Source organism: Streptomyces sp. NPDC107562 (genome assembly GCF_055657325.1).
Map to the genome: position 1 here is coordinate 167190 of NZ_JBVKBE010000014.1, position 40871 is coordinate 208060.

Annotated in this window: 30 protein-coding genes and 1 pseudogene (1 of these 31 only partly in view); 18 read left to right on the forward strand and 13 right to left on the reverse strand. The window is 71.8% G+C overall.

What is annotated here, in order from left to right; all coding sequences use genetic code 11:
* The 5 genes and pseudogenes from ACZ7LV_RS31170 to ACZ7LV_RS31190 all read left to right on the forward strand — a co-directional run.
* Positions 1-2494 carry the 3' portion of an FHA domain-containing protein gene (locus ACZ7LV_RS31170; protein WP_471944281.1) on the forward strand. 1124 nt of this gene lie to the left of the window's left edge, so the window shows 2494 of its 3618 coding nt (coding positions 1125-3618); its start codon lies off the left edge, out of view; it ends in the stop codon at positions 2492-2494.
* Between the two features lie 171 nt (positions 2495-2665).
* Complete coding sequence (locus ACZ7LV_RS31175; RefSeq protein ID WP_471944225.1) at positions 2666-4048, forward strand: ABC transporter substrate-binding protein; 1383 nt, start codon at positions 2666-2668, stop codon at positions 4046-4048.
* A 76-nt stretch (positions 4049-4124) separates the two neighbouring features.
* Entirely contained in the window at positions 4125-5405 is a 1281-nt protein-coding gene (locus tag ACZ7LV_RS31180; protein ID WP_471944283.1) for a carbohydrate ABC transporter permease, read from the forward strand.
* Positions 5402-6277 carry a carbohydrate ABC transporter permease gene (locus tag ACZ7LV_RS31185; RefSeq protein ID WP_471944227.1) on the forward strand — a complete coding sequence of 292 codons (876 nt, stop codon included), beginning with the start codon at positions 5402-5404 and terminating at the stop codon, positions 6275-6277. The genes ACZ7LV_RS31180 and ACZ7LV_RS31185 overlap by 4 nt, the downstream gene beginning before the upstream one ends.
* 437 nt (positions 6278-6714) lie before the next feature.
* Positions 6715-7065: pseudogene (locus tag ACZ7LV_RS31190) on the forward strand (glycosyltransferase family A protein); the annotation flags it as partial.
* A gap of 630 nt (positions 7066-7695) precedes the next feature.
* Here ACZ7LV_RS31190 and ACZ7LV_RS31195 read toward each other — a convergent pair.
* Positions 7696-8109: an organic hydroperoxide resistance protein gene (locus ACZ7LV_RS31195; RefSeq protein ID WP_471944284.1), complete on the reverse strand. Its 414-nt coding sequence runs from the start codon at positions 8107-8109 to the stop codon at positions 7696-7698.
* Positions 8110-8232: 123 nt separating this feature from the next.
* On the opposite strand from ACZ7LV_RS31195, the gene ACZ7LV_RS31200 reads away from it, so the two are divergent.
* Positions 8233-8712 carry a MarR family winged helix-turn-helix transcriptional regulator gene (locus tag ACZ7LV_RS31200; RefSeq protein ID WP_471944229.1) on the forward strand — a complete coding sequence of 160 codons (480 nt, stop codon included), beginning with the start codon at positions 8233-8235 and terminating at the stop codon, positions 8710-8712.
* 122 nt (positions 8713-8834) lie between these two features.
* Positions 8835-9878: a UDP-glucose 4-epimerase GalE gene (gene galE, locus ACZ7LV_RS31205; protein ID WP_471944231.1), complete on the forward strand. Its 1044-nt coding sequence runs from the start codon at positions 8835-8837 to the stop codon at positions 9876-9878.
* Here galE and ACZ7LV_RS31210 read toward each other — a convergent pair.
* Positions 9827-10453 carry a TetR/AcrR family transcriptional regulator gene (locus tag ACZ7LV_RS31210; RefSeq protein ID WP_401681163.1) on the reverse strand — a complete coding sequence of 209 codons (627 nt, stop codon included), beginning with the start codon at positions 10451-10453 and terminating at the stop codon, positions 9827-9829. The two genes, galE and ACZ7LV_RS31210, sit on opposite strands and share 52 nt — an antisense overlap.
* A gap of 183 nt (positions 10454-10636) precedes the next feature.
* Here ACZ7LV_RS31210 and ACZ7LV_RS31215 point away from each other — a divergent pair, with 183 nt between their 5' ends.
* A complete protein-coding gene (locus tag ACZ7LV_RS31215) occupies positions 10637-11566 on the forward strand; it encodes an ABC transporter permease (RefSeq protein WP_471944233.1) in 930 nt (309 codons plus the stop codon).
* Positions 11559-12416 carry an ABC transporter ATP-binding protein gene (locus ACZ7LV_RS31220; protein ID WP_471944235.1) on the forward strand — a complete coding sequence of 286 codons (858 nt, stop codon included), beginning with the start codon at positions 11559-11561 and terminating at the stop codon, positions 12414-12416. Before ACZ7LV_RS31215 ends, ACZ7LV_RS31220 begins: the two co-directional genes overlap by 8 nt.
* Before the next feature lie 69 nt (positions 12417-12485).
* Here the strand turns inward: ACZ7LV_RS31220 and ACZ7LV_RS31225 are convergent, their stop codons facing one another.
* Positions 12486-17414, reverse strand: a complete 4929-nt coding sequence (locus tag ACZ7LV_RS31225) for an NAD-glutamate dehydrogenase (RefSeq protein ID WP_471944237.1) — start codon at positions 17412-17414, stop codon at positions 12486-12488.
* 576 nt (positions 17415-17990) lie between these two features.
* Here ACZ7LV_RS31225 and ACZ7LV_RS31230 point away from each other — a divergent pair.
* Entirely contained in the window at positions 17991-18557 is a 567-nt protein-coding gene (locus tag ACZ7LV_RS31230; RefSeq protein ID WP_401681174.1) for a DJ-1/PfpI family protein, read from the forward strand.
* Between the two features lie 54 nt (positions 18558-18611).
* Here ACZ7LV_RS31230 and ACZ7LV_RS31235 read toward each other — a convergent pair whose 3' ends face one another.
* Together ACZ7LV_RS31235 and ACZ7LV_RS31240 are read right to left on the reverse strand one after the other, a co-directional pair.
* Positions 18612-19277, reverse strand: a complete 666-nt coding sequence (locus ACZ7LV_RS31235) for an HAD family hydrolase (RefSeq protein ID WP_471944239.1) — start codon at positions 19275-19277, stop codon at positions 18612-18614.
* Positions 19278-19373: 96 nt separating this feature from the next.
* Positions 19374-19889, reverse strand: a complete 516-nt coding sequence (locus ACZ7LV_RS31240; protein ID WP_471944241.1) for a DUF6912 family protein — start codon at positions 19887-19889, stop codon at positions 19374-19376.
* Between the two features lie 368 nt (positions 19890-20257).
* Here ACZ7LV_RS31240 and ACZ7LV_RS31245 point away from each other — a divergent pair, with 368 nt between their 5' ends.
* Positions 20258-20752 carry an Rv3235 family protein gene (locus ACZ7LV_RS31245; protein WP_471944243.1) on the forward strand — a complete coding sequence of 165 codons (495 nt, stop codon included), beginning with the start codon at positions 20258-20260 and terminating at the stop codon, positions 20750-20752.
* A gap of 117 nt (positions 20753-20869) precedes the next feature.
* On the opposite strand, the gene secA is transcribed toward ACZ7LV_RS31245, so the two are convergent.
* The gene (gene secA / locus ACZ7LV_RS31250) at positions 20870-23680 is read right to left on the reverse strand and encodes a preprotein translocase subunit SecA (RefSeq protein ID WP_471944245.1); all 2811 of its coding nucleotides are present in this window, start codon (positions 23678-23680) and stop codon (positions 20870-20872) included.
* A 383-nt stretch (positions 23681-24063) separates the two neighbouring features.
* Between secA and ACZ7LV_RS31255 the strand changes: the two genes are divergently transcribed.
* Both ACZ7LV_RS31255 and ACZ7LV_RS31260 read left to right on the forward strand, forming a co-directional pair.
* Entirely contained in the window at positions 24064-24642 is a 579-nt protein-coding gene (locus ACZ7LV_RS31255) for a GNAT family N-acetyltransferase (protein WP_471944247.1), read from the forward strand.
* Between the two features lie 77 nt (positions 24643-24719).
* Positions 24720-25916 (forward strand): winged helix-turn-helix domain-containing protein, encoded by a 1197-nt coding sequence (locus ACZ7LV_RS31260; protein ID WP_471944249.1) that lies wholly within the window; start codon positions 24720-24722, stop codon positions 25914-25916.
* 31 nt (positions 25917-25947) lie between these two features.
* On the opposite strand, the gene ACZ7LV_RS31265 is transcribed toward ACZ7LV_RS31260, so the two are convergent.
* The 7 genes from ACZ7LV_RS31265 to mtnA all read right to left on the reverse strand — a co-directional run bounded on the left by ACZ7LV_RS31265 (position 25948) and on the right by mtnA (position 34962).
* A complete protein-coding gene (locus ACZ7LV_RS31265) occupies positions 25948-26694 on the reverse strand; it encodes a response regulator (RefSeq protein WP_401681194.1) in 747 nt (248 codons plus the stop codon).
* Positions 26695-26903: 209 nt separating this feature from the next.
* On the reverse strand, positions 26904-27596 hold the full coding sequence (hpf, locus tag ACZ7LV_RS31270) for a ribosome hibernation-promoting factor, HPF/YfiA family (RefSeq protein WP_401681197.1): 693 nt from the start codon (positions 27594-27596) through the stop codon (positions 26904-26906).
* Between the two features lie 312 nt (positions 27597-27908).
* A complete protein-coding gene (locus ACZ7LV_RS31275; protein WP_471944251.1) occupies positions 27909-28778 on the reverse strand; it encodes a ComF family protein in 870 nt (289 codons plus the stop codon).
* A 244-nt stretch (positions 28779-29022) separates the two neighbouring features.
* Complete coding sequence (locus ACZ7LV_RS31280; RefSeq protein ID WP_471944253.1) at positions 29023-30861, reverse strand: LpqB family beta-propeller domain-containing protein; 1839 nt, start codon at positions 30859-30861, stop codon at positions 29023-29025.
* A complete protein-coding gene (gene mtrB / locus ACZ7LV_RS31285) occupies positions 30851-32929 on the reverse strand; it encodes an MtrAB system histidine kinase MtrB (RefSeq protein WP_471944255.1) in 2079 nt (692 codons plus the stop codon). Before mtrB ends, ACZ7LV_RS31280 begins: the two co-directional genes overlap by 11 nt.
* Before the next feature lies 1 nt (position 32930).
* Entirely contained in the window at positions 32931-33620 is a 690-nt protein-coding gene (gene mtrA / locus ACZ7LV_RS31290) for a two-component system response regulator MtrA (RefSeq protein ID WP_187281934.1), read from the reverse strand.
* 184 nt (positions 33621-33804) lie between these two features.
* A complete protein-coding gene (mtnA, locus tag ACZ7LV_RS31295; RefSeq protein WP_471944257.1) occupies positions 33805-34962 on the reverse strand; it encodes an S-methyl-5-thioribose-1-phosphate isomerase in 1158 nt (385 codons plus the stop codon).
* A 140-nt stretch (positions 34963-35102) separates the two neighbouring features.
* Here mtnA and ACZ7LV_RS31300 point away from each other — a divergent pair, with 140 nt between their 5' ends.
* From ACZ7LV_RS31300 to ACZ7LV_RS31320, 5 genes are read left to right on the forward strand one after another with little or no spacing between them, the layout of a single operon-like run.
* Positions 35103-36449, forward strand: a complete 1347-nt coding sequence (locus tag ACZ7LV_RS31300) for a DUF7847 domain-containing protein (RefSeq protein ID WP_471944259.1) — start codon at positions 35103-35105, stop codon at positions 36447-36449.
* A gap of 4 nt (positions 36450-36453) precedes the next feature.
* Positions 36454-37239: a DUF4129 domain-containing protein gene (locus tag ACZ7LV_RS31305; protein WP_471944261.1), complete on the forward strand. Its 786-nt coding sequence runs from the start codon at positions 36454-36456 to the stop codon at positions 37237-37239.
* Positions 37236-38426 carry a DUF4350 domain-containing protein gene (locus ACZ7LV_RS31310; RefSeq protein WP_471944263.1) on the forward strand — a complete coding sequence of 397 codons (1191 nt, stop codon included), beginning with the start codon at positions 37236-37238 and terminating at the stop codon, positions 38424-38426. Before ACZ7LV_RS31305 ends, ACZ7LV_RS31310 begins: the two co-directional genes overlap by 4 nt.
* Positions 38426-39415, forward strand: a complete 990-nt coding sequence (locus ACZ7LV_RS31315; RefSeq protein WP_471944265.1) for an AAA family ATPase — start codon at positions 38426-38428, stop codon at positions 39413-39415. Before ACZ7LV_RS31310 ends, ACZ7LV_RS31315 begins: the two co-directional genes overlap by 1 nt.
* Positions 39415-40725: a DUF58 domain-containing protein gene (locus ACZ7LV_RS31320; RefSeq protein ID WP_471944267.1), complete on the forward strand. Its 1311-nt coding sequence runs from the start codon at positions 39415-39417 to the stop codon at positions 40723-40725. The genes ACZ7LV_RS31315 and ACZ7LV_RS31320 overlap by 1 nt, the downstream gene beginning before the upstream one ends.
* Positions 40726-40871 lie beyond the last annotated feature (146 nt).

Consider the following 40871-nt stretch of genomic DNA (forward strand, 5'->3'; position numbering starts at 1 on the left):
GCCCGGCGCCGCCCCGCTCGACGTCCCCGCCGGTGACGCCGCGGGCCACCACGAAGGCACGCCGCCGCGCGCCACCGACGTACCGCAGGGCGTGCGCAGGAGGGGTGGGCTCACGGCCTGGGCGCGGCGGCTGGCCGGCGGGCGCGGCACCGAGCACGAGGCGGCCGCGCCGGGGAGTCACGACGACGAGCCGGCCGGGGAAGCAGGGGAGCCGCCCGTCCGCGCCGACGCCCGGGAGACGTGGCCGGACCCGGCCGCCCTGCTGCTGACCGCGCTCGGCCCCGGCCCCCGGCTGTGGGAGCGCGAGCCGGGACACCCCGAGGCACTCACCGTGCGGCTCGGTACGGCGGACCGGGCGGCGCCGGGCGGTGCGGGGCTGCTGCCCGCCGTGCCGGTCACCGCCGATCTGCGCGAGGTCGGCGCCCTGGGCCTGGCCGGTCCGCGCCCCCGCCTCGCCGGGCTGGCGCGCGCGGTGGTGGCCCAACTGGCCGCGCTGCACTCCCCCGACGTCCTGGAAATCGTCCTGATCAGCACGGACCGTACGCGCCCCCTGGAGGAGCGCACCGCGGAGTGGTCCTGGCTCGGCTGGCTGCCGCATCTGCGCCCGGCCCACGGCCAGGACTGCCGTCTGCTCCTGGCCCACGACCGCGAGCAGGCCGCGGCCCGCACCGACGAACTCCTGCGCCGCCTGGACGACCACCTCACGGACCGGGGCGGCCCGGCCGGCGCCGGGACGGCCATCCCCTCCCCGGGTCGGTCGCGCCCCGAGAGCACGGCGCCGCCGACCCACGCCTCGGCCGCCCCGTCCCGCCGCCCGGCCTGGGCCCGGCCCGACGACGACGCAGCCGCCGGCCCGGCGGACGCCGCCGGTCTCCCGGGACCCCGTACCGTCCTCGTCGTCGACGGCGACCCCGGCGGCGCCGGTCTCCGCGACGCCGTGGCACGGCTGGCCCTGGACGGCCCGCAGGCCGGCATCCATGTCATCTGCCTCGCCGAGACCGCCTCGGCCTCCCCCGCCTCCCCGGTCACCGAGACCTTCGAGGCCGCCTGCGCCGCGGCCCCGTCCTTCCGTGACTGCGGCGCGGTCGCCCTGCTCAGCGGTGACGTGGCAACGGCCCTGCGCCTGCTCCGTGTCGCCCGGACCGGAGCGCGGGCGGGCACCGGAGGCGATACCGCCGCCGGGACCAGGACCGGCTCCGGCGCGGGCACCGTCCCTGCCCGCCCCGCCCCGGTGGGCCACGGCACGGTCGGTGTCGTGGACGCCGTCTCCCCCGCCTGGGCCGAGCGGTTCGCCCGGGCGCTCGCCCCGCTGCGCACCGACGCGTCCGCCACCGGCACCCGGCTCGCCCGCGTCAGCGCTCCCCTCCCCCAAACCGCCCGCCTGCTCGACGAGTTGGGCCTGGCGCGGGCCACTCCCGCCTCCCTCATGGCCCGTTGGGCCGACGCCGCCGACGACACCGACGCCCTCGGCGGCCGGGCGCACGCCGTCCTCGGCGCCGGCCCCCGTGGCCCGGTCGCCGCCGATCTCGTCGTCGAGGGACCGCACCTTCTGGTCGAGGGCCCGCCCGGCAGCGGACGCACGGAACTGCTGCGGGCCGTGGTCGCCTCGCTCGCCGCCGCCGAGCGGCCCGACCGGCTGAGCCTGGTGCTGATGGACGGCCGGGACACCGTGGGCGCGGCCGGCGGGCACGGCGAGGGACTGCATCTGTGCATGGACATCCCGCACGTCACCACGCACCTCCTCGCCAACGACCCGGTGCGCATGCGGGAGTTCGCCCAGTCCCTGGCGGCCGAGCTGAAGCGGCGCGCGGAACTGCTCGGACGCTCCCACTTCGCGCAGTGGCACACCGGCCGCGAGGTCTCCGGCCGGATGGTCAGCCAGCGCGCCGCCCCCACCGCCGGCGCCGGTGACCTGGACACCCCGCCCAGCACCACGCTGCGGCTGCGTCCCGCCGCGCCCCGCCCGACGGACGACGTGCCTCCGCTGCCCCGCCTCGTCGTCGTCGTGGACGACCTGGACGCCCTGGTCTCGCCGCCCCTCGGCTCGCCCGGTCGCCCCGCGGCCGGGTCCGTGATGCGCGCGCTGGAGGCGGTGGCCCGCGAGGGTGAGCGGCTCGGCGTGCACCTGGTGGCCGCCACCGGACCGGGGGGCCGCACGGCGGAGACCGAGCCCGTCCGGCGGGCCTCGTTGCGCGTCGCCCTCGACGCCCCCGCGCCCGGCCCCGACGAACCGGCGCCCGGCCGGGGCCGGCTGACCCACCCCGACGGCCGGATCACGCCGTTCCAGGGCGGCCGGGTCACCGGCCGCATCCCGCGCACGGCGACGCTGCGCCCGACCGTCGTCCCGCTGGAGTGGCACCGGATGGGCGACCCGCCCGCCCGCCGCCCGGTCCGCGAACTGGGCAACGGACCCACGGACCTGGCCCTCCTGGCGAGCGCGCTGGAGCGCGCGGCCCGGGAGGTGTCCGCCTGCGAGGTGCCGTCGCTGCTGTAGGCGCCTGTGCGCTCCCGCCGTCACCGCCCGCGCGCCTGAGGAACAGTCACGACGCGGTCACGATCGCCGACTTGACACGGTACGCGCTCTTGCCGACCCCACGGACCCGGCGTAGACCAGTGCCACGGGACAGCGCTCGCACGTTCGACGAGGACGAAGAACGGGGCCGTAATGCACAGGAGCATCACCGACAGCCGCACCCGGACACGCAGGACCGCCCGCACCGCCGCGGCCGTACTGGCGGGAGCGCTCGCGCTCTCGCTGAGCGCCTGCGGAGGCGACGACGACGGCGGGAACGAAGGAAGCGGCGGTACGGACGAGACCGCCACCACCGTCACGCTCCCCAAGCTGGACGGCGAGACCCTGGAGGTCGCCGCCGTCTGGACCGGCCCGGAGCAGGCCAACTTCAAGAAAGTGCTCACGGAGTTCGAGAAACGGACCGGCGCCAAGGTGACCTTCGTCCCCGCGCAGGACCCGATCATCAACTTCCTCGGATCCAAGATCGCGGGCGGCGCGCCACCGGACGTCGCGATGCTGCCCCAGGTCGGCGCCATCCAGCAGGCCGTGGAGAAGGGCTGGGCCAAACCGGTCGGGGCCGAGGCCCAGGAGCAGCTCGGCAAGAACTTCTCGCAGGGCTGGCAGGACCTCGGCAAGGTCGACGGCAAGCAGTACGGCGTCTACTACAAGGCCGCCAACAAGTCCCTGATCTGGTACAACACCCAGGTCTTCGAGAACGCGGGCGCCGAGGAGCCGAAGACCTGGGAGGAGTTGCTCACCACCGCCCAGACCATCTACGACTCCGGCGTCACCCCGTTCTCCGTCGGCGGCGCCGACGGCTGGACGCTGACCGACTGGTTCGAGAACGTCTATCTCTCGCAGGCCGGCCCGGAGAAGTACGACCAGCTGGCCAAGCACGAGATCAAGTGGACCGACCCGTCCGTCGCCGAGGCCCTAACGACGCTCGCGCAGATCTGGGGCAAGGCGGACTACATCGCGGGCGGCGCGAGCGGCGCGCTGCAGACCGAGTTCCCGGCCTCCGTCACCCAGACCTTCACCGGCGGCGACCAGCCGAAGGCCGGCATGGTCTACGAGGGCGACTTCGTGCAGGTCAACATCGCGGAGACGGAGTCCGAGGTGGGCACGGACGCCAAGGTGTTCGCGTTCCCCCAGGTCGGCGACACCACGCCGGTCGTCTCCGGCGGTGACGCGGCGGTCATCCTGGAGGACTCGAAGGCCGCGCAGGCCCTGGCCACGTTCCTGGCCTCGCCGGACGCGGCGACCATCCAGGCGAAGCTGGGCGGCTATCTGTCGCCGAACAAGAACGTGGACCCGAAGGCCTATCCGAACGCCGTGCAGCAGGAGATGGCCAAGGCACTGGTCGCGGCCGGCGACGACTTCCGCTTCGACATGTCCGACCAGGCCCCGCAGGCCTTCGGCGGCACACCCGGCAAGGGCCAGTGGAAGGCGCTGCAGGACTTCCTGAAGAACCCGAAGGACGTCAAGGGCACCCAGGAACGGCTGGAGGCCGACGCGGCAACGGCGTACGGAGACTGAGCCGGCCATGGCGTCGGCACCCACGGCAGGGGTCCCGCCCACCGAGGCCGGGACCCCTGCCCGTAGTCGCAAGAGCGTGACCGGCACCCGCAGGACCGTGGCAGCGCTGTTCCTGCTGCCCGCCCTGGTGCTGCTCGGCGCGCTCGTGGTCTACCCGATCGGGTACTCGGTCGTCCGCAGCTTCTACGACCAGTCCGGCGACGGCTTCGCCGGATTCGACAACTACCAGGCCCTGTTCACCGACGAGGGCATCCGCACGGCGCTGAAGAACAACATCCTGTGGGTGGTGTTCGCGCCGACGGTCGCGACGGCCCTCGGGCTGATCTTCGCGGTGCTGACCGAACGGGTGCGCTGGGGCACGGCGTTCAAGCTGGTCGTCTTCATGCCGATGGCGATCTCGATGCTCGCGGCGGGCATCATCTTCCGGCTCGTCTACGACCAGGACCCGGACAAGGGCGTCGCGAACGCGGTGTGGGTGGGGGTGCACGACACGTTCGCCCAGTCGTCGGCGTTCCCGAAGGCGCACCCGGGCCGGGAGTCACCGCTGACCGCGGACGGCGGCGCCTTCCTCACCAAGGAGCCGGTCCGCCTGGGCGAGCCCGTGAGCCTGCCCCTGGTGGGCGTCGCCCCCGACCAGATGCCCGACGGCGCCGCGAAGGCCGTGGCGGCGAAGGCCGACCCGGGCACGGTCACCGGCACCACCTGGCAGGACTTCACCCGCGGCGAGGGGGTCGGCACCCTCAATGCCCCGGACGCCTCCGAGCTGGGCTATCCCGGCATGCGGATCGAGGCGGTGAAGGACGGCGAGGTCGTCGCCTCGGCCACGGCGGCCGACGACGGCACCTTCACGCTCCCGGCCGCCGCCGACGGGGCCCTGCTGAGGCTGCCCGACGGCAACTTCAAGGAGCCGTACAACGGCCTGGACTGGCTGGGGCCGTCGCTGGTGACCCCGGCCGTCATCGGGTCGTACATCTGGATGTGGGCGGGCTTCGCCATGGTGCTGATCGCCGCCGGGCTGGCGGGGATGCCACGGGAGCTGCTGGAGGCGGCACGGGTCGACGGGGCCAACGAGTGGCAGGTGTTCCGGCGGGTCACCGTGCCCCTGCTCGCACCGGTCCTGGCGGTGGTCGCCGTGACCCTGATGATCAACGTCCTGAAGGTCTTCGACCTGGTGTTCATCATCGCTCCGGGCTCCTCCCAGGACGACGCGAACGTGCTGGCGCTGGAGCTGTATCGCAAGGGCTTCTCCGAGGACCAGCCGGGCGTCGCGAGCGCCATCGCGGTGTTCCTGCTGCTGCTGGTGATCCCGGTGATGTGGTTCAACATCCGCAGGCTCAGGCGGGAGGTGCGGCGATGACCACCAAGTCCGTGCAGGGCAAGACGTCCCTCGGCTCGCGTCTGGCCCAGGGCGTCAGCGGCGGTCTGATGCGGGTCTTCCTGATCGTCGTCGGCCTGTTCTGGCTGGTGCCGACCATCGGCCTGCTGCTGTCCTCGCTGCGCACCCCGGCGGACATGAACGAGAGCGGCTGGTGGACGGTGTTCACCGAGCCGGCCCAACTCACCTTCGAGAGCTACGACAAGCTGCTGAGCAACGGCGACATCACCGACTCGCTGCTGAACACGGCCCTGATCACGGTCCCGGCGACGGTGCTGGTCGTGGTCATCGGCTCGCTCGCCGGATACGCCTTCGCGTGGATGGAGTTCCCCGGCCGGGACTGGTGGTTCCTCGGTGTGGTCGGGCTGCTGGTCGTCCCGGTACAGGTGGCGCTCATCCCGATCGCCGAACTCTTCGGTGCCGTCGGGCTGTTCGGCTCGATGCTGGGTGTGATCCTGTTCCACGTCGGCTTCGGCCTGCCCTTCGCGGTGTTCCTGCTGCGGAACTTCTTCGCGGAGATCCCGCGCGAGCTGCTGGAGGCGGCCCGGCTGGACGGCGCCGGTGAACTGCGGCTGTTCGCCCGGGTGGTGATGCCGCTCGGCGGGCCGGCGATCGCGAGCCTGGGCATCTTCCAGTTCCTGTGGGTGTGGAACGACATGCTGGTGGCGCTGGTCTTCACGGACTCCGGCAGCCAGCCGATCACGGTGGCGCTCCAGACGCAGGTACGGCAGTTCGGGAACAACATCGACGTGCTGGCTCCCGGCGCGTTCATCTCGATGGTGATCCCGCTCGCCGTCTTCTTCGCGTTCCAGCGGCAGTTCGTGTCCGGGGTGATGGCGGGCGCGGTGAAGTGACGTCCGTGGCAAGGGTCCAGGGGCGGGCCGGGAGACGGCCCGCCCCTGGGCGTTCACGGCGATATGCACCGCAGGCCGTACACACCGTAACCAATTCCCCCCATCGGCCGTTCCCGGGCAGAACGCCCGCGCGGATCCGCCGACCCCGGGTGGCCCCTTGCCCGAGTTCATCAGGGGCGAATCCCCCGGCAGCCACCCTTTAGCAACCTTCTGGTCACTTCACCGTCACCGAAAGCCACTGACCGCGTTTCACCTACCGGGAGTCCGTATGCCCCGCAGCTCGTCGCGGCCCACCCCGACGCGCCCGCCCACCTGGCGGCCGTCCGGGCGGCCCGGCCGTTCCGCGTCCGGTCCACGACGGGCCGCCCGGCGGGACGTCCACGGCCCGGGGCGCGCGCCTCCCGACGCGCACGGATGACGAAAACGGAAAGAGGCGCATGCCCCGTTTCAGCATCATCGTTCCCTCGCACGGGGTCGAGGCCCTGCCGGCCCGGGCACTGGAGTCGGTACTGGCCCAGTCCTTCGGCGACTTCGAGCTGATCACGGTGTGCGACGAGCCGGAGGCCCGGGCCGCGGCCGTCATCGCCGGGTACGCCGCGCGGGACGGCCGGCTGAGACCCGCGTACTCGCCGTCCACGGCCGGTCCGGGCGCGGCCCGCACGACCGGGCTGCGGGAGGCGTCGGGCACCTATCTGCTGTTCCTCGACGGCGACGACATGCTCCTCCCGGGCGCGCTGGCGACACTGGACGCCCGGCTGCGGGAGACGGGGCCCGTGGACGTGCTGCACTTCGCGCACGAGCGGCAGCCGGCGCGCACGGGCGGGGAACGGGCCGCGGCCCGGCTCGTCGCCCCGCCGGCCGCCCCCGCGGGAGCCTTCCACCCCGACGCCGCCCCCTGGCTCACGGTGGTGAACCGGCCCGTGTGGAGCGCCGCCTACCGGCGCGGATTCCTGATGGCCCACCAACTCGCCTTCCCTTACGGTCACTTCACGGACCTCGGATGGGGCGCGATGGTGACGGTGCTGGCGGAGCGGGTGACGGCGTCACCGTCGGCGGTCGTACGGCACCTGGCGCGGGCGCGCGGGAGCCTGCGCGACGACGTGGCAGAGCGCCGGCTCGATCTGCTGGACCAGATCGAGCCGGCGCTCTTCCAGGCGGGTGCCGCGCGGGTGTCGGCGGCGCGGTCGCGGGCCCTGTTCGACCAGCTGTTCGCCGTGGTGGTGGAGGTGGCGGCCGACCCGCGAGGCCTGCCCGTGAGGTCGCGGCGGGTCTTCTTCCGGCAGGCCGGGCAGCTCTACCGGCGCTATCTGCCGGCCGGGCACCGGCCCACCGGGGCGCCGCTGCGGATGCTGGGGGCCGGCGTCTGGACGGCGTTCCGCGCACTGCGGGTGCCGGCCGGGCGGCCGCACCCCGACGGGTCACTCGACGACGAGCTCGACCGGGATGTTGCCGCGGGTGGCGTTGGAGTAGGGGCAGACCTGGTGGGCCTGCTCGACGAGCTTGCGGCCGGTCGCCTCGTCCACGGCGTCGGGCAGCTCGACGCGCAGGGTGACGGCGAGCGCGAAGCCCTCGCCCTGCTTGCCGATGCCGACCTCGGCGGTGACGGCGGCCTCGCTCAGGTCGACCTTGGCCATCCGGCCGACCACGCCGAGGGCGCTGGCGAAACAGGCGGAGTACCCGGCGGCGAAGAGCTGCTCGGGGTTGGTGCCCTCACCGTTGCCCCCCATCTCGGTCGGCACGGCCAGCTGCAGGTCGAGCCTGCCGTCGGAGGAGACGGAGCGCCCCTCGCGGCCGTGGGTGGAGGTGGCGACAGCGGTGTACAGCGCGTCCATGGGAATGACCGTCCCTCTCAGGTGATGTTCCGGCGATCCGTCCTGCCGGTCCGACACGAGAAGTAGAGCACACAATTCAGTTGCGCACAACTGAATCGCGGACGGAAGGCTATCCTGGGGTCCATGACCACCACGTCCGCCGCCCAGTGGCTCCGCCTCGACCGACAGATCTGCTTCACGCTGAACGCGGCCTCGCGCGCCTTCGGCGGCATGTACCGCGTGGTCCTCAAGGACCTCGGGCTCACCTACCCGCAGTACCTGGTGATGCTGGTGCTCTGGGAGGACGGCACCGTGCCGGTCAAGAGGCTCGGCGAGCGGCTGCGCCTCGACTCCGGCACGCTGTCACCCCTGCTCAAGCGGCTGGAGGCGGCCGGCCTGGTCCGGCGTGAGCGCAGCGCGCGCGACGAGCGTTCGGTGGAGGTGCGGCTGACCGAGGAGGGGGACGCGATGCGGGAGCGGGCGCTTCGGGTACCGCAGCGCATCGCGGCGGCGACCGGGTTCGACGTCGAGGAGATCCAGGATCTGGGAGCCCGTCTGGACCGGCTGACGACGGCGCTCGACGCCGCGGCCAAGGCGGAGGCAGAGGCGGAGGCATCGGCGTAAGCCCGAGCACCCATCGGGGTCACGTTCGTTCGAAAGGTGACAGGGGAGCGGCGGGCGCCCGCTCACCTGCTTCACTGTGGGGCGGACGGCACAAAGGACGACGGACGAGGGGACTGCCGCGGATGACCTGGCTGATCACCGGCGGCGCCGGCTACATCGGGGCACACGTCGTACGGGCGATGACCGAGGCGGGCGAGCGGGCGGTCGTGTACGACGACCTGTCCACCGGCATCGCGGCCCGCGTCCCGGACGACGTCCCCCTGGTGACCGGCTCGACCCTGGACGGCGCACTGCTGGGCCGCGTGCTGACGGAGCACCGGGTCACCGGAGTCGTCCACCTGGCGGCGAAGAAGCAGGTCGGCGAGTCGGTGGAGCTCCCGCTGCACTACTACCGGGAGAACGTCGAGGGCCTGCGCGTCCTGCTGGAAGCGGTGACGGCGGCACGGGTCCCGTCCTTCGTCCTCTCCTCCTCGGCAGCCGTGTACGGCATGCCGGACGTGGACCTGGTCACGGAGGAGACGCCCTGCGTGCCGATGAGCCCCTACGGCGAGACGAAGCTGGCCGGCGAGTGGCTGGTGCGGGCGACGGGCCGGGCGACCGGCATGGCCACGGCGTCCCTGCGGTACTTCAACGTGGCGGGCGCGGCGAGCCCGGAGCTGGCGGACGTGGGCGTCTTCAACCTCGTCCCCATGGTCTTCGAGAAGCTCACCGAGGGCGCGCCCCCGCGGATCTTCGGCGACGACTACCCGACCCCCGACGGCACCTGCGTCCGCGACTACATCCATGTGGTCGACCTGGCCGAGGCCCATGTCGCGGTGGCCCGCGCCCTGCGCGACTCCCCGGGCCGCGACCTCACCCTCAACATCGGCCGCGGCGAGGGCGTCTCGGTCCGCGAGATGATCACCCGTATCGCCGCGGTCACCGGCCACCACCGGCCCCCGACCGTCACCCCCCGCCGCCCCGGTGATCCGCCCCGCGTGGTGGCCTGCGCCGACCGCATCGCCGCGGAACTGGGCTGGAAGGCCCGCCACGACGTCCAGGACATGATCACGTCAGCCTGGGAGGGCTGGCTGCGCACCCGCCCGGACGCGGCCCCCGACCGGCGTCAGGGACCTCAGAGCTCCTTCAGCGCCGCCGCCGTCGAGCGGGCCAGCGACGCCAGGTAGCCCTTGGGCAGCTTGGGGTTGCGGATCACCACCGAGCGCCAGTAGAGCGGTCCGGAGATGAGGTCGAGGGCCAGGTTCGGGTCATGGCCGGCGCTCACCTCGCCGCGCTTCTCCGCCGCGGCCACAATCTTGCTGGCCACCCCCTCCTGGCCCTCGCGCAGCGCCTTCTGCAGGGCGTCGGCGATCTCGGGGTTGCGAGCCGCCTCCGCCTGGAGGTCGGGAATGATCTGCGAGGCCACGGGGTGCCGCAGCGCCCGGGACGTCACCTCGTAGAGCAGCCGGAGGTCCGTCTCCAGGGAGCCGGTGTCCGGCGCGGGCAGCCCCTGGACGGCGATCGCCGAGACGACGTCCAGGACGAGGTGCAGCTTGGAGCGCCAGCGGCGGTACACCGCGGTCTTGCCGACCCCCGCCCGGCGGGCGATGCCCTCGATCGACATCCGCGCGTAGCCCACGGACGCGAGTTCCTCGAAGACGGCCGCCCGGATGGCCTCCGTGACGTCCGCGCGGAGCACGGCCGCCCCGGCGGGGGTCCGGCGGCGCGGTCGCGGCTGGGGCCCGTCGGCAGTCGTCGTCATGCGGACCAGCATAGGGCGTTACGACGAAACGGTTGCGTTCCGACGTGGGAAAGGCCTACGCTCGCGTTGCGACGATACGGTCCCGTCCCGACGTAAGAAAACGTGAAGTAACGCGCAGGAAAACGTCCGGGGCGCTTGCCGGGACCACCGCCGCACCCCCACCCCCGACCGAAAGCAGCGGATGTGAGCCAGGTCCTCGACGCACCGCCCCCGACGACGGCCCGCACCTCGGCCCCGGCCGTCGACGACCTCGCGGCCCTCGCCGCCCGCCACGGCCTCACGGTCAGCGGCGCCCGTCCCTCCCTGCCCCAGTACGTCCGCCGGCTGTGGGCGCGGCGCCACTTCATCGCGGCGTTCTCGACGGCCAAGCTCACCGCCCAGTACAGCCAGGCCAAGCTCGGCCAGGTGTGGCAGGTCATGAACCCGCTGCTGAACGCCGCGGTCTACTACCTGATCTTCGGTGTGCTGCTGCAGACCAAGAAGGGCGTGCCGGACTACGTCCCGTTCCTGGTCACCGGCGTGTTCATCTGGACCTTCTCGCAGAGCTCGATCCTGGCCGGCACCCGCGCCATCTCCGGCAACCTCGGCCTGGTGCGCGCCCTGCACTTCCCGCGCGCCGCCCTTCCCATCTCCTTCTGCCTCCAGCAGCTCCAGCAACTGCTGTTCTCGATGGCCGCCCTCGTCGTCATCCTGCTGGTCTTCGGCGTCCCGGTGGCCGCGTCCTGGGTGCTGGCGATCCCGGCGCTGTTCCTGCAGTTCACGTTCAACGCCGGCGTGTCGATGATCATGGCCCGGCTGGGCGCCAAGACCCCCGACATCGCCCAGCTGATGCCCTTCGTGCTGCGCACCTGGATGTACGTGTCCGGCGTGATGTGGAGCATCGACCACCTGCTCAGCCGCCACGACGACCTGCCCGGCTGGGTCGGCCCCGTGCTCCAGGCCAACCCCGCCGCCGTCTACATCGACCTGATGCGCTTCGCGCTGATCGACAGCTTCAAGGCGAGCCAGCTGCCCGACCACGTCTGGATGCTCGCCACGGGCTGGGCCCTGCTCGCCGGGGTCGGCGGCTTCATCTACTTCTGGAAGGCTGAGGAGACGTACGGCCGTGGCTGAGAACCCCGACGGGACCACTCCCGAGCAGATCCCCACCGTCGTCGCCGACCGCGTCGACATCGTCTACCGCGTCAACGGCACCGGCGGCGGCCGCGGTTCCGCCACCGCCGCCCTCAACCGCATGCTGCGCCGCAAGAACGCCGAGAAGGCGGCCGGTGTCCGCACCGTGCACGCCGTCAAGAGCGTCTCCTTCGTCGCCTACCGGGGCGAGGCCATCGGCCTGATCGGCACCAACGGCTCCGGCAAGTCGACTCTGCTCAAGGCCGTCGCCGGCCTGCTCCCGGTGGAGAACGGCCGGATCTACACCGGCGGCCAGCCCTCCCTGCTCGGCGTCAACGCCGCCCTGATGAACGACCTCACCGGCGAACGCAACGTCCACCTCGGCGGCCTCGCGATGGGCATGTCCCGCGAGCAGGTCAAGGAGCGCTACCAGGACATCGTCGACTTCTCCGGCATCAACGAGAAGGGCGACTTCATCACCCTGCCCATGCGGACGTACTCCTCCGGCATGGCCGCCCGTCTGCGGTTCTCCATCGCCGCCGCCAAGGACCACGACGTCCTGCTCATCGACGAGGCCCTCGCCACCGGCGACCGCTCCTTCCAAAAGCGGTCCGAGGCCCGCATCCGCGAGCTGCGCAAGCACGCCGGCACGGTCTTCCTGGTCAGCCACAACAACAAGTCCATCCGTGACACCTGCGAGCGGGTGCTGTGGCTGGAACGCGGTGAGCTGCGCATGGACGGGCCGACCGAGGACGTCATGAAGGAGTACGAGGCCTTCACCGGCGACAACAAGCCCAAGCCCAAGCCGAAGCCCAAGGCGGCGGCGCCGCAGGTGCCTCAGCCGTCCTGACCGCCGTACGCACATGAGGGCGCCCCGAGTCGTTTCCGGCTCGGGGCGCCCTCATGTGCGTGACGGGACCTACGAGTGCGTCCGCAGCAGCGTGCGCATGGTCCGCATCGCCACCGACAGGTTCGCCAGGTCGAACGCGTCGGAGCTCTGGATCTCCTCCAGGGTCGTCCGCGCCCGGCCGAGGATCGCCGCGTTCTTCTGCTCCCACACCTTGAACCGCTGCTCCGGCGTGGCCGTGCCGTTGCCCACCGCGAGGACGTCCGCGGTGACGGCCGCGTGGGCCGCGTACAGGTCCTCACGAATGGCCGCGCGGGCCATGGACTGCCAGCGGTCGGCCCGGGGCAGCTCGATGATGCGGTCCATGAGCTGGCTGATGCCGAGCCGGTCGGCGAGGTCGTAGTAGACCTCGGCGACGTCCAGCGGCTCCTTGCCCATGCGGTCGGCCACCGAGACGATGTCGAGCGTCGGGAAGGCGGAGGAGAAGCCGGCCACCGGGGTGGCGAGCTCGTCCGGGACGCCGACGTCGGTCAGCTCGTCGTAGATCTTCTGCCACCACTCCAGGTCCGCGCCGCGCATCAGCTTGGGCAGCTGCGCCCAGACGTGCTCGACGCGCTCGGCGAAGAAGTCGACCGTCTCGGCGAGCTGGAGCGGCTGCGGCCGGTTGTTCAGCAGCCAGCGCGTGCCGCGCTCCACCAGGCGGCGGGAGTGCAGCCGGATCCGGGTCTGGACCGTGGCGTCGACCTTGTTGTCGAGCGCCTCGACCCCGTCCCACACCGACGCCGAGCGGAAGATCGCACGGGCCGCGGTCTGGGCCCGGACGATCTCCTCCAGCGAGGCACCGGTCTCCTCGCGCAGCCGGTGCAGATACGTCGTACCGCCGGTGTTGACCGTGTCGTTGACCAGCACGGTCGTGGTGATCTCACGGCGCAGCGGGTGGCTCTCGATGTACTGCGGGAACTGCTCGCGCAGCGCGCTCGGGAAGTACGCGTGGAGCAGCCCGTGCAGATACGGGTCGTCCGGCAGCGAGGTGTGCAGCAGCTCCTCGGCGACCGTGATCTTCGTGTACGCCAGCAGGACCGCCGTCTCCGGGCTGGTCAGACCCTGGCCCTGGGCGAGCCGCTCGCGGATCTGGCGATCGGTCGGCAGGAACTCCAGGGCCCGGTCGAGGTCGCCCTCGCGCACCAGGTGGCGCATGAAGCGCTGCTGGGCGTGGAGCATGTCCTTGGACTGGGCGAGGGCGTTGGCGATCGCCGTGTTCTGCGCGTAGTTGTTGCGCAGCACCAGGTGCCCGACCTCGTCGGTCATCTCGGCGAGCAGCCGGTTGCGCTGCTTGACGGTCATGTCCCCGTCGGTGACCAGGCCGTTCAGCAGGATCTTGATGTTCACCTCGTGGTCGGAGGTGTCCACGCCCGCGCTGTTGTCGATGGCGTCGGTGTTGATCCGCCCGCCGTGCAGCGCGAACTCGATCCGGCCCAGCTGGGTCAGGCCGAGGTTGCCGCCCTCGCCGACGACCTTGACCCGCAGGTCCTTGCCGTCGACGCGGATGGCGTCGTTGGCCTTGTCGCCGACGTCCGCGTGGGTCTCGGTGGAGGCCTTGACGTACGTACCGATGCCGCCGTTCCACAGCAGGTCCACCGGCGCCCTGAGGATCGCCCGCATCAGGTCGGCGGGCGTCAGCTTGGCGACCTTCTCCTCGATGCCGAGGGCCGCGCGGATGTGCGCGTTGACCGGGATGGCCTTGGCGGTACGCGGGAAGATCCCGCCGCCCGCCGACAGCAGGTCGGTGTTGTAGTCCTCCCACGAGGAGCGCGGCAGCTCGAACAGCCGGCGGCGCTCCGCGTACGAGGTCGCCGCGTCGGGGTTCGGGTCGATGACGATGTGCCGGTGGTCGAAGGCCGCCACCAGCCGGATGTGCTCGCTGAGCAGCATGCCGTTGCCGAACACGTCACCCGACATGTCGCCGACGCCGACGACCGTGAAGTCCTCGGTCTGCGTGTCGACGCCCAGCTCCCGGAAGTGCCGCTTGACGGACTCCCAGGCGCCGCGGGCGGTGATGCCCATGCCCTTGTGGTCGTAGCCCGCGCTGCCGCCGGAGGCGAAGGCGTCGCCGAGCCAGAAGTTGTACTGCTGGGCGACCTCGTTGGCGATGTCCGAGAAGGTGGCGGTGCCCTTGTCGGCGGCGACCACGAGGTACGTGTCGTCCTCGTCGTGCCGGACGACGTCGGCGGGCGGGACGACCTCGCCGGCCACCATGTTGTCGGTGATGTCGAGCAGCGCCGAGATGAAGGTGCGGTAGCTGGCGATGCCCTCCGCCAGCCACGCGTCCCGGTCCACGGACGGGTCGGGCAGCTGCTTGGCGACGAAGCCGCCCTTGGCGCCGACCGGCACGATGACGGTGTTCTTCACCATCTGCGCCTTGACCAGGCCGAGGATCTCGGTACGGAAGTCCTCGCGGCGGTCCGACCAGCGCAGGCCACCCCGGGCGACCTTGCCGAAGCGCAGGTGCACGCCCTCGACGCGCGGCGAGTACACCCAGATCTCGAACGCCGGACGCGGCGCCGGCAGGTCCGGGATGGCCTGCGGGTCGAACTTCATCGACACGTAGTCGTGCGGGTGGCCGCCCCACGCCTCCTGGAAGAAGTTCGTGCGCAGGGTCGCCTTGATGACGGTGAGGAAGGACCGCAGGATCCGGTCCTCGTCCAGGCTCGCGACCTGGTCGAGGGCGGCGTCCAGCTCCTCCAGCAGGGCGTCCACGATCTCGTGCCCGGCGCGCTGCCGCTCCGGGGCCATCCGCGCCTCGAACAGGGAGACCAGCAGCCGGGTGGTGTGGACGTTGTTGCGGAGGGTGTCCTCCATGTAGTCCTGGCTGAACGTCGAGCCCGCCTGGCGCAGGTACTTCGCGTACGCCCGCAGCACCATCGCCTGCCGCCAGGTCAGCCCGGCGCTCAGCACGAGGGCGTTGAAGCCGTCGTTCTCCGCCTTGCCGGTCCAGCTCGCGGCGAACGCCTCCTGGAAGCGCTCGCGGGCGTCGTCGCCGTGGTAGTCCGCGCCGGTCTGCGCCTTGGGCATGCGCAGGCCGAAGTCGTAGATCCAGGCGACGCTGCGGTCGGCGCAGCGCAGCTCGTAGGGCCGCTCGTCCATCACCTCGACGCCGAGCCGGTTGAGCACCGGCAGGACGCGGGACAGGGAGACGGCGTCGCCCTTGCGGTAGATCTTGAAGCGCCGCTCGTCGGGGCCCGCGCCCACCGGCTCGTACAGGCTGAGCGCGAAGTTGTTCTGCTCGTCGAGCCGTTCGAGATGCCCCAGGTCGGCGACGGCCGCGCGCGGGCTGTGGTCGGCCTTGTAGCCCTCGGGGAAGGCGTTGTGGTAGCTGCGCAGCATCTCGGCCGCGCGCTCCTCGCCGACCTCGGCGTTCAGCGCCTCGGAGAAGCCGTCCAGCCAGGAGCGGGCGGCCTCGACCAGGCGGGCCTCGATGCGCTCCTTGTCGGCGTCCGACAGCTGCGGCAGCTCGGTGCCCTGCGGGACCCGGATGACGAAGTGCAGCCGGGAGAGGATCGACTCGGTGTTCCAGGCGGTGAAGTCGACGCTGGTGCCGCCGAGCTCCTCCTTCAGGATGTCGATGATCCGCAGCCGGACACCGGTGGTGTAGCGGTCGCGGGGGAGGTAGACGAGGGCCGAGTAGTAGCGGCCGTACTCGTCCTGGCGCAGGTAGAGCCGCAGCCGGCGCCGCTCCTGGAGGTAGAGCACCGACGTGACGATGGCCTGGAGCTCGTCGGCCGGGGTCTGGAACAGCTCGTCGCGCGGGTACGTCTCCAGGATCTGGAGCAGGTCGCGGCCGTCGTGACTGTTGGGCGAGAACCCGGCGCGGCTCAGCACCTCCCCGACCTTGCGGCGGATGACGGGCACCCGGCGGACCGACTCGGTGTAGGCCGCGGACGAGAACAGGCCCAGGAAGCGCCGCTCCCCGACCACGTTGCCCTGCTCGTCGAACTTCTTGACGCCGATGTAGTCGAGGTACGACGGCCGGTGCACGGTCGCCCGGCTGTTGGCCTTGGTCAGCACGAGCAGCTTGTGCTCGCGGGCCTTGGCGCGGGCGTCGGCCGGCAGCCGCTCGAAGGACGGGCTGACGGGGTGGCTCTCCCCCGCCTCGTGGTGCGGGTCGGCGCGCAGTATGCCGAGGCCCGTACCGGGGACGGCACCGAGCGAGTCGTCGTCGGTCAGCTCGTACTCGCGGTAGCCGAGGAACGTGAAGTGGTCGGCGGCCAGCCAGCGCAGCAGCTCGCAGGCCTCCTCGACCTCCTCCTGCGGCAGATCCGCGGCGACGGGCTCCTGCGGCAGCCCCTCGGCGATCCGCAGCGCCCCCTCGCGCATCTTGCCCCAGTCCTCGACGGCCTCACGGACGTCGGACAGGACGCGCAGCAGGTCGGCGGTGATCTGCTTCAGGTCCGACCGGTCGGTCTCACGGTCGATCTCGACGTGGATCCAGGACTCGACGTGCGCGTCGTGCGGGAGCTCACCGGTGGGCGGGGTGGTGAGCACCTCGATGAGGCGTCCGGTGACATCCCGGCGCACCACCATCTGCGGGTGGATGACGACGTGGATGCCCCGGCCCTGTCGGGTCAGCTCGTTGGTGACGGAGTCGACCAGGAACGGCATGTCGTCGGTGACGACCTCGACGACGGAGTGGCTGCACGTCCAGCCGTTCTCCTCGACCGTCGGGGTGTGCACCCGGACGTTCGCCGTGCCCTGGGGACGGTTCTCGGCCAGGCGGTAGTGCGAGTAGGCGGTTCCGAAGACGTCGACCGGATCGCGGTCGGCGAGGTCCTCCGGGGCGGTGTGCAGGTAGTAGCGCTGGAGGAACGCGAGTACGGCGGCCCGGTCGGGGGTGCCGTGCTCCGTCGTCCCAGTCGGTAGGTACCCCCCGACCGGGCTGTTCTCAGCTACCCGGGCGGCCCGATCGAGCAGCTCGGCCTTGGCTTCGTCCAGCTTGGTCTGCATTGTCCTCTGGCTCCTGTCGCGCGCCGTTGCGTGACGTAGAAGGAAGTACGGTCTCCGGCCTTCCGACGCGACGTCGTGACGCGGGGTGTCCGGTCCGTTCCGACGCTATGCCGCAAGGTGAGATGAGCGGGGGGATATCAGCCATTTCCCACGCGCCCGGGGCATGTGATGCTGCTCTCGACGGCATCCGCTCCCGGGGTGTGCGCGGTACCGCGGGGCTTTCGAAAGCCCCGCCCCGCCCGCGAGGACCAGCGACCGCCGCCCGGACACGGATGTCTTCCATGCTCTCCGGGCGCAGGGCAGGGACACGGAGGTCCCCGCGAACTATCGCGCTGATCACGCCACCAGGCTATCGCTCCTCACCCGGGGCCCGTCATGAGCCGTATGTGTACAAAACCGGGGGTGGAACTTTGACACTCTGCACAGGGGCGCGGAGGCGAGAGCCGTCGTAACGGGCAGGACGGCACCGCACCACTCGTCCCGAAACCGGCGCGTCCCCTAGGCAAGGCCGGACCCGCGAGGCACGTTGGCAGGGAGACCGCACCGACAAAGCCACCTCGAAGGGGAGCAACCCCCATGACCGCCAAGATCCTCATCCTCACGGGCGACGCGGCAGAGTCCCTCGAAGTGCTCTACCCCTACCAGCGCCTCCTCGAAGAAGGCTACGAGGTCCACATCGCCGCCCCGACCCGCAAGAGGCTCCGGTTCGTCGTCCACGACTTCGAACCCGGCTTCGACACGTACACCGAGAAGCCCGGCTACACCTGGGACGCCGACCTCGCGTTCTCCGACGTCGACCCCGGCCAGTACGTCGCCGTGGTCATCCCCGGCGGACGCGCCCCGGAGTACCTCCGCAACGACCCCGAACTCCGCAAGATCCTCAAGTCCTTCTTCGACGCCGACAAGCCCGTGGCCCAGATCTGCCACGGCCCCCTGCTCACCGCCGCGGTCGACAGCCTCCGCGGCCGGCGCGTCACGGCGTACCCCGCGCTGGAACTCGACATGCAGGCGGCCGGCGCCACCTTCCAGGACACCGAGGCCGTGGTCGACGGGACGCTGGTGTCGTCCCGCGCCTGGCCGGACCACCCGGCCTGGATGCGCGAGTTCCTCACGGTGCTGCGCGCCAAGGCGCCGGTGACCTGAGGCGGACGGTCCCCCTGGAGGCGGGGCGGCGGGGCGTGACGCGCCGCCTCCGGGTCAGGCGGCCATCTCCTGCGCCAGAGCGACCGCTTCCGCCAACGAGTCCACCACCGGCACCCCCGCCTCCTCCAGGCTCGCCCGGCCGTGGGAACCCCCGGTGTAGAGCACGGCCCTGGCCCCCACGTGCAGCGCCGCCACCGCGTCGTCGGCGGCGTCCCCGATCACGACCGTGCGGGACGGATCCACCCCGGCGAGCGCGGCCACGTGCCGCACCATGTGCTCGGCCTTGCTGCCCCCGGACGGTCCGGTGCGCCCGTCGACCCGCAGGAAATGCGTCTCGATCCCGAACCCCCGGACCAACGGCACCAGTTCCTCGTGCCCGTACATGCTCAGGATCGACTGGCTGCGGCCGCCCGCCACCCAGTCGACGAGCAGTTGCTCGGCTCCCTCGGTCAGCGCGCACCGCACCCGGTGCTCCGCGTAGTACCGATGGAAGGTCTCGTCCATCACCAGCCACTCCGCGTCGGACGGCAGCCGCCCGAGCAGGCGCTCGTAGAACTTCGGCACCGGCACGCAGTACAGCGCCCGGTACTGCTCCATCGTGATCGGTTCCAGCCCCAGCTCGGCGAACGCCGCGTTCGTCGCCCCGATGATCGCGTCATTGTCGTGGAACAGCGTGCCGTTCCAGTCCCACACAATGTGCGAAGCTCCCTGCATCCCCATGCCGGAAAACGTTACCCGCCCGCACCGACAACGAAGACACCCGCAGGTCAGCCGGGCGGCACCGGCCCCCGGGGAGGGCTGCCGGGCGGCGCGCCCTCAGTTCCCGTCCCCCACCAGGTTCGGGACCTCCTGTGTCGCGTACCAGAGCAGTTCGTGGTCCTCGGCCCCGTCCACGAGGGACTGCGCGTCGTCGTCCCCGCCGTCCGCCGCCCGCACCGCCCCGGCCGCCGCCGCGACATCCGCCGCCGCGTCCGCCGAGTCGACATGCACCGACGCCACCTTGGCCAGCGGCACGGCATCGGCGAGCCCGACCTCACCCGGCGCCGCCGGGTCGGCACCCCGCTCAGGGCCGGGGCCCACCCGCCCGTCCGGTACGTCGACGGCGACCACGACCCGCCGGCGCGGCGCCCCCTCGTCCGCCGCGAGCAGCCGCAGCGAGGCCAGCGCGGCCTGGCCCAGCGCCGCGTACTCCAGTTCCTCGGTGTCCTCGGAGACGTACCAGTCGCGCAAGGCGGGCGTGACGGCGTACGCGGCGAGCGGCCCGGCCCCCACCTCGCCCGTCCTGTACGCCTCGGCGAGACCGGGGAGGGTCAGGGGGACGTAGACGCGCATGGCTGGCCGCTTTCGTGGTCGGAAGGTGGTCGGAGGGGCTCACAAGCCCGTCGGAAGGGCTCCACAAGCCCGTCTGAGGGCTCCACAAGCCCAGGTGAAGGGCCTTCAGGATACGTGCGGGGGTCCCCTTTCGAGTCCCTCCCCGCCCGCCGGGAGGCGTCCACCCCACGCCAGGGATTCACCCGCCCCGCCCCCGCCCTGACAGGCCCCCCTTCCCCTGCGTCACCCGGATAAGTGAAACGTCCGGACCCTGCCGCCCCGGCCCTGTCGGTTTGCCGCTCCTCGACACGTCCCCGTACAAGATCCCCAACAGGAAGTTACCGCTCGGTACGACTTCGGTCGGCCGGGCCCGGCGATTCGGGGACCCCATGAACAAGGTCATGACCAGGACAGTCCAGCGGCACCCCGCCTCCCGTCCCCCCACGCGCCGCGACACCCGCCGCCCCGGCGAGGGCCCACCTCGCGCCCCGGGCGCCGGACCCGCCCGCCCGGCATCCGCCGGCACGCGGCCCCCGGCCGTACCGCAGCCTCGCCCCACCGACCTCTTCGCCGACCGCCTGCTGCTCGTCCTGAGCGGTCAGCGGCCCGTCCACGCCATGCTCCGCCACACCGCGGGCCCCGCCTACGACGACCTGGCCCACCTCGCCGAACACGGCCCCCTGCGCGTCCACGGCCCGCGCCCCGTCATCCGCGACATCGGCTACTGCGAGCCCCGCCCCGGCGCCATCGAGGCCTTCGTCCGCATCGGCACCGGCGACCGTCTGCGCGCCATGGCCTTCCGGCTGGAGCTGGGCCGCGACAGGCGCTGGCGCTGCACGGCCGTGGAACTCGGCGGCGCCCGTACCCGGGCCGGCCACCACTAGAACGTCGACTGGTACGGCGACTGGTACAGCGATGCCTTGGCCCACGGCACGGCACGCCGAAGGGCCGGGCACCCCTCGGGTACCCGGCCCCTGGTCCGGCTGTGACGTCAGACCGCGCTACTTCTTGCGGCGCCGCCCGGCCTTCGCCTGCTTGCGACGCTCCGCACGCGTGAGGCCGTCGGCCTCCGAGCGCACCGGCTCGCCGTCCTCGGTGAAGTCACCCTCGATGGTGCCGCCCTCACCGTCCACCGTCGGCGCGGTGAAGTGCAGGTTCCGCCGCTGCGGGGCCTCCAGCCCCTTGGCGCGGATCTCGGGGCGGGGACCGGCCTGCGCGGGCACCGCGTCCTGCTTCTCCAGCGTCGGCTTGGCGTCCTCGACGGGGACCTCCTCGACCTGCTGCTCGACCTGGACCTCCAGGTTGAACAGGTAGCCGACGGACTCCTCCTTGATGCCCTCCATCATGGCGGTGAACATGTCGAAGCCCTCGCGCTGGTACTCGACCAGCGGGTCCTTCTGGGCCATCGCGCGCAGGCCGATGCCCTCCTGGAGGTAGTCCATCTCGTAGAGGTGCTCGCGCCACTTGCGGTCGAGGACCGACAGCACGACCCGGCGCTCCAGCTCACGCATGATCTCGGAGCCGAGCTGTCCCTCACGCGACTCGTACTGCGCGTGGATGTCGTCCTTGATGGACTCCGAGATGAAGTCAGCGGTGAGCCCGGCGCGGTCGCCGGCCGCCTCCTCCAGCTCCTCGATGGTGACCTTCACCGGGTAGAGCTGCTTGAAGGCACCCCACAGCCGGTCCAGGTCCCACTCCTCGGCGAAGCCCTCGGCGGTCTCGGCGGCGATGTAGGCGTCGATCGTGTCGTCCATGAAGTGCTGGATCTGCTCGTGCAGGTCCTCGCCCTCCAGGACACGGCGCCGCTCGCCGTAGATGACCTCGCGCTGCCGGTTGAGGACCTCGTCGTACTTCAGGACGTTCTTACGGGTCTCGAAGTTCTGCTGCTCGACCTGCGACTGCGCGGACGCGATCGCCCGCGTGACCATCTTGTTCTCGATCGGCACGTCGTCCGGGACGTTCGCCATCGACATCACGCGCTCGACCATCTGCGCCTTGAACAGCCGCATCAGGTCGTCACCGAGGGACAGGTAGAAGCGGGACTCGCCCGGGTCGCCCTGACGGCCGCTGCGGCCGCGCAGCTGGTTGTCGATGCGCCGGGACTCGTGCCGTTCGGTGCCCAGCACGTACAGGCCGCCGAGGTCCTTGACCTCTTCGAACTCGGTGCGCACCGCCTTCTCGGCCCGCTCCAGAGCGGCGGGCAGCGCGGCGGCCCACTCCTCGATGTGCTCCTCGGGGTCGAGACCGCGCTGACGCAGCTCGGCCTCGGCGAGGTCGTCGGGGTTGCCGCCGAGCTTGATGTCCGTACCGCGGCCGGCCATGTTGGTGGCGACCGTCACGGCGCCCCTGCGGCCCGCCTGGGCGACGATCTGCGCCTCACGGTCGTGCTGCTTGGCGTTGAGCACCTCGTGCTGGATGCCGCGCTTGCTGAGCTGCTGCGAGAGGTACTCGGACTTCTCGACCGAGGTGGTGCCGACCAGGATCGGCTGGCCCTTCTCGTGCTTCTCGGCGATGTCGTCGACGACCGCGTCGAACTTGGCGACCTCGGTGCGGTAGATCAGGTCGGACTGGTCCTTGCGGACCATCGGCCGGTTGGTCGGGATCGGGACGACGCCGAGCTTGTAGATCTGGTGGAACTCGGCGGCCTCGGTCATCGCCGTACCGGTCATGCCGGAGAGCTTCTTGTACAACCGGAAGAAGTTCTGCAGGGTGATCGTGGCGAGGGTCTGGTTCTCGTCCTTGATCGGCACCCCTTCCTTCGCCTCGATCGCCTGGTGCATGCCCTCGTTGTACCGGCGGCCGGCGAGGATACGGCCGGTGTGCTCGTCGACGATCATGACCTCGCCGTCGATGACGACGTAGTCCTTGTCCTTCTTGAAGAGCTCCTTCGCCTTGATGGCGTTGTTCAGGTAGCCCACCAGCGGGGTGTTCACCGACTCGTAGAGGTTGTCGATGCCCAGCCAGTCCTCGACCTTCGAGACACCGGACTCGTGGATGGCGACCGTGCGCTTCTTCTCGTCGACGTCGTAGTCGCCGGTCTCCTCGATGCCCTTGAGCGGCTGGCCGGCCTCACCGCGCTTGAGGCGCGTGACCAGCTTGGCGAAGTCGCCGTACCACTTGGTGGCCTGGTCGGCCGGGCCGGAGATGATCAGCGGCGTACGGGCCTCGTCGATGAGGATCGAGTCGACCTCGTCGACCACGGCGAAGTTGTGGCCGCGCTGGACGAGCTCGTCCTGCGACCAGGCCATGTTGTCGCGCAGGTAGTCGAAGCCGAACTCGTTGTTCGTGCCGTACGTGATGTCGCACGCGTACTGCTCTCGGCGCTGGGCCGGAGTCATGTTGGCGAGGATGCAGCCGACGGTCAGACCGAGGAACTTGTGGACGCGACCCATCATCTCGGAGTCGCGCTCGGCCAGGTAGTCGTTGACCGTGATGAGGTGCACGCCGTCGCCCGACAGCGCGTTCAGGTAGGTGGGCAGCGTGCCGACCAGGGTCTTGCCCTCACCTGTCTTCATCTCGGCGACGTAGCCGAGGTGGAGGGCGGCACCGCCCATGATCTGCACGTCGTAGTGCCGCTGGCCGAGGGCGCGCTTGGCGGCCTCGCGCACCGTGGCGAACGCCTCGGGCAGCAGGTCGTCCAGGCTCTCACCGTCGGCGTACCGCTGCTTGTACTCATCGGTGAGGGCCCGCAGCTCGGCGTCGGAGAGGTCGACGAAGTCCTCTTCGATGGAGTTGACCTGGTCCGCGATGCGGTGCAGCTTGCGCAGGATCTTGCCTTCGCCTGCACGCATGATCTTCGAGAGGACGGACACGGGGGTTGGTCTCCTTGCCGGTCGGGCCTGGGACGGTCGGTTTCCTTCTGACGTACTGAGCAACGGCCATCGTATGCGAGGACCCGGCCACGCCGGGAGGCCTGCCGGACCATGACGGTCCGCAGTCGCGTCCCGGTGTCGGATCCGCCGTCGAACTACCCGGAGAAAACCGCCTTCTCACTGCCTTCGTTCTGCCTGCGATGCTGCCTGTGATCCTGCCTGGATCTGGCTCGGATCTGCCTTCGACATGCCTTTCACCCGGGACAACGGACGGGAGAGCCGGATGGTGCCGCGGCGCGCGGACGAATTGTGCGAATGGTGATCGCACGCTCACGCAGGGCAAAGACATGGCGCTCCCCCGCTCTCCCGAGCAGAATCGGCCGATGGAGCCCGTCACGATCACCACCCCCCGCCTCCGGCTGCGCACCGTGGGCCCGGACGACACCGACGCCGTGTACGCCGCGTGCCAGGACCCCGACATCCAGCGCTGGACGACCATCCCCTCGCCCTATCTCGCCGAGCACGCCCGGAACTTCACGGAACACGACGTCCCCGAGGGCTGGGCGAACGGCTCGATGTTCACGTTCGGGCTCTTCGTTGCCGACGGCGCGCTGGCCGGGATGCTCGGCGTCAGCATGCGCTCCCTCGGCGTCGGCGAGATCGGCTTCTGGCTGACCCGGCACCATCGCGGCAACGGCTACATGACCGAGGCCACGCAAGCGGCCTCCCGCTGGGCCTTCGTCCACCAAGGCATCGACCGTCTGGAGTGGCGCGCCGAGGTGGGCAACACCGCCTCCCGCGCGGTGGCGGTGAGCGCGGGCTTCACCATGGAGGGCACCCTGAGGGCGGCCCTGAACAACAACGGCGTACGCCGCGACTGCTGGATGGGCTCCCTGCTCCCCTCGGACCTGGGGCTGCCCTCGACGGCGCCCTACCTGCCGGCCCGGGCACCGGCCGGCTGAGCCCGCGCCCAGGGGGCCCACAGGCATCTGCCCAGCTCAGCCCGGGCTGTCAGTGCCACCCTCTATCGTTCGAAGACATGACGACCCCGCGCCCGGCGGAACTCTCCGCAGCCGAAGCCCGCCGCATCGCCCTTCGTGCCCAGGGCTTCCTCGGCACGCCCGACCGCAAGGCCGGCGTCCGCGGCGTCCTCCGCCACCTGGGCGCGGTGCAGCTCGACACCATCTCGGTACTCGCCCGCTCCCACGAGCTCATCCCCTACGCCCGCCTCGGTGCGGTCGGCCGCAAGACGGTCGAGGACGCCTACTGGACGCCCACGACGACGGTCGGGACCCCGCCCCGGCCCCACGCCTTCGAGTACTGGTCGCACGCCGCGTGCATCCTGCCCGTAGAGGAATGGCCCCACTTCGCCTTCCGCCGCCGCGCCTACCGCGCCCGCCCCCACTGGAACCACGAACTCCCGGACGGCGCCTACGACCAGGTGATCAAGCAGCTGCGCGCCGAGGGCCCGCTCACCGCCACGGAACTGGGCGGCGCCAAGCGCACCAGCGAGTGGTGGGACTGGTCCGGCACGAAGGTCGCCGTCGAACGCGCCCTGATGTACGGCGAGGTGGTCTGCGTGACGCGCCGCGGCTGGAAGCGCGTCTACGACCTCGCCGAGCGCGCCGTCCCCGCGGCCCTGCTGCACGACGAGCTGGACGACGCGGAGTGCCTGCGCCGCCTGGTCCGCCTCGCCGGCCAGTCGCTCGGCGTCGGCACACGCGCGGACATCGCCGACTACCACCGCCTCAAGGGCGAGCAGGTCGACGCGGTGATCGCCGACTCGGGGCTGGTCCCGGTCACGGTGGAAGGCTGGGGCAAGCCGGCCTGGGCGGACCCGGCGGCCCTCCAGGCTCCCCCGCGCGGCCGCCACCGCACGACGCTGCTCTCCCCGTTCGACTCCCTGGTCTGGGAGCGGGCCCGCACGGAGCGCGTCTTCGGCTTCACCCACCGCCTGGAGGCCTACGTCCCGAAGCCGAAGCGGGTGTACGGCTACTTCGCGATGCCCGTCCTCGCAGGTGGCCGTCTCGTGGGTCGGGTCGATCCGGCCCGGGAGGGCCGCACCCTCGTGGCCAAGCAGGTCACGCTGGACGGGCCGAAGGCGGTCCCGGCGGTGGCCCAGGCGTTGATCGAGGCGGCGAGCTGGGTGAACTGCACCGATGTACGGGTGGAGCGGGTGGAGGCGCCGGAGCTGCGCGAGCCGCTCATCGTGGAACTCGCCCGCGCACTGGCCTGACCGTCGGCAGGCCGGCCTGTCGGCCGACGGCTCAGCGGATCTCCAGGATCTTCTCCCGCATCGCGTACACCACCGCTTCCATCCTGGAATGCAGCTGCAGCTTCTCCAGGATGTTGCGCACGTGGTTCTTCACGGTGTTCTCGGAGATGAACAACTCCTTGGCGATGTCACGGTTGTTCATGCCCGTGGCGACCAGCTTGAGCACCTCCAGCTCACGGTCGGTCAGCCGAGGCGCGGGCACCAGCCGGCGCTCGTCGGTGCGCTGGATCATCGACTTGAACTCGGTGAGCAGCTTCGACGCCATGGACGGACTGATCTGCGACTGCCCGTCGGCCACCGCGCGGATCGCGGTGGACACCTCGTCCGTGGAGATCTCCTTGAGGAGATAACCGGTCGCCCCCGCCTTGATGGCCTCGTAGAGGTCCGCTTCCTCGTCGCTGATCGTCAGCATGATGATCTTCGCGCTGGGCGCCACCTCCTTGATGGAGGTGCATGCCTCGATCCCGCCCCGCTTCGGCATGCGCACATCCATCAGGATGATGTCCGGAAGCAGATCGGCGGCCTTCTCCACGGCCTCGGCGCCGTCGCCCGCCTCACCGACGACCTGGATGTCCTCCTCGGCCGCCAGCACGATCTCCAGGCCGCGACGGAAGAGCGCGTGGTCGTCCACCACCAGGACGCGAATCGGCTCCCGGCGTGCGGAGCCCTCGTCCGGGCCCATGCCGACGACGCCGTCGTCGGCGTCCTCGTTCTGCATCGGTCCGAAGCTGTCCGCCATCGTTCCTCCCCCTGAAGGCAGTGGCCTGTGGTCCTGTGCCATCGCCAACCCAAGGCAACTGTCCACCGGTTGGGCCGTTGCGGCCATGATTCCATGCCCGGACGGCACTCCGGTGACGAAGCGGTCCGTGAAGTCGTCGCACACAGGTGCCCCTGGGAGCGCATCAGCGCGCTCCAGGGGCACCCGGATCAGCTGTCCTCCGGATCAGGTCAGCCGCCCAGCGGGCCCCCCGCGTCGGGCGAGGGCGTCTGGGTGACCATGGTGTCCGTGCTGAGGTGGATCACGCCGTAGTCGTACGCGTGCCGCCGGTAGACGACACTCGGTTCCTTCGTCTCGGAGTCGACGAACAGATAGAAGTCGTGCCCGACCAGTTCCATCTCGTAGAGAGCCTGGTCGAGGGTCATGGGTGCTGCGACGTGAGTCTTCTCGCGGACCACGAGGGGGCCTTCGCCCTGTACTTCCAGCGAGCCGATCTTCTTGGTGGGCACCGAGTTCGGCTCGTCCGCCTCGAAGGCACTGCCGTCACCGTTGAGCGTCGCCGCGCCCGGAACGTGGTCGGCGACCTCGGCTGCCGTCAGCCGGCGCACCCCCCGGCGCGTGTGACGCTTGTCGTGCTGCCTGCGCAGCCGTGCGTCCAGCTTCTCGGCGGCGAGGTCGAGCGCCGCGTACGGGTCGTTGGCCGCTGCCTCCGCCCGGATCACCGGACCGCGGGAGCGGAGGGTGATCTCCACTCGGTCGCAACGGTCCGCCTGCCGGGGGTTGGGCTCCTTGGACACCTCGACGTCGAGGCTGATCACCTTGCCATCGAGCTTCTGGATCTTGTCCAGCTTCAGCTTCTCGGCCACGTGCTTTCGGAACCGCTCGGGCACCTCGGTCTTGCGGCCCTTGACGACGATGTCCACGCAGAACTCCGTTCCCGGATCGCTCCGCTTCACTGGCGGAGCATCTCCCTTGTGCACCAGGTCCCGGTGAGCCCCGGGACCGCGGACTCGGTGACGTCCACCTCCTCCCCCATGGGCAAGATCTCCACCCGGCCGGCCGGGGTGATTGCGAAAAACCACGGCACGGCATTCGGATAAGCGAGGTGTGGCCTGCGGCCTTTCCCTCACAACCGAACATATCTCGCCCGGACGGATGTCGTCACCCTCTACTGCCGCGTACCTCCATTCCGGTGAATTGACCCTCTCACTACCTGCAACGATGCAACTTCGCAGTCAGTTCCGGTTTATTTCGAAAGAATCCGGCGACGCAGCGACCACCGCGGCAGAGATCGCGTTCCGATCACTCTTCGGCTTTCCCCGCACGGCCCACTCACGGTCCGTGCTCCCTTCCATTGATCCCGTCATCCGTTCTTGTCTCCTTTCCCCGAGGGCTCCCTCGTACACAGCCGTCACCACATCTCCGCGCGTCGCGAATGCCGCACCCCCGTAACCAGCCGTTTCCTCGGCCAGCGTCACCCGTACGGCCCGCGCCGCCTCCGTCAACGACGCGCCCGTCGTCATCACGTCGTCCACCAGCACCACCCGCCCCTCGCACAACAGTCGGGCTCCGCCGGCGGTCACCGACAGCGCCCCCGCGAGGTTCTCCAGGCGCTGCCGTGCGTCCAGCCCCGCCTGGTCGGCGACCGGCCGCCGCTGCCGCAGCACCGCGAGCACCCGGGCGGGCGTCCCCGTACGGCGCAACTCGGCCGCCGCCGCCAGCGCGGTCCGCCGGGCCGGATCGTGCCCCCTCGCCCGCACGGCCCCGCGCCCCGACGGCACCGGCACGAGCAGCACCGGGCCTCCGGGCACCTCGGCCGACCCTGCCCGCACGGCACCGGCGAGGGCGACGCCGAGCGGCCGGGCGAGCGGCAGCGCACCCCGCTCCTTGTGGGCCAGCAGCACCGCCCGCACCGCGTCCGCGTACGGTGCCGCCGCGTGCACGACCGGCAGCCCGCCCGGCTCCGGCACGGGCCGCACCCGGCGCGGTACGGCCCCGCTCAGGGCGGCACGGCACTCCGGGCAGAGCACCGTGCGAGGCCTGCCGCAGCCTCCGCACTCGGCCGGCAGCACCAGATCGGTGAGGTCCTGCCACCACCCCCGCATGCCCACCACTGTGCCGACTCCGCCCCGGCGCCACCACCCCTGTGGAAAACCCCCTGTGGACAACTCGGTGCGCGCCCATGACAAGCAAAAACGGCCGCACCCACCAGGCTCATGCCCGGCGGGTGCGGCCGTCCAGCACAACCGTTCGCAGGCCGCGGGAGGCGAAGAACCCAGCTCGGCGCCGCGCGGTACCGGTCCAGCGGCCCGCGGCGGCCCCGCGCGCGACCCCGGCGCGGAGGGCCCGCTACCCCGGATAGACCGGCGCGGACCCGTCCTTGACCACCGTCTGCCACTGCGCCCCGTCCGGCAGCCGCACGATCCCGTCCACCGAGTACGCCACCAGCGGCACCCGGTCGCCCTCGGAAGCGGCGATCTCCTTCACCCCGGTGAGCGCGTCGGGCGCCGGCACCTCGGGCATGGAGCCGTCGACCTGCACGTACCGCATCTGCTGCACGCCGCCCTCCTCGCGCCCGGCCACCACGAGCCGGCCGTCACCGGCCCAGGACATGGTGGTGACCTCCTCCAACTGCGGTGCGGCGGAGCGCAGTTCGAGCACCGAGACGCCCGGCACCCCCGTCACCTGGTCCTTCTCGCCGCGCTCGATCCGGCCGACCTGCAACGACTGCTTGCCGTCCTTCTCCACGACCAGCGCGATCCGGACACCGTCCGCCGCGACCCGCACGGACTGGATCCGTCCGTCCAGCCGCGGCACCTGCGCCTCCACCGGCTCCCCCTTGCCCTGCGGCAACACGAGCAGCCGCGCGTCCTCCGGGTTGCGGTCGGCCACCCACAGGTCGCCGCGCGCGTCCCAACTGGGCGTGGTCAGGCGGTCCTTCTCCGTCCGGCCGGTGCTGCGCACCACCGGCTCCCCGAGCGAACCGCCCGACGCGAGCGAACCGACGTACAGCGCCTTGCCGTCCAGGCCGACCCCGGCCGCGGTCTGCTCCTCCCGCGACACCGCCGCCGAGCGCAGCGTGCGCACGCCCTCGCCCAGTTCTCCCGGCACCGGTTCGGCCTTCGCGCTCCGGCTGCCCGCCGGGATCCGGACGAGCCGGTGCTGCCCGTCCACGAAGTAGAGGAAGTCCACCCGCCGGGCCGACCCGTGCGTGGCGACGGCCGCCGCCCCGTCCTCGTTGAGCACGCACAACTGCGTACCGCCCGCCTGCAGTTCGATCTCGTCCACCGCGGGCGTGAGGTTCTGGAGGGTGAACAGCAACTGGGCGGCCATCTCGCTGCACTTGGCGGGTCCGACCCGGCCGGCCTTTTCGTTCAGCGGCACGGTCAGCCGGTTGCGGTCGTCGGGCGTGAGCGCGCCGACGCCCTTGCGCAGCGCCGTACCCGTCGGGAAGCTCGACCTGACCACGGGGCCCAGCCAGGTCGTCGGCCCGTTGAGCAGGGAGCGCACGATCTGCGTCATGGGGTCCACGCGCCGGCGCACGTACACCGGATCGGCGACCGCCGCGGGCTGCGAGGACGCGCCCACCGCGGCGTCGGAGGCGAAGTAGTACTTGTTGGCGGACACGTAGTTGCGCTGGAAGTCCGACTGCCCCATGACGACGCCCTGGGGCAGCCCGTCGATGCGCCACTGCTCGCTCTTCTTGTCCCGCGTGAGATGCACCGGCCGGCTGTAGGAGCCCTCGGTCGGTGTGTACGACTGCTGCGCGTCCACCAGGGCGACCTTGGTGCCGGTCAGCGTGAACGAGAAGTCGACGCCGTCCTGCCGGGTCCCCCCGGAGTTCGCCTGGGTGTCCGGCCCGTCGGCGAGCACCGTCGTGGACAGCTCCGGCTGCCAGGTCTTCGCGGCCGCCGCCGTCAGATACTGCTTCGCCGTCGCATAGTGCGGGTCATCGCTGGTCAGCGCCTCGAGGAAGCCCTGCACGATCTCCGACGGCGGCGCGTCCTCACGCGGCGGCATCGGAAAGACCCGCACCTGTGTCTCCTGGCGGGGCGTGGACTCCACGCCCCGCAGGTCCCCGCTGTCGGGCATCGAGGCGCACCCCGTCAGCAGCATGGCGCCACAGGCGACGTACGCCACCGCGCGTCCCGGCGTGCGCCGGGAGCCCCCCTCGCGGTCAGCGCCCACGAAATGCCTCCCCTTGATCGTTCAACTCCTGCGGCCCGGCGTCCACGGCACCGGTCGGGGCCGTACTGCGCGCCCCCTCACCGACCGGCTGCTCCCCCGGCCCCCGTGACCCGCCCGCGGGCCGGGGCACGACGCGCGCGCCGTTGCCGGGCAACGCCGTCGGATCCGCCGTCGGGGCCACGGCGGCCGACCGGGGTGCGATCGGGTCGCGCGCCGCCGTCTGCCCGCTGCCTGTGGACTGGGCAGGCACGGTCGCGGTCTTCACCCCGCCACCGCGCGGCAGCCCGGCGTCGTTGAGGCCTCGGTTGCGCCGGGAGTCCTTGGGTTCCAGCGGTATCGGCGAACCCCTGAGCGGCTCGTCCGCGGTGCGCGGCAGCGTCAGCCGGAACTGCGAGCCGCCGCCCGGCTCACCCCACGCCTGCAGCCAGCCCCCGTGCAGACGGGCGTCCTCCAGGGCGATCGACAGCCCGAGGCCGGTGCCGCCCGTCGTACGCGCGCGTGCGGGGTCGGCCCGCCAGAACCGGCTGAAGACCCGGGTCGCCTCCCCGGGCTTGAGCCCGACGCCGTAGTCACGTACCGCGACCGCGACCGCCCCGCCCGCCGCGGCCAGCTTGACGACGACGTCCTTGCCCTCGCCGTGCTCCACGGCGTTGACGACGAGATTGCGCAGCACCCGCTCCACCCGCCGGGCGTCGGCCTCGGCGACGACGGGCTGCTGGTCACCGACGACACGTATGTGCGTGCCCTTGCGCTCGGCGAGGGGCTCGGCGCCGCTGACCACGCGCCGCACGACCTCCCTGAGGTCTATCGGCTCGGCCTCCAGCGCCGCCGCACCCGCGTCGAAGCGGCTGATCTCCAACAGGTCCGCGAGCAGCGACTCGAACCGGTCGAGCTGGTCGGCGAGCAGCTCCGCCGACCGCGCGGTCACCGGGTCGAAGTCCACGCGCGCCTCATGGATGACGTCGGCCGCCATCCGCACGGTCGTCAGCGGGGTCCGCAGCTCGTGCGACACGTCGGACACGAAACGCCGCTGCATCCGCGACAGGTCCTCCAGCTGCTGGATCTTCAGCTGGAGGTTCTGCGCCATCTTGTTGAAGGCCTCGCCGAGGCGCGCGATGTCGTCCTCGCCGGTGACCTTCATCCGCTCCTGCAGCCGGCCGGCCGACAGCCGCTCGGCGATCCCGGCCGCCATCCGCACCGGCGTCACGACCTGCCGCACCACCAGCCAGGCGATGGCCCCGAGAAGGACGACGACGAAGAGACCGGCCGTCGCCAGGGTGCCCTTGACCAGGCTCAGCGACTTCTCCTCCTGCGTGAGCGGGAAGAGGTAGTACAGCTGGTACGGGTCGCCGTTGGGGTCGTTGACCTCCTTGCCGATGACCAGCGCGGGCTGCGAGCCCTTGTCGCCGCTGTACACGATGCGGGTGTAGCTCTGCGCGGCCGACGGACTGCTGTTGACGCGCTCGCGCAGATCCTCCGGCACGCTCGTGTTCGGGTCGACACCACCGGAGGCACGCGGTCCGCGCCCCCCGCCGCTGTTGTCACCGGCCGGCAGCGTCACCACGTCGAAGGCGCCCTGCCCGCCGCTGGAGAGCGAGGAGACGAGATCGCTCATCCACTGGATCACGTTCTGCGAGGACCGCCCGTCCACCGCCGTGGACGGGTCCTCACCCGTGCCGCTCGCCGCCTCGTCGGCCCGCTGCTTGGCCACCGCGAAACCGCCCGTGGCCTGGCTCTGCGACGCCTTCACCTTGGCGTCCAGCAGTCCGTTGCGCACCTGTCCGATGACCACGAAGCCGAGCAGCAGCACGACACCCAGCGACATCAGCAGGGTGGTGACCACGACCTTGAGCTGGATGTTCCGCCGCCACAGCCGCATGACGGGCAGCAGCGGACGCCGTACCCAGCGCATGAACAGGCGAAGGACCGGGCTGCCCTGGACTCCGCCACGGAGCAGCCCGCTCTCCAGAAGGCGGCCCCAGCGGGAACCCGCCGCCTTCCGGCCGACAGGCCGCCCCGCGCGGGTCCCGGACCGGCCGGGCGCCGAAGCGGCACTGTCCTTGGACATGTCAGCTCGGCCCGGCCTTGTAACCGACTCCCCGTACGGTCACCACGATCTCCGGCCGCTCCGGGTCCTTCTCCACCTTCGAGCGCAGCCGCTGCACATGCACGTTGACCAGCCGCGTGTCCGCCGCGTGCCGGTAGCCCCACACCTGCTCCAGGAGCACCTCGCGGGTGAACACCTGCCACGGCTTGCGGGCCAGCGCCACCAGCAGGTCGAACTCCAGCGGCGTCAGCGCGATCGACTGCCCCTCGCGCTTGACCGAGTGCCCGGCCACGTCGATGACCAGGTCACCGATGGCGAGCTGCTCCGGCGCGGGCTCCTCCGACCGGCGAAGCCGCGCCCGGATACGGGCCACGAGCTCCTTGGGCTTGAACGGCTTCACGATGTAGTCGTCGGCCCCGGACTCGAGCCCCACGACCACGTCGACGGTGTCGCTCTTCGCCGTGAGCATCACGATCGGCACCCCGGACTCCGCCCGGATCAGCCGGCACACCTCGATGCCGTCCCGTCCGGGCAGCATCAGGTCGAGCAGCACCAGATCGGGTTTGGCCTCCCGGAACGCTGCCAGCGCCTTGTCGCCGTCGGCCACGAAAGACGGCTCAAAACCTTCACCACGCAGCACAATGCCGAGCATCTCGGCCAGTGCGGTGTCGTCGTCGACGACAAGGACTCGTCCCTTCATAAACGACATCATCCCATTCTCATAACGGTGAAGGAGGCGCAGGTGAGCAGGCTCACTGGCCAGTGACGATAGTCGTATCGGGTCACTACTGTCTGCCCTCGATCAGATGTCAGCGGCCCCTCGCCCCGCAGAGCACCGCAGCGCACCGCGGATCGAGGGGCCCGAGACCGTCGACCTGGCCGACATCAGGCCAAGATCAGGTCACCGCCGGCCCCTGGCGGACGGCCGCGACCCCCGCCCGGTCACACATCTCCGCCAGCGCCTCGGCCGTCACCGGCGACACCGCACCCTGCTCCGTGACGATCGCCGTGATCAGCTCCGGCGGCGTGACGTCGAACGCCGGGTTGTACGCCTGCGTCCCCAGGGGCGCCACCGGCACCCCACCGCCCGCACCCGTCACCGGCACGTTCGGGGCCGCGAGCTCGGTCACCTCGTACCCCGGCCGCTGCTCCACCTCGATCGACGCCCCGTCCGGGGTCTCCAGGTCCACCGTCGTCACCGGCGCCACCACGATGAACGGAACATGGTGGTACCGCGCCAGCACGGCCAGCGGATAGCTGCCCACCTTGTTCGCCACCGAGCCGTCGGCCGCGATGCGATCCGCCCCGACCAGCACCGCGTCCACCTCCCCCGCCGCGAACAGCGAACCCGCCGCGTTGTCGGTGAGCAGCGTGTACGCCATACCGCTGCGCGCCGCCTCGTACGCCGTGAGCCGGGCCCCCTGCAGCAGGGGACGCGTCTCGTCCACCCACAGCCGCCGCAGCTGCCCCACCCGGTGTGCGGCGAGCGCCACGGCGAACGCCGTGCCCTCCCCACCCGACACCAGCGCACCGGAGTTGCAGTGCGTGAGGATCCGATGCCCACCGCCCGGCAGCAGCTCGTCCAGCAGCGCCAGCCCGTGCTCGGCCATCAGGGCACTGGCCTCGGCGTCCTCGCGGTGCAGCTGCTGCGCGGCCGCCAGCGCCGCCCCGGCGGCCTGCTCGGCGTCGGCCCCGCCGACGAGCGCCGCGTCGTACGCGGCCCGCGCCCGGCGCACGCCGACCGCGAGGTTCACCGCGGTCGGCCGGGCACTCTCCAGCGCTACGGCGGCCTCGTCCACGCCGAAGCCGCGCGCGGCGGCGAGCGCGACGCCGTACGCGCCCGCGATGCCGAGCAGCGGCGCCCCGCGCACGGCGAGCGAACGGATCGCCTCCACCAGGGCGGACGCGTCCGTACAGACCAGTTCGACCTCCTCGGCGGGCAACCGCGTCTGATCGAGAAGGACCACCACGGGCCCTTCGGGGGGTTCGTCCCAGCGGATCGCCGGACTACCGGTGGACTTGTCCTCGCCGGATTGCGCGTACTGATCAGCCATGCGGTCAGTGTGCCCGTTCCACGACGGACAATTGAAGGTGTGGCACCCATACCGCGGCCGGTCCCTGGGTGAACGCCCCATGGCACGATGTCTGCCAACCTGCCACCGCGACAGCGGACGGGCACTGTGAAGGAGCGACGATGAACGACACTCCGGGCTGGGCCTCGCCCGGATCCGCCCCGTCCAACGGGCAGGAGCCCGGCACGTCCGGCCCTGCAGCGCCGGCCGACCGGCCCGGCCCCGCGCAGCCCCCGCAGCCCGAGGACCAGCCAGGCCCCCAGGCGCCGCAGCCCGGCGCGAAGTGGTCCAAGGAGCAGCCGCCCCCCGCGCAGTGGTCCGCCCCCACCGGCCCACCCGCCCCCGGACAGACTCCCCCGCCCCCTCCCCCCGGCCCCGGCTGGGGCGGACAGCGACCCCCCGGCGGTCCCGGCGGCGGCTACGGCGGCTGGCAGGGCCCCGGCGGCGCCTGGGGCGGCCAGTGGGGCGGCCCGCCGCCCGCCGCCAAGCCCGGCGTGATCCCGCTCCGCCCGCTCGGCGTGGGCGAGATCCTCGACGGCGCCGTCTCCACCATGCGCACCTACTGGCGCACCGTGCTCGGCATCGCCCTCACCGTCGCGATCTGCACGGAGATCGTCGTCATCCTGCTCCAGGGCCTCGTCCTGAACGAGCGGACCGGCACCGAGGCTCTCGAGGACCCCAACGCCACCCTCGGCGAACTCAGCCGCGCCCTCGGCGACGCGCTGCTCAGCTCCGGGGTCGTCTTCCTGATCTCCCTGATCGGCACCGTCGCGGCGACCGCGCTGCTGACCACCGTCACCAGCCGCGCCGTCCTCGGCAAGCCCGTCACCACCGGTGAGGCCTGGCGCGACGCGCGCCCTCGCGTGCTGAAGCTGTTCGGCCTGATCTTCCTGCTGCTCCTGATCGCCCTGGGCGTCGCCGTCCTGGGCGCCGTGCCCGGTCTTCTGGTGACCCTGTCCGGAGGGGGCGGCGCCGGCGCCGCACTCACCGTCCTCGGCACCCTGTGCACCGCCGTCCTCGCCCTGTGGCTGATGGTCCGCTTCTCCCTGGCCTCCCCGGCCCTGATGCTGGAGAAGCAGGGCATCCTCAAGGCGATGAGCCGCTCCGCCAGGCTCGTCCGCGGCTCCTGGTGGCGCGTCTTCGGCATCCAGCTGCTCGCCACGATCATCGCCAACATCGTCGCGGCGATCGTCGTCATCCCCTTCACGTTCCTCGCCGCCGCCTTCAGCGGCGACGGCGTCAGCGGATTCCTCGACGGCACCGGCGACATCGGCTGGACGTTCCTGATCATCAGCGGCATCGGCTCGGTGATCGGCTCCATGATCACGTTCCCGATCACCGCCGGCGTCACCGTCCTCCTCTACGTCGACCAGCGCATCCGCCGCGAGGCCCTCGACCTCGAACTGGCCCGCGCCGCCGGCGTCCAGGGCTACGGCACCAGCACCTCCCACCCCGCGCCCGGGAGCTGATGCGGTGAGCCTCACCGGGGGAGTCCTCACAGCTGTGCCACCCCTGCCACGCGCCGGCGAAACCGCCGTCCGCGCCTGGCTGCGCGCCGGCGGCACCTCCCTGCTGTCACTGCCCGGCTCCGACGACGAACCGCCGCTCACGATCCCCCGCGACCCCGCGCAGGACGCGGCCCGACGCGAGCTGTCCAAGCGCATGTACCACGAGGACGACCCCGGCCTCTTCCAACGCCTCCTCGACGCCTTCTGGGAGTGGCTCGGCAAACTGCTCCGCCTCGCGTCCGACGCCACCCCGGGAGGCGCACTCGGCCTCGTCGTGGTCGTCGTCGCCGTCCTCGCGGTGCTGGGCGCCCTGTGGTGGCGCCTGGGCACCCCGAGCCGCCAACCCACCTCCTCCGCCGCCCTGTTCGACGAACGGCCCCGCAGCGCCGCCGAACACCGCGCGGCCGCCGAGGCGCACGCCGCCCAGGGCCACTGGAACCAGGCCCTCCAGGAACGCATGCGCGCCATCGTCCGCGCACTGGAGGAACGCGCCCTCCTCGACGCCCGACCCGGCCGCACCGCCGACGAGGCGGCCGCCGAAGCAGGCCGCGCCCTGCCCTCGCACGCGGACCGGCTGCGCTCCGCCGCCAGAGACTTCGACGACGTCACATACGGCGGCCGCACGGCCCTGGAACCGTCGTACCGCCGCCTCGCCGAACTCGACCGCGAGCTGGAACGCGCCAAGCCCCAGCTCACCAGCAGCAGCGCCCACAGCGCGGACCACGACACCCGCCAGGGAGCCGCCGGATGACGACCGAGGCGACACTCCCCGCCACCTCGGCCTCGCGCACCCCCCGCCAGGTGTGGACCCGCACCCGAGGCATCGTGCTGGCCCTCGTCCTCCTCCTGGCCGGAGCGGTCGTGATCGCCCTGGTCCGCTCGGACGCCAACCGCGGCAGCCTCGACCCGCGCTCCACCGCCCCCGAGGGAAGCCGCGCCGTCGCCGAACTCCTGGCAGACCGCGGCGTGTCCACCCGCGTCGTCACCACCCTGGAAGCGGCGCGCGCCGCGGCCGCCCCCGACACCACTCTCCTGATCGCCGTCCCCGACCTGCTGGGGGAAGCCCAGAAGACCCGGCTGCGCTCCACGATGGCCGAATCCGGCGGCCGCACGATCCTCGTCGCCGCCGGCAGCTCCTCCGTCGAGCAGCTCGCCCCCGGCGTCACCGCCGACCCCGCCACCAGCCTCCGCTCCACGCTCGAACCCGAGTGCGACTTCCTTCCGGCCCGCCGCGCGGGCGCCGCGGACACGGGCGGACTCCGCTACACCGCCCTGCACCTCGAGGCCGACGAGTGCTACCCGAGCCAGCGCCTGGCCACCCTGATCCGCTTCCCCGAGGCGTCCGGCGGCGGCGACACCGTCGTCCTCGGCGCGCCCGACATCCTCTTCAACGACCGTCTCGGCGAGCAGGGCAACGCCTCGCTCGCCCTCCAACTCCTCGGCTCGCGCCCCCATCTGGTCTGGTACCTCCCCTCTCTGGCCGACGCCTCCACCCCGGACGAAGAGCGCGACATCTTCGACCTGCTCCCCTCCGGATGGCTCTGGGGCACCCTGCAGCTCTTCATCGCCGCAGCCCTCGCCGCCCTGTGGAGGGCACGCCGACTCGGCCCCCTCGTGCCCGAAAACCTCCCCGTCGCGATCCGCGCCTCCGAAACCGCCGAAGGCCGCGCCCGCCTCTACCGCAAGGCGAACGCCCGCGACCGCGCCGCCTCCGCTCTTCGCTCCACCACCCGCACCCGCCTCGCCCCCCTCGTAGGCGTCCCCGTCGCCCAGGCGCACGCGCCCGAAGCACTGCTCCCCGCGCTGTCCGCCCACCTCCACGGCGACGGACAGTCCCTGCGACCTCTCCTCTTCGGCCCGCCGCCCGGCGACGACGCGGCCCTCATCTCCCTCGCCGACCAACTCGACGCCCTCGAAAGAGAGGTACGCCGTCCATGATGGACCCGACCACTGACAACGCCGGGCCGAGCGGGGACGCGGGCAGCGCCCGAGCCGCCCTGGAGGCCCTGCGCGCCGAGATCGCCAAGGCCGTGGTCGGCCAGGACCCCGCCGTGACGGGCCTCGTCGTCGCACTCCTGTGCCGCGGACACGTCCTGCTCGAAGGAGTCCCCGGCGTCGCCAAGACGCTGCTGGTCCGCGCCCTCGCCTCCGCGCTCGAACTCGACACCAAGCGTGTCCAGTTCACCCCCGACCTCATGCCGAGCGACGTCACCGGCTCCCTGGTCTACGACGCCCGCACCGCCGAGTTCTCCTTCCAGCCCGGCCCGGTCTTCACCAACCTCCTCCTCGCCGACGAGATCAACCGCACGCCCCCGAAGACCCAGTCGTCCCTCCTGGAAGCCATGGAGGAACGCCAGGTCACGGTCGACGGCACCCCTCGCCCCCTGCCCGACCCGTTCCTGGTCGCCGCGACCCAGAACCCGGTCGAGTACGAGGGCACCTACCCCCTCCCCGAAGCCCAGCTGGACCGCTTCCTCCTCAAGCTGACCATCCCCCTCCCCTCCCGGCAGGACGAGATCGACGTCCTCACCCGGCACGCCGAGGGCTTCAACCCGCGCGACCTGCGCGCCGCGGGCCTGCGCCCCGTGGCGGACGCCGCCGTGCTGGAGGCCGCACGCACCGCCGTCGCCAAGACCACCGTCTCCCCCGAGATCACGGCCTACGTCGTGGACATCTGCCGGGCCACCCGCGAATCGCCATCCCTCACCCTGGGCGTCTCCCCACGCGGCGCGACCGCCCTCCTCGCCACCTCCCGCGCGTGGGCATGGCTCACCGGCCGGGACTACGTCACCCCCGACGACGTCAAGGCCCTGGCCCTCCCCACCCTCCGCCACCGCGTACAACTCCGCCCGGAGGCCGAGATGGAAGGCGTGACGACCGACTCCGTCATCAACGCCGTCCTCGCCCACGTCCCCGTGCCCCGCTGATGGCGCTCACCGGACGCGCCGCACTCCTCGCGGCCCTCGGCTCCCTCCCCGTGGGCCTGTGGGAGCCCAGCTGGACAGGAATCCTGGCCGTCAACGGCCCCCTGGCCCTGGCCTGCGCCTGCGACTACGCCCTAGCGGCACCGGTACGCCACCTGGGCCTGACACGCTCCGGCGACACCTCCGCACGCCTGGGCGAGACAGCGGACGTCACTCTCACCGTCACCAACCCCTCCCGTCACACCCTGCGCGCCCGGCTCCGCGACGCCTGGCCCCCCAGCACCTGGCAGCCAGGCACCGAATTCGCCGCCTCCCGTCACCGCCTGACGGTCCCCGAAGGCGAACGCCGCCGCGTCACGACCCGTCTCACCCCCACCCGCCGCGGCGACCGCCAGGCCGACCGCGTGACCATCCGCTCCTACGGCCCCCTGGGTCTCTTCGCCCGCCAAGGCACCCACAAGGTCCCCTGGACCGTCCGCGTGCTGCCCCCCTTCACCAGCCGCAAGCACCTCCCGTCGAAACTCGCCCGCCTCCGCGAACTCGACGGCCGGACAAGCGTCCTGCAGCGAGGCGAAGGCACAGAATTCGACAGCCTGCGAGAGTACGTCCCCGGCGACGACACCCGTTCCATCGACTGGCGCGCGACAGCCCGCCAGACCACCGTCGCCGTCCGCACCTGGCGCCCCGAACGAGACCGCCACATCCTCCTGGTACTCGACACCGGCCGCACTTCCGCCGGCCGCGTGGGCGACGTCCCACGCCTCGACGCCGCCATGGACGCCGCACTGCTGCTGGCCGCCCTGGCCTCCCGCGCCGGCGACCGCGTCGACCTGCTCGCCTACGACCGCCGGGTACGCGCCTCGGTCCAGGGCCGCACGGCAGGCGACGTACTGCCGTCCCTGGTCAACGCCATGGCCGGCATCGAACCCGAGCTCGTGGAGACCGACGCCCGCGGTCTCGCCGCCACGGCACTGCGAACGGCCCCTCGCCGCTCCCTGATCGTCCTTCTCACCACGCTGGACGCGGCGCCCGTGGAAGAGGGCCTGCTGCCCGTGCTCCCCCAACTCACGCAGCGCCACACGGTCCTCGTGGCCGCCGTGGCGGACCCGCATATCGCCCGCATGGCGACCTCGCGCGGAAACACGGAGTCTGTCTACGACGCCGCGGCTGCCGCCCAGGCACAATCCGAACGCCACCGCACCGCCGAACAGCTCCGCCGACACGGCGTGACGGTCGTGGACGCGACGCCGGAAGACCTGGCGCCGGCGCTGGCGGACGCCTATCTGGCGCTCAAGACGTCGGGCCGCCTCTGACTCAGCGCGAGGCCTTCAGCGAATTCGTCTGAGGGCCCTCCACATCGCCTAAAACGCAGAAAGCCCCGCATCCGAAGATGCGGGGCTTTCCCAAAAATTGTTCGGCGGCGTCCTACTCTCCCACAGGGTCCCCCCTGCAGTACCAT

What these genes read in the sequence shown, in the direction of transcription:
- ACZ7LV_RS31310 (WP_471944263.1), top strand. Translation starts at nt 37,236, where the DNA reads ATGACGACCGAGGCGACACTCCCCGCCACCTCGGCCTCGCGCACCCCC.
- galE (WP_471944231.1), top strand. Translation starts at nt 8,835, where the DNA reads ATGACCTGGCTGATCACCGGCGGCGCCGGCTACATCGGGGCACACGTC.
- mtrA (WP_187281934.1), bottom strand. Translation starts at nt 33,620, where the DNA reads ATGATGTCGTTTATGAAGGGACGAGTCCTTGTCGTCGACGACGACACC.
- ACZ7LV_RS31175 (WP_471944225.1), top strand. Translation starts at nt 2,666, where the DNA reads ATGCACAGGAGCATCACCGACAGCCGCACCCGGACACGCAGGACCGCC.
- ACZ7LV_RS31320 (WP_471944267.1), top strand. Translation starts at nt 39,415, where the DNA reads ATGGCGCTCACCGGACGCGCCGCACTCCTCGCGGCCCTCGGCTCCCTC.
- ACZ7LV_RS31265 (WP_401681194.1), bottom strand. Translation starts at nt 26,694, where the DNA reads ATGGCGGACAGCTTCGGACCGATGCAGAACGAGGACGCCGACGACGGC.
- mtnA (WP_471944257.1), bottom strand. Translation starts at nt 34,962, where the DNA reads ATGGCTGATCAGTACGCGCAATCCGGCGAGGACAAGTCCACCGGTAGT.
- ACZ7LV_RS31195 (WP_471944284.1), bottom strand. Translation starts at nt 8,109, where the DNA reads ATGGACGCGCTGTACACCGCTGTCGCCACCTCCACCCACGGCCGCGAG.
- ACZ7LV_RS31255 (WP_471944247.1), top strand. Translation starts at nt 24,064, where the DNA reads ATGGAGCCCGTCACGATCACCACCCCCCGCCTCCGGCTGCGCACCGTG.
- ACZ7LV_RS31200 (WP_471944229.1), top strand. Translation starts at nt 8,233, where the DNA reads ATGACCACCACGTCCGCCGCCCAGTGGCTCCGCCTCGACCGACAGATC.
- ACZ7LV_RS31185 (WP_471944227.1), top strand. Translation starts at nt 5,402, where the DNA reads ATGACCACCAAGTCCGTGCAGGGCAAGACGTCCCTCGGCTCGCGTCTG.
- ACZ7LV_RS31240 (WP_471944241.1), bottom strand. Translation starts at nt 19,889, where the DNA reads ATGCGCGTCTACGTCCCCCTGACCCTCCCCGGTCTCGCCGAGGCGTAC.
- ACZ7LV_RS31235 (WP_471944239.1), bottom strand. Translation starts at nt 19,277, where the DNA reads ATGGGGATGCAGGGAGCTTCGCACATTGTGTGGGACTGGAACGGCACG.
- ACZ7LV_RS31275 (WP_471944251.1), bottom strand. Translation starts at nt 28,778, where the DNA reads ATGCGGGGGTGGTGGCAGGACCTCACCGATCTGGTGCTGCCGGCCGAG.
- ACZ7LV_RS31260 (WP_471944249.1), top strand. Translation starts at nt 24,720, where the DNA reads ATGACGACCCCGCGCCCGGCGGAACTCTCCGCAGCCGAAGCCCGCCGC.
- ACZ7LV_RS31210 (WP_401681163.1), bottom strand. Translation starts at nt 10,453, where the DNA reads ATGACGACGACTGCCGACGGGCCCCAGCCGCGACCGCGCCGCCGGACC.
- ACZ7LV_RS31225 (WP_471944237.1), bottom strand. Translation starts at nt 17,414, where the DNA reads ATGCAGACCAAGCTGGACGAAGCCAAGGCCGAGCTGCTCGATCGGGCC.
- ACZ7LV_RS31300 (WP_471944259.1), top strand. Translation starts at nt 35,103, where the DNA reads ATGAACGACACTCCGGGCTGGGCCTCGCCCGGATCCGCCCCGTCCAAC.
- ACZ7LV_RS31230 (WP_401681174.1), top strand. Translation starts at nt 17,991, where the DNA reads ATGACCGCCAAGATCCTCATCCTCACGGGCGACGCGGCAGAGTCCCTC.
- ACZ7LV_RS31245 (WP_471944243.1), top strand. Translation starts at nt 20,258, where the DNA reads ATGAACAAGGTCATGACCAGGACAGTCCAGCGGCACCCCGCCTCCCGT.
- ACZ7LV_RS31315 (WP_471944265.1), top strand. Translation starts at nt 38,426, where the DNA reads ATGGACCCGACCACTGACAACGCCGGGCCGAGCGGGGACGCGGGCAGC.
- mtrB (WP_471944255.1), bottom strand. Translation starts at nt 32,929, where the DNA reads ATGTCCAAGGACAGTGCCGCTTCGGCGCCCGGCCGGTCCGGGACCCGC.